Genomic DNA, 56,127 nt, shown 5'->3' on the forward strand with positions numbered 1-56,127 from the left:
ATGGCAGCCCGATCGATCTGCCCTCGCTGGCTGCCACAGAGGGCCAGCCACTGGTGGTAAACCTCTGGGCCACCTGGTGCCCTCCTTGCATACGCGAGATGCCGGTCTTCGAGCAGATGCAGCAGGAAGCGGAGGATATTACCTTTGTCTTCGTCAACCAGGGGGAAAATGCCCGACATGTGGAACGCTTCCTCGCCGACCAATCCCTTCAACTCGATAATATCCTGCTGGACGCCACCAATGCGCTAGGCGAAGTCACCGGCTCCATGGCCATGCCGACAACGCTGTTCTACGATGCAGACGGTCAACTGAGGAGCACGCATTTCGGTGAACTGTCTCGAGCCACGCTGCTGAGCGGCATCGAGCGGCTGCGCTGAGTCAGTCTCTGTCTCCATCGGACGCCGGTGGACAATGGCGTCACATGACATCAAGGAAACCCAAATGGCTTTTCGATATAGCGTGCTTGCAACCGGATTGACGGTCCTCGCCTGTACCCCGATGGCATTTGCCGACGACTGGCCGGCACCCATCAACGCCTTGAGCGCAGAAGGCCTGGAAATACATGGCGAGTTCGAAGCCCCAGGGGGCCTTGCCGGCTTCGCTGCCAGCCACCAGGGCCGTGAAATGACCGTCTTCGTGACGGCCGATGGCCAACATGCCATTGTCGGTACCATGATCGATGCCGAGGGCAACGACCTCTCGGAGGGGCCCCTCGACGAGCTCGTCAGGGCGCCGCAGGAACAGGAGGTCTGGCGCCAGCTGGAGGCAAGCCACTGGATCCAGGACGGCCAACCCGACGCCCCACAGGTGCTGTATACCTTTACCGATCCCAACTGTCCCTACTGCCACCAGTTCTGGGAACAGAGCCGCCCCTGGGTCGAGGCCGGTCAAGTCCAGCTGCGCCATATCATGGTGGGTATTCTGCAGCAGGACAGCCCAGCTAAGGCGGCTTCCCTGCTGGGCGCAGAAGATCCGGAAGCCGCCCTTCACGAGCACAGCCAGGGTGACGCCATCGCTGCGGCACCCCAGCCACGGGATATCGAGGACCAGATCTATCGCAACAACGGCTTGTTCGACGAACTGGGGCTCTACGCCACGCCGACCACGGTCTACCGACATGAGGACCGCCTGCAGCGTGTCGACGGCATGCCGGATGAAGCGCGCCTGCTGGAGATGATGGGCGGCGAGATTCGCTGATACGACCGTTCAGGCCTCCGGCTTCAGCGGGAGGGACAGGCGGGCTTCCAGTCCGCCTGATGCTGGAAGTCGAAGATCAAGGCGTCCGCCGAAGCGTTCGGCGATAGCGTTGACGATGGCGAGCCCCAGCCCGCTCCCCTGTGCTTTGCTGGTGCGCCAGAATCGCTCGGTCATCTGCTCGAGCATTTCAGCTTCGACAGCCGGCCCGTGGTCGCGGACTCGGAAGGTGACAGCCCTGCCCTCTGCGTCTCGATCGGCATCTAGGACCACCGGGCCCTCCTCGCCGCCATGAAGCAGGGCGTTGTCCACCAGGTTGCGCAGTGCGGTGACCGCCAGCTCGCGAGGCAGGTCCAGCTTCCCCTCGGGCCACTTTCCGGGCAGCTTGAAGCGCGTAACCGGCATGCCATTATCGCGAAGCGCCAACTCCACCACCCCGGGGATGGAGCTGCATTCGCCATCCTCGAACCCTGCCCGCCCCTCTACCCGGGCCAGCATCAGCAGTTGGTCGAGAATACGGGACAGCCGTTCGGTCCCCTCCTCTGCGTGGGCCAGAGATTGCCAGGCGGCATCGCCACCTACTCGCCCGGCCACCTGCAGATGGGTCTTGATGGCGGTTAGGGGTGTCTTGAGCTCATGGGCGGCATCGTTAGTGAAGCGCTGCTCACGCACCATGGCCTGCTGAATACGCGCCAACAGGCCATTGAGCGTCTCGATGAGCGACTTGAGCTCCACCGGCACCCCATGTGTGGCCACCGGCCCCAGGGAGTCAGGGTGACGCCGTGCCAGCGACTGTCGCAGCCGAGAGAGCGGCGCCAGGCCGCGCACCACTCCCAGCCACAGTGCGACCATGCTGCCCAGCAGGGCCACGGCAAAAGGCACCACCGCGACCTTGAAGACATCCGCCAATAGGCGGTTGCGCTCGTCCATGCGGTCCGCGGTAGTAATGGTCAGACCGCCCCGCTCATAGGTGAACACCCGCCAGGTAACGCCCCCCTCTTCACGGAAGGCATGCCCGCGCTCCCCCGGCGCCAGGATTGACTCCAGGTCGGTATGGGTGCGGGCCATGATCTCGCCACTCGGGGAATGCACCTGGCAAGCCAGCCCCTCGATGGGCGGAATCGACAAGGCACGGCGGTCCGCCGTCAACCACACTTCCTCCGGTAGCTGGGCCATCAACCCCGCCACCATTCGCGCCGACTGGGCCAGGCGTTGATCGAGGGTAGCCACGAATTGCTCCTCGAGGTCACGCATCAACCAGGCTGCTGCCAACCCCCACAGCAGTGCCAGGGTCAAGCCCAGCGTCAGCAGCAGACGCGTGCGCAGGCTCATCGCTCTCTTCTCATGGGCGGCGCCTCCACCGCCGAAGGCTTGCCCAGGCGATACCCCAGTCCGCGCACGGTCTCGATCACCCGGCTGCCGAGCTTGCGTCGCAGGTGATGGATATGCACGTTGAGCGCGTTGCTCTCCACCTCGTCGTTCATGCCGTAGAGGCTGTCCTTGAGCTGGTCGGCGGAGAGCACGCTACGCGGCGATTGGAGGAAGGTCTCCAGCAGTACCAGCTCTCGTCGCGACAGCGCCACCGGCTGATCAGCCACGCTCACCTCGCGCGCGACCGGATCAAGGCACAGCACACCATGCTCCATCACTGAGCGAGAGCGCCCAGCCGCCCGGCGCAGCAAGGCATGCAATCGCGCAACCAGCTCATCCAGATCGAAAGGCTTGACCAAGTAGTCGTCGGCCCCGCCCTGCAGGCCCTGGACGCGATCCTGAACGCTGTCGCGAGCAGTCAGCACCAGCACTGGAGTGGTGCACCCCGCATTGCGCCAGGCATCCAGCAGTTCGAGGCCATCGCCGTCAGGCAGGCCACGATCCAGAATGACCACGTCGGTGGCCACCGTTTCCATAGCACTACGCGCCTCCGCCATGGTTTCCACATGGTCTGTAACGAAATCGTGTGCGCTCAGCCCGGCCAGAATGCCTGAGGCCACCAGAGCATCATCCTCGATGAGCAGAACGTGCATGAATGGAATCCTCGTCTTGTGCGCATCGTGTCATGTGCAGATTAAGCGGGGGTTAACTGCAAGAGACAACCAGGCGGGAAAGCAACGACCAGCGCCCCCACCAGCCAGGCCGGCGGGGACGCAGGACAAGGTCGTCGATAACGATGCTTAGCCGCGAGCGGGTATGGCCCGGGCCAGGAACCAGCCCGCCACCATGGCCACCAGCATGGCAAACAGCGGTGCGGTCAACCCGGCAATGGATGCGATGGCAGGCCCGGGGCAGTAGCCGGAAAGCCCCCAGCCGACGCCGAACAGGGCAGCTCCGCCGATCAATCGGGCGTCGAGATCCTGTCGCGTGGGCAACTGGAAGGTTTCCCCCATCACCGGGCGCTCACGGCGGAATACCTGCCGATAGCCGATGAAGGTCGTCACCACGGCCCCGCCAAGCACGAACATCAGCGTCGGGTCCCAGGCGCCGAAGATATCGAGGAAGCCGAGTACGCGTGCCGGGTCGGTCATGCCGGCGAGCGCCAGGCCCAGGCCGAACAGCAGCCCGGCAATGTAGCCCATTAGCGTCTTCATGCCCCACCTCCCACGACGTGCCGCATCACATAGACGGTGACGATGGCGCAGACCAGGAAGGTCAAGGTGGCCACCATCGAGCGCGGCGACAGTCGCGCCAGACCGCATACACCATGGCCGCTGGTGCAGCCGCTGCCGAGGCCGGTGCCCAGCCCCACCAGCAGGCCTGCCACCAGCATCAGGCCCACGCCACCCGCCGGCTGGCCGACGACCTCGCCGGGCGCACCAGCGACATTGCCGAGCCCGCCTCCCATCAACATGAGCAGTAGGGGGCCGCTGACCAGGCCCAGCACGAAAGCCACGCGCCAGCCGCTGTCACCCTTGGGCAGCGTGGTCACGAGGCTACCGACGATGCCGCTGATACCGGCAATCCGCCCCAGCGTGGCCATCAGCCACACGGCCGACAGGCCGATGAACACGCCACCTATCAGCCCCTGCAGGCTTGCAATCCAGTCCACTTCGTCACTCCTTCATTTCGGTGTTGAACTCAAGGAAGATGCTGCCCTGCCGCCATCGGCTCCGCTGCGCCGCAGGCTCGACCCGGTGTGGCAGGCTCCCCGCGCAGCGAGCGCCAGGCGTCGTAAGTACTCAGGAATACCTGGCCAGTCAGCTCGCGGCAGAATGGGGTATTCTTGAGCCGATCCATGACCGGCCCCTTGACCTCCGCCAGATGCAGCTTGACCTGGGCATCGCGCAGTCGGGCATTGATCACCTCCAGGCTTTCCAGCGCCGAGGCGTCGATGACATTCACTGCCTGGCACGCCAGCACGATGTGGCCAAGGCCGGGTTGGCGTGTCGCCAGCTCCATCACGGTATCCTCGAGATAGCGTGAATTAGCGAAATAGAGGCTCTCGTCGACCCGCAGGATGGCGAGCTGCGGGTCGGTCTCTACCTGATGACGCTCCACGTTGCGGAAGTGCTCCGTGCCGGGAACACGGCCCACCACAGCGCTGTGAGGGCGGCTGGTGTAATAGAGGTGCAGGGCCAGCGAGAGCCCCACCCCGGCCAGAATGCCGGTTTCGATACCGATGGCGAGCGTCACGCCGATGGTGACAAGCATGGCCATGGCGTCACACCGGGAGTAGTCCCAGGTGCGGCGGATGGCGCTGAAGTCCACCAGCGACAGGACGGCCATGATGATGGTGGCCGCCAGGGTGGCGATCGGCAGGTAGGCGATCAGCGGCGTCAACAGCAGCGCTGCAATGGCGATGCCCACCGCCGTGAAAGCACCTGCGGCAGGGGTCTCGGCACCGGCATCGAAGTTGACCACCGAACGGGCAAAGCCACCCGTCACCGGCATGCCGCCGGAAAAGGATGCTGCAATGTTGGACGTCCCCAGCCCCACCAGCTCCTGGTCCGGGTCGATTCGCTGGCGGCGTTTGGCGGCGAGGGTCTGACCCACCGAGACCGACTCCACGAAGCCGATCACACTGATCAACAGTGCCGCCATGAACAGCTGGCTCCACAGGCCGCTCTCGAACCCTGGCAGGGTCAGCGGCGGCAGTCCCGCCGGCACCTCCCCCACCACAGCCACGCCCTGCGCATCCAGGCCCAGCCCCCAGGTGGCCAAGGTGGTCACCGCCACGGCAAGGATAGGCGCAGCCTTGGTCAGCATATCCGCAGCACGAGCGGGCACGCCCAGCTTTCTCAGGCCGGGCTTGAGCCAGCGTCGTGCGGTATAGAGGAAAGCCAGGACGGAGAGGCCGATGAACAGAGTGGGCCCGTTCACCCGCTCCAAGCTGCCACCCAGGCTGACCAACAGCTCCAGCAGGTTATGGCCACCGGCCTCTACGCCCAGCACATGCCTGAGCTGGCTGGCGGCGATGATCAATCCCGAGGCGGTGATGAAACCCGAGATCACAGGGTGACTGAGGAAGTTGGCCAGAAAGCCCAGCCGCGCCACTCCCATCAGGGTCAGGATGAGCCCCGACATCAGCGCCAGAACCAGCGCCGCGCCAAGATATTCCGGCGAGCCTTGGGGGGCAACCTGTCCCACGGCTGCTGCCGTCATTAGCGAAACCACCGCCACCGGCCCGACCGCCAGGGTTCGACTGGTGCCAAACACGGCGTAGACCACTAGCGGAGCGATACTGGCGTAGAGCCCTACCTCAGGCGGCAATCCGGCCAGCATGGCATAAGCCAGCGACTGGGGGATCAGCATGATGGTCACGATGACCGCCGCCAGCAGGTCGCTGGACAAGGTGGCACGACCGTAGCCGGGCAACCATTGCAGGATCGGCAGGTAGCGCTTGGGATTCACGCGTGGAACCTCAGAACCTGTTGATCGGCACCTTGAGATAGACCTGGCCATTATCCTCGGGCGGAGGCATGTGGCCGGCACGCATGTTGACCTGCACCGACGGCAGGATCAGGCGCGGCATGTCGAGGGTCGCATCGCGCTCGGTGCGCATCTTGACGAACTCCTCCTCACTGATGCCCTCGTGTACGTGGACGTTATGGGCGCGCTGCTCGGCCACGCTGGTCTGATGCTGGTACTCCTCGCGTTCCGGTGCCTTGTAGTCGTGGCACAGGAAGAGCCGGGTTTCATCCGGCAGCGCCAGCACCTTCTGAATGGATTGATAAAGGGTACGGGCATCGCCACCGGGAAAGTCGCAGCGGGCCGTGCCGTAATCGGGCATGAACAGGGTATCGCCAACAAAGGCGGCGTCGCCGATGACATAGGTCAGGCAGGCCGGGGTATGACCCGGTGTATGCAGCACTCGGCCTTCCAGGTTACCGATGGCGAAGGTATCGCCTTCTTCGAACAAACGGTCGAACTGGCTGCCGTCACGGGCAAACTCGGTGCCCGCATTGAAGGCTTTGCCGAAGACGTCCTGTACCACGGTGATCCTGGCGCCGATGCCGGTCTTGCCACCGAGCTTCTCGTGGAGATAGGGCGCAGCGGAGAGGTGATCGGCGTGAACGTGGGTTTCGAGGACCCACTCGACGCTGAGCCCTTCACGCTGGATGAAGGCGATGATCGCATCGGCCGAACGCAAGTCGGTGCGGCCGGCGGCATAGTCGAAGTCGAGTACGGAGTCGACAATGGCGCAGGCCTGGCTCTCGGGATCCTGCACCACGTAGCTGAAGGTGTTGGTCGGCTCATCGAAGAAATGGGTCACGATCGGCTTGGACATGATTTCAACCTCAATAGAGTGGCTTCCGAGCGTTTGCCTTACAGTAGCACAAATAAGGTTATATACTTAGATTTATTTGGAATTTAGACTCCTCAAGCTCCAGCGTCACGAAAAGCAGAACTCCAGGCAAAGCCTTCCAATGCAGTAGCTGCGTTACTCCCAAGCGGCACCTTCAAGCGCATCCAGCGGTATCTTCAGGTAGCGCTTGCCATTGGCCTCGGGCTCGGGAAGCTGCCCTCCCCGGGTGTTCACCTGCAGGGAGTGCAGTATCAGCTTGGGCATCGGCAGCTCGCTGTCACGCCTGTCGCGCATCGCCACGAACTCCGCCTCGGCCATGCCGACCAGGTGAGGGTTGCGGGTGCGCTGCTCGTGGACGGTGCTCTCCCACTCGGGCTCACGCCCACCTGGCATGTAGTCATGGCCGGTAAACAGCCGGGTTTCGCCGGGCAGCGCCAGGATCTCCTGGATCGAGCGCCACAGCTGGTGCGCATCTCCACCGGGGAAGTCGGCCCGGGCAGTGCCGAAGTCCGGCTGGAAGAGGGTGTCGTGGATGAAGGCGGCATCGCCCACCACATACGTAATGGAAGCCAGGGTATGCCCCGGCGAGAACATCACCCTCGCCTCGAGCTCGCCGATGCGGAAGGTGTCGCCATCGGCGAAAAGCCGGTCCCACTGGGAGCCGTCAGCAGGGAAGTCAGGCCAGTGATAGAGCTTCTGCCACAGTTTCTGGACCTCCACCACCTTCTCACCTATGGCGGTGGGCGCCCCGGTCTTCGTTTTCAGGTAGCGAGCTGCCGAGAAATGGTCGGCATGGGGGTGAGTATCCAGGATCCACTGCACCTCGAGCCCCTTCTCCTTCACATAGGACAGCAGCTCATCGGCATGGCGTGTCGCGGTAGCACCCGACTTCTCCTCGAAGTCGTGCACCGGATCGATGATGGCGCACTTGCCGGTAGACGGGTCGCTGACCACGTACTGGATACTGGAGGTACGCGGGTCGAAGAAGCCAGCCACGTCAGGCTTGCCGGCGGCCGTGCTGGAGGAAAGGGAAAAGGTCTTCATTTGGCCTCCTTACGTAGGGACGTCGTTCGTGGCCAGTCGGCCCCGGCGCTGCCGGGGTCTGATGGCAGCTCTTACAGTGACTTCTTGCAGAAGTACCAGTCGGTGTACTCATAGCCCTGATCCTTGCGTGCCTCGGCGTCCGCATCGGTGTGCGGCGGCGGCACGATGACCGGCTCGCCCGGCTGCCACGCCTCGGGAGTCGCTACACCATGGGCATCGCTGGTCTGTAGCGACTTGACCAGACGCAGGATTTCATCCACGGAGCGGCCGTTGGTCATGGGGTAATAGAGCATGGCCCGCAGTACACTTTCAGCATCAATCACAAAGGTGGCACGCACCGCTGCGGTGTCGCTGGCGCCAGGCTGAATCATGCCGTAGGCGTTGGCCACTTTCATGTTCAGATCGGCAATGATCGGGAAGGGTATCTCGACACCGAAGTTCTGCTTGATGCTGCGCGTCCAGGCAATGTGCGCATGGATGCTGTCGATGGAGAGCCCCAACAGCTCGGTATTGAGTTCCTTGAACTGGTCGGCGCGGGTCGCGAAAGCCGAGAACTCGGTGGTACACACCGGCGTGAAGTCGGAGGGGTGGGCGAACAGCACCAGCCACTTGCCCTTATAGTCCGACAGCGACTTCATGCCGTGGGTGGTCTTGGCGGTGAAGTCCGGGGCCGGACGGTTGAGCTGGGGCATGGCTGGCTGCTGGAACTGACTTTCCATCTTCATTGCTCCTCTGTGGACGGTGTGAAGGCCTTGCCATCACTTCAGTTATAAGGTTATTTCCCAAAGAGATAAACAGCCAATTGAGGTTGCCGATGGGGCCGATAGCCAGCCCCCGCGGCGAAGATAAAAAAATGCGCCACCGCCGAAGGCGATAGCGCCGAAATGCAAGAGCGGGCGACTCCAGCCCCGGGACTACTTCCTGGATAGCTTGCAAGTATTGATACCAATCAGTTGATAGGCCGGGCAGAAGTTGAATAGCCCGGTCGCTAGCGGCAATACGCCGATCCAGCCCCAGGCGCCGACCATCCCTGTGATGGCCAAGCCAATCAATACGGCCCCGACCACGATTCTCAGGATCTTATCGATACCGCCTACGTTGCTCTTCATGCAATTCACCTCTCAAGCTGGATATCAGAAGCTAAACACGGGGATGCTCGGGTCACGCATCATCTCGGCCATCGGACCAGGGGCGGCAACGCCGACACCCTCGCGCAGGTCATCCCTCTCATGCTCACTATTGGGCAGGTAGATGGCACAAACGTCCACCTGGGCACCGTTGCCAATCAGCATCTGCAGGATTCCTTCCGGCGTCACCTGCCCAGCCGGGTTTTCGGGCGGAGTTATGATTGGCTCCGCGCTGGCATACCCTTCGACCGCCAGGTCGCCGGCCGCATCGCATAATAGAATGGAAAGATCAGTGCCTTGCTGCTGCATGGCATTGGAGAGAATCATCGCCATGCCTTGGGTTTGCAGCGAGTCACTGGTGAGGATCACCAGGGCACGCTCGCTGCTGGTGTCTTGATCACCTCCCTCGGTATGACTATCGGCCTGGGCGGTAGTAAAGATACCCACAGCTGCCATGGTGGCCAGGGTCAGGATGGACTTTGCGTTCATTTTCCTCTCTCCACAAATGCAAGGATGGTAGTGGCCTGATAGGCATAATGTTTTTTTGGAATAAACAAATTCCATATTGTCATATAAAGTATATTCGAAAATACACTGAAGGCCTGAGGCATAACGACGCACCTTGATATTAATCAAGATTAAAACGCACTAACGCCATCAAGTCAGTAGCCCTATCGTGCCCGACAGAGCCGACAAAAAAGGCCGCTTGAACGCGGCCCGGAAGGTGGTGAAGCTAGAGCTCGATACGGTCGCCGTAGGCCGGTATTTCCGCCACGATACCGCTTTCGGCCAGAGCCGTTTTGAGAACCTGTTGAGCCCCAGGCTCACCGTGAACGAGGTAGAACCTTGGATTAGCACGGAAGGCGCCGGCCCAACCGATCAGCTGGCTTTGGCCGGCATGGGCCGAGAAACCGCCGATGGTATGCACCTTGGCCTTCACCGCCAGCTCTTGGCCGAGTACGCGAACCTTTTCGGCGCCATCGACAAGTTGGCGGCCCAGCGTACCGGCCGCCTGGAAGCCGACGATGACCAGCCGGGTATTGGGGTTTTCGAGGTTATAGCGGAAATGGTGAACGATCCTGCCACCGGTACACATACCGGCCCCGGCGATGATGATCGCCCCACCGCGGATGCGATTGATCGCCATCGACTCTTCCATCGTGCGCGTCATGCGAAGGATCGGCAGATAGCGGCCGGTATCGCCGCTGGCGGCGATGTTGAGCACCTTGAGATCTTCGCTGTCGAGGCTCTTGCGGGCGCGATGGTAGAGTTCGGTGACCTTGATCGCCATGGGGCTGTCGAGAAATACCATCTGCTGTCGCAGCTGCCCCTCGTGGTATAGCACGCTGAGGTGATACAGAATTTCCTGGGTACGTCCTACGGCGAAGGCAGGAATGAGTACGTTCCCCCCGCTGGCGTGGGCTTGCTCCAGCACCTGAGCGAATTCCTCGAGGGTATCGTCGAGAGGACGGTGGTCGCGATCGCCATAGGTGCTCTCCATCAATACCACATCGGCTTCAAAGAGCTTCTCGGGCTCCTTCATCAGAACCGAACTCGGGTTGCCCAAGTCGCCGGAAAAAACGATCCGCTTCGTCTGCCCACCGGAAGGTACCGCCAGCTCGACGATACCCGAGCCCAGAATGTGGCCGGCATCGCGAAACACCAGCGTAACATCGCCGGGCAATTGAACGGGTTGGCCATAGCCGTGGGTCTTGCAGAGCGCCAGAGTGCGCTCCACGTCAGCCATCTCATATAGCGGCTCGATCAGCGGCTTATCGTTGCGCTTGCGCCACTTGTTCTCCCATTCGACATCCTTGGCCTGGATGAAGGCGGCGTCCTCAAGCATGATCTCGAGCAGATCCCGAGTGCCGCGTGTGCAGTGAATCGGGCCGCTGTAGCCTTCCCGAACCAGCTTGGGCAGCAGCCCGGCATGATCCAGGTGGCCGTGAGAAATGACCACGGCATCGAGCTGCCTCGCTAAGGCGCCGAAGGGCTTTGCATTGGCCTCGTCGGCACTCTTTCCACCCTGGTGCAGCCCGCACTCGAGCAGCAAGCGGTAATCGCGGTCGCTATGCGTCACCTCGAGAAGGTAACGCGAACCGGTGACTTCCCCTACCGCCCCTTGAAACGTCAATGTCGCCATATGCCCCGCCAAATCCGATTGTCTGCATCAAGCATAACGGAAGGCGAGCCCCACGGCTGAACCGAAATAGTGGCCCCGGTCAGGTTTATCGAACGGCTTCATCTTGACCGGTCGTCGCCGCTGCAACGAAACGCCCTGCGCCGTCAAACGGCGCAGGGCGAAGAGGACTTTAGCGTTAGCCAACGGCGAGTGAAAAAGCGTCAGCGGTAGACCGGGAAACGGGCGCAGACGGCTTCGACCTTTGCCTTCACCTCGTTTTCGATGTCGGCGGTATCCTCGCTCTTGGCCATGACGTCGAGGATGTCGCAGATCCAGCCGGCCAGCTCGCGACATTCACCTTCACCGAAACCGCGAGTGGTCACGGCCGGGGTGCCGATGCGCAGACCTGAGGTGACGAACGGGCTCTGCGGGTCGCCCGGCACGGCGTTCTTGTTGACGGTGATGTGGGCGCGACCCAGGGCAGCGTCCGCATCCTTGCCGGTCAGGCCCTGCTTGATCAGCGAGAGCAGGAACAGGTGGTCCTCGGTGCCGCCGGAGACGATGTCGTAGCCGCGCTCGATGAATACGCCGGCCATGGTCTGGGCGTTCTTCACCACCTGCTGCTGGTAGGTCTTGAAGCCGGGTTCCATGGCTTCCTTGAAGCACACTGCCTTGGCGGCAATGACGTGCTCCAGCGGACCGCCCTGGCCGCCCGGGAAAACCGCCGACTGCAGCTTCTTCTCGATCTCCTCGTTGCCTTCGGCGGAGAGGATCAAGCCACCGCGCGGGCCGCGCAGGGTCTTGTGCGTAGTGGTGGTCACCACGTGAGCGTGGGGCAGCGGCGTGGGATAGACGCCCGCGGCCACCAGCCCTGCAATATGCGCCATGTCGACCAGCAGGTATGCCCCTACTTCATCGGCGATCTCGCGGAACCGGGCCCAGTCGATGATCTGTGAGTAGGCGGAGAAGCCGGCAATGATCATCTTGGGCTGATGCTCGCGAGCCAGGCGGGCCACTTGCTCGTAATCGATGCGGCCGCTCTCGTCGATGCCGTACTGCACGGCGTTGTAGTGCTTGCCTGAGAAGTTCGGCTTGGCGCCATGGGTCAGGTGCCCACCCGCATCGAGGCTCATGCCCAGCACGGTGTCACCGGGCTTGACCAGTGCCTGGAACACGGCGCTGTTGGCCTGCGAGCCGGAGTGCGGCTGGACATTGGCGTAGCTGGCAGCGAACAGCTGCTTGGCGTAATCGATGGCCAGCTGCTCGACGATGTCGACGTACTCACAGCCGCCGTAATAGCGCTTGCCGGGGTAACCTTCCGCATACTTGTTGGTCAGCTGGCTGCCCTGGGCTTCGAGAACGCGAGGGCTGGCATAGTTCTCGGAAGCAATCAGCTCGATGTGCGCCTCCTGACGAGCGACTTCCTTCTGCATCGCATCGAACAGGGCATCATCGAAACCGGCAATCGTCATGTCACGGCTGAACATCGGCGGGAAACCTCGCATCTCGGGGAGAATCAGGATGCGCCATGATACCCCAGCCCATGGCGGCTTTCACTTGAAAGGCCGTCATGGGTTGGTGCAGAAATTCTCATGCTGGGTTTAGTGGCAAGAGCTGGATCAACGAGTTTCGACTTTGATGCTGAGCTTGCTGGGCAGCCCCAGCGGGTCGTTCATATAGTTGGCAATGGAGCTTTCCGCAGGAAGGGTCATGCGCACGTCCAGGTGCTGCGCGCTGCCCTCCAGCAGACTCACCAGCCCCACCAGCATGGCCTGCACCTCAGGGCCGAACATCAGGCCGAAGCCCTGGGCCTGGGTGCGTGCCTGATCGATGTACTGAGCTTCGGTAACGCCTTCCATCGCGGCTCCCAGGGTGGCCAGGCGGGCGAATAGCCCCTGATTGGACAGGCTCATGCGGATGTCGCCGCCCAGCAACGTCGCGGTTTGCAGCCAATCCATACCGCCGAAGGCGTCGCTGGGTGCCACCCCTGGCGGCAACAGTACCGGCAGATTGATGTCCAGCAACAGACCCAGGGCATCGTGGATATCGACTCGGCTATCGCTGATCAGCACGCTGTGCCCGCCCTTCTCCTGCCAGCTGCCGAGGAAGGCGGCATCGAGTTTCAGCTCACCGCTGCCACCGGTAAGCACGTTGCTGACCATGCGCAGCTCGGTGCGCTCGTCCTCGGGGGCGAGCTCGATCATGCGTGCCAGATCCAGGCGCAGGCCTTCGACACGCATCCCACCCTTGCCGTCGGCGAAATCGCCATCGACATCGAACAGCGCCAGGCTACCCGCCAGTTCGCTGGTCTCCATGACCAGGTCGCGCAGCACCAGTGAAGCGAGCTTCTCCTCGCCCTCGCTGTCGATCCCGGTCAATTCCTCGAGGCGTAGCGAGGCCAGAGTGAAGGATCCCGAGCCGAACTCATCCAGCTCGTCGAAGGTGCCGGCGACACCGGTTATCTCCAGCATGCCGATGGCCTCATGGGACAACGACTCGCCGCGCAGCTTGTCGATGGTCATGCGGCCCTGACTGGTATCGAGGGGGGTATCGAAGAAAATCTCCTCGGCGAGCTCCGAGGCCAGCTCGAGCACGATGCCGTCGATGGCAAGAGTGCCGACACGCACCTCTGCGGGGTCGAGTTCCTCGTGAAGCGGAAACACCGCCCGAGACGGCTCCCCGAGCACCATACGCTCGATACTCATCAGGGTAAGTGCCGTTAGGCTATCTTCGATGCGAATGCCTTCCAGGGTGACTTCATCGGGAGCATCGTAGTCGCCGCTGACGATGTAGCGGTCGATCAGCAGGCGCTCGCCCTCATGGGCCTCGAAAACGATATCCTCGGCGGTCAGGCGTGAGCGCAGCATGGCGCTGGAAACATCGCCGATCGAAAGGCTGCCGCCTTCACTGAACAGTGCACGCAGATCGGCCTCGAGGCGCTGCGTATCTGCCACAGCGGCGCCACTAGCCCCGAAAAGCGCCATGAAGGCCAGGGTGTGCCCGAGACGGATCGCCCGGGCTTGGTTGTTCGGCATTGACGCCACCTCCTTTGCATCGCAACGGTTGGTAGGAAGGTGGCAAGGGACGCCGCGCCACGTTCGCGTTTACATAGTGTAACCGCTTTCCCGCAGCGCGCGGTGGCTTCGACCTCGGCGTTCAAACGTCGAGGCCGAAGCTGGATCAGGCCTCGCCCAGCAGCCCCAGGCTCGCCGCCGGGGCCTGTTTGCGCAGCCCCCGCGACAGTGCGTGGCCAATGGCACCGATCAGCAGCGCACCGCCCAAGGGCAGCACGATCCATAACCACGGGTGAAGCCGTGGCGCCAGATCGAGCCAGGCCACATAGATGCCCGCGGTAGCCAGTTCCGCCAGCAACGCCCCCATCAGGCCGCTGGCCAGGCCAAGGATGGCGTACTCGGCCCCTTGGACGCGTGAAATCAGGCTTCCACCGGCACCGAACACCCTCAGCAGCCCGCTTTCGTGTGCCCGTGCCGGACGGCTGGCGGTCAATGCCGCGTAGAGTACGCTCACCCCGGCCAGCAAGACGAAGCCCAGAACCAGCTCCACGGCACGGGTCACCTGAGTGACGACATCACGTACCTGGGCCAGGATGGCATCGATGTTGAGCAGAGAGACGCCGGGGAAGCGCTGCACCAGTTCACGCAGCGTCTCGCCCTGCCCGGCATCGAGATGGAAGGCGGTAATGAAACTATGCCCGAAGCGCTCCAGCACGCCAGGCGGGAAGATGACGAAGAAGTTGGGACGAAAACTGTCCCAGTCGAGATTACGCAGGCTCGCCACCTCGCCGACGATCTCCTCGCCGCCGATGGTGAAGGTCAGTCGATCTCCCAGCGACAGACCCAGGCGTTCGGCCAGGCCATCCTCCAGCGAGATCGGCACGACAGCCCGGGCTGGCTCGGTCGCCACCTCACCCAGCCAGCCATTCTCGTTCGCCGCACCCTCGAGCACATCGAACCACTGGCCGGCCACCACTCGGTTCCCCTCCGGCAGTTCGGCCTGCCAGGTGAGATTGAGTTCGCGGCGCAGCGAGCCATCCCCGCGGGAATCCACCGGTACGGCCTCACGGGCCGGCTCATCGTTGATCTCGGTCAGCCGTCCTCTCACCATCGGGTAGAGCGCCGTACGGTCGTCGGCGTTGGCCTCGAGCGTCTCGATGAAGGCCTCTCGCTCACCTGGCTGGATATTGATGGCGAAGTAGTTGGGCGCATCCTCGGGCAGCTGATCCTGCCAGGTCGTGAGCAGGTCACCCCGCACCATGGCGATCATGGCCATGGCGAAGAAGGTCACCGAGAACGCCAGCAGTTGCCCCAGGCTCGCGGAGCGCCGGCGCGCCAGCTGACGGCCGCCCAAGCGCAAGGCCTGAGCCAGCTCGCCGCGCTTGCCTCCGCCCTGAGGCAGGCGCCCGGCAACACGCAGCACCATGCCGAGCAGCAGGCTGCCAAGCCCCCACAGCACCACCAGCATGATCAGTCCCCCGACCAGCAGCGAGGCCGCCAGACCGAAGTCGCCGGAGTAGAGCCACAGCAGGCCGCCGAACACCAGGCTGGCCACCAGCACCACCAGCCAGGCCGAAGCTGGCAGAGGGTCGAGTTCACGACGCAGCACCTTGAGCGCGCTGACCCGTTTGAGGCGCAGCAGCGTGGGTCCGGCGAAGCCGACCAGCACTGCCAGCGCCGTCAACACGCCGAGCCACAGCGGTAGCCAACCCGGCGGCGGCAGGGTGAGCGGCAGGAAGGCGGCAAGCAGCGCCAGCAGTGCCGCCTGACCGGCCAGGCCCAGCAGCGCCCCGAGCAGCGATGCCGCCAGGGCCAGCCACAGCAGTTGCAGCGCGAACAGCCAGGTCAGATCGCGCTGGGTGGCGCCAAAGCAGCGCAGCAGCGCTGCGGTATCGAGATGGCGCTCGACATAGCGCCGCGTGGCCATGGCCACGGCTACACCGGCCAACAGTACGGCTGCAAGCCCCGCCAGGCTGAGATACTTCTCGGCACGCTCCAGGGCATTGCCGAGCCCCGGTCGGTCGCGTCGCACATCGCGTACTTCGACTCCGTCGCGGCTGAGCCTGGCAAGCAGCGGCGCCAGCTGATCGAGGGCCTGAGGCGGGCCGGCAGCAAGCAGCTCGAACTCCACCCGCGCCCCAGGCTGTACCAGGTTGGTGGTCTCGAGGTCGTCGAGATGGATCATCAAACGCGGGTTGAAATTGCCGAACCCCGCCGACTGGTCCGGCTCCCGTTCGACCAGCCCGGTCACCGTCAGCTCGCCCTCGCCCACCTGAATGCGATCGCCCAGCTCCGCTTCGAGCAGCAGCGCCAGGCGCGGCGCCAGCCATGCCTCGCCGGGCGCCGGACCGTGGGCCACGGTTTCGATGCCCTCGCCGCGATCGACGTGAACTTGGCCATAGTGAGGGTAGACACTGTCGACGGCCTTGAGGCTGGCCGGCTGAAAGGCGTCACCAAAGCTGACCATGGTCACCATGTCGACCTGATCGCTCAGCGTTAGCCCGGCCTCTTCCAGGGTGGTGCGCAGCTCTTCGCTGAAGGGGCGACCCTGCTCGAGGACCAGGTCGCCGCCGAGCAGCTGGCCGGCCTGCCGGGTCAGCCCGCGGTCGAGACGATCGAGGAAGAAACCGATCATGGTCGAGGCGGCCACTGCCAGCGCCAGCGCGACGAACAGGGCGCGAACGTCGTTGGCACGCAGGTCGCGCAGCAGGCCGCGAGCGGAAAGCCGCAGCAGCTTGCTGCCGGATGCCTGTGTGGACGACGAACTCATGCATTCACCTCGTCGCGCACGAGCTCGACCAGCCGGCCCTCCTCCAGGCTCATGCAGCGATCGCAACGGGCAGCAAGAGCGCGGTCGTGTGTCACCAGTACCAGGGTGGTGCCGGACTCGCGATTGAGCTGAAACAGCATATCGATGATGCGCCCGCCGGTGGCCTGGTCCAGGTTGCCGGTGGGCTCATCGGCAAATACCAGCTCGGCGCCGGTAACGAAGGCCCGCGCCAGCGCCACGCGCTGCTGCTCCCCGCCCGAGAGCTGCTTGGGCAGGTGATCGAGCCGTTCACCGAGCCCGACCCGGGTCAGCCAGTCGCGGGCTCGGGCATCGGCCCCGGGCAGCGGCGAGAGTTCCAGCGGCAGCAGGACGTTCTCCAGGGCCGTCAGAGTCGGCAGCAGCTGGAAATTCTGAAACACGAAGCCAACCCGACCGGCCCGCAATCGGGCGCGTCCATCCTCGTCGAGCTTGGCCAGCGATTCGCCGAACAGCGAGAGCTCGCCGCCGCTCGGCTGGTCCAGGCCCGCCAGCAGACCGAGCAGGGTCGACTTGCCTGCTCCGCTCTGGCCCAGGATCGCCACGCTCTCCCCAGGGAACACTTTGAGATCCAGACCACTCAGAATGGTGAGCTGCCGCTCGCCGCTCACCACCTGCTTGTTCAACTGACGAGCGTGTAGAATCGGATTGGCGTCGCGCTCGGTAGCGGTGGCAGACAACACAGCATCTTGAGTCGAGGAGTCGGACATGGTGAAAGGTATCCCCTTGGGTTTGGTAAGCGTATGGCTCGCACGCTGGCGTTTGCAGTGTGCAGGTCTTGCCGGATGCATGCTACTTGCCCTGGGCTTGACGGCAACGCCGAGTCCGGCAGCGGAACGGCCTACGCTACTGGTCATGGGCGACAGCCTGAGCACCGCCTACGGCATCGAGCAGGAAACCGGCTGGGTCACCCTGCTCGAGGAGCGGCTGGCAGGCAGTACCCGTGTCATCAATGCCAGCATCAGCGGTGAGACCAGCGGCGGCGGTGCCAGTCGGCTCCCCGAGCTACTCGGACAGCATGACCCGGACATCGTTCTGCTTGAGCTGGGCGGCAACGACGGCCTGCGTGGCCTCCCCCCTGCCCAGCTCGAGGCCAATCTGGCCGGCATGATCGAGGCCAGTCAGGCCGCCGGCGCCGAGGTGCTGATTCTGGGTATCGACATTCCGCCCAACTACGGGCAGGCCTATCGCCGCGCCTTCGGCGACGTCTTCACGCGCCTGGCCGAGACCTACGATGCGCCGCTGGTACCCTTCCTGCTGGAAGGCGTGGCCCTCGAAGAGGGCATGATGCAGGACGACGGGATCCACCCCACCAGCCAAGCCCAGCCGATCATTCTCGACAATGTATGGCCGGTACTCGAACCGCTGCTGGAGAGCAACGGCGTAGAGCTGGCCGACATCGCTCACGAGTGACCCTCCGTAGGGCTCTTCTGCCACTGCTGCAGCCCCAATCCGCCGAGAATGAGAGCCAGCCCGACCAGGGTCGATGACAGGATCGGTTCCCCTACCACCAGATAGAGCAGCAGCAGCGACACCGGCGGCGACAGAAAGATCAGGTGGGAGACCCGCGCCGTACGCGATACTCGATGCATGGCCAGTTGCCACAGCACGAAGGCAACGCCCATTTCGAACAGACCGACGTAGACCCCGGCCCCCAGCGCCGCCCAGCCGGGCCAGGCGAAGCCGGGGCCAAGCAGCATCAGCAGCGTGAGCACCGGCAGGCCAACGCCGAAGTTCTGCCATTGGGCCACCAGCGGCGGGCGCCGGTCGCGCACGTTGAGAAGCCAGTAGAACGCCCACAGCAGCGTCGATGCCAGCGCCAGCGCCACGCCAAGAGGATCGGCGAAAGCCACGTCGAAGACCTGGCCGCGGGTGGCGATCACCCATACCCCGGTATAGGCGACCAGTCCCGCCAGCACGTCGATGCGCGTCAGGCGCTGACCCAGCAGTGGCACCGCCAGAAAGGCCATGGCCAGCGCCCAGGTGTAATTGAGCGCCATGGCTTCCTGGCCCGGCAGGCGGTCATAGGCACCGAACAGCAACAGATAGTAGGCCACCGGGTTCATCAGCCCGGCCCAGGCGGCAGTACGCCAGCCTCGGCGCAGGGCCTCGCCCAACAATCCCTGCCGCACCACCAGGACTCCCATGAACAGCCAAGACACCAGCGAGGCCAGCCAGATCAGCTCGAGCGGCGTCATGTAGGTCAAGGCCAGCTTGAAGGCCGTCGCCACGGTTGACCACAGCGCCACCGCACCCAAGCCGAAGAGAATCGCCTGGCGATCCAGATCGCGAATCTCAGCGCTCGTCGGCGTTGCCTTCATCGGTCGATATGGCCCAGGTCACGGTTGGGATCGAGCCGATCGCGAACCCGCTGCTTGAGCTGCTTGCTGTCGGGGAAGCCGCCGTCGCGCTTGCGCTCCCATAGCGATTCGTCGTCGTAGAAGATTTCGAAATAGCCGCCATGGGAAGGCACCAGCGCGACCTCCTTCAACTCCTCGCCGAAGGTGGAGAGCAGCTCCTGTGCCAGCCAGGCGCTGCGCAGCAGCCATTGGCATTGGGTGCAGTAGTGGATGCGGATACGTGACATGTCGGCAACCTGTCGCAACAATGGAAACCGAGATGATAGCAGCCAAGGAGCCGGGATGAGCGAGCGCGAGATCGGCCAGTCGCGTCTGTACGAGTGGCTGACGGGAGATGAAGACAGCCGCATGTGCAAGGACATCTCCGATGAAGCCTGCGATGAGCAGCCCCGCAATTTCTTCCTCCACCTGTTCGCAGCGCTGGGCAACAAGCTGGCCGATGAACTCTCCAGCGCCCGCCTGGTACTGCCCTGGCTGCTCGGTGTCATTGGCGCGCCACTGTGGATGGTCGGGCTGCTGGTGCCGATTCGCGAGGCAGGGGCGCTGCTGCCTCAGCTATTCGTCGCCGGCTTCATCCGTCTCAAGCCGCAGCGCAAATGGGTGTGGGTCGCCGGCGGCTGCCTCCAGGCACTGGCAGCCTTGGTCCTGGCGCTGCTCGCCGTGTATGGCCAGGGCAGCCTTGGCGGCGCCCTGGTGCTGACAGCCCTGGTGGCGCTTTCGCTGGCCCGCGGTCTCTCATCCATCGCCACCAAGGACGTGCTGGGCAAGACCATCGCCAAGCGGCGCCGCGGCAACCTGATGGGCTGGAGCGGCAGCGTGGCGGGTGCCGTCACCCTCGCAGCCGGCGGTGTACTGATGCTGTTCGAGGATCGGCCCGGCGAGCTGGCGTTGGCAATCCTGCTCGGCATCGCCGCGCTGGGCTGGGCCGTAAACGCCGCGTGCGCTGCACGCATCGCCGAGATGCCGGGAGCGGTGGAAGGGGGCGAGAACGCCTGGGACAGCATCAAGCTGGGCCTGCATCTGATGCGTGAAGACCGTGGTTTCCTGCACTTCAACCTTTCACGCTCGCTGCTGCTGGCCAGCGCCCTGGCCCTGCCCTACGTCGCCGTACTCGGCCAGCAGCAAAGCGGTGCCGAGCTGGGTGGCCTGGGTATCCTGATAGTGGTCTCGGGCATCGCCGGCATGATCGCGAGTCCGGTATGGGGCAAACGCGCCGACGCTTCCAGCCGTACCGTACTGCGCGACACAGGCCTGGGGGCGGCGGTGTGCTGCCTGCTGGGAGCCGCCATTGCCTGGCTGCCGGGCGAGTGGAGCAGCCAGGTTTGGCCCTATGCCCTCGTTTATGCTCTGCTGGTCGTCGTGCATGCCGGGGTACGCCTGGGGCGCAAGACCTATCTGGTCGACATGGCCGGTCAGGACCGGCGAGCACTCTACGTTGCGCTGTCCAACACCATCACCGGAGTGATGATGCTGGTGGTGGGCGGCATGACGGGGCTGCTGGCCCAATGGCTGGGAACCGATTGGCTACTCGTCTTTCTGGCCGTGATGGCATTGGCGGCAGCCCTCTCTGCCACTCGCCTGCCGGAAGTCGAGCAGGAGACATGACGGCGTATCGATCTGGCGTCGGCTGGCTAAGATGTAGCATAGTGACGTTCGGTAACCGCCAAGTCCGAGACAGGAATGCCTGAATGAAACGAACTCCTCTGATCAGCCCGGAACTGCTGGAGCGTATCGTCGATGCTTCGGAAGATGGCATCGTGGTCGCCGAGCAGGAAGGTGACGAGAATATCCTCATCTACGTCAACAAGGGCTTCGAACGGCTTACCGGCTACAGTGCGGACGAGATCCTCTATCAGGACTGCCGCTTCCTGCAGAACGACGATCGCGACCAGCCGGCCCTGGACAATATCCGCAAGGCCCTGGCCGAGGGCAGGCCTTGTCGTGAGGTGCTGCGCAACTACCGCAAGGACGGCACCCTGTTCTGGAACGAGCTGTCGATCACCCCCGTCTATGATGCGGATGACAACCTGACCTACTACATCGGCGTGCAGAAAGACGTCACGGAACGTGTCGAAGCCCAATTGGAACTCGAGCGGCTGAAGGCCGAACACGGGCTCTCCTGAGCCCGGCCAGATAAAAAAATTGCGATTACGCTTGCTCTCGAGCTCTAGTGGATATATATAGCCGTCAGGTGCCGGTCATAGGCACCGATGGCGCTTCAGGTCCGTCGCTTCGGACGCGAAGCGGGTATGCGACACGTCGATCGCAGAGCGGTCGACACTGGGCCATGGGAGGACTTCGCATGAGCCATGAACCCCTTGTCAACGACGCTCACGATGATGATCAGGATTTCCTGGAAGCGGTGAATGACGACGAATATGTGCGTCCCCGCGCCTCCAGCCGTGCCGATACCCTGCGCGCGCGTCGGCGCGTAGAGGCCCTGCTTGAAGAGCGACGCCTGCAGCGGGCGATCGCCGACGACTGGATGCTGAACGACGAAGAAGAGTAACCCCCTTTGGCGATGAGGCATCCCCCGGATGCCTCGACCGGTCCAGTCTTCCGAATCCTCGCCACGCTGCAGCTCTTCTGTTCGAGCCGTTACCGCAATACTGGCCTTTGCCCTGCCCGACCACTATCATCGTGGCCACTGAAACCCTCAACACCAGTGGAATTCCATGGCGCAATACGTCTTCACCATGAATCGGGTGGGCAAGGTCGTTCCGCCCAAGAAGCAGATTCTCAAGGACATCTCCCTGTCCTTCTTTCCGGGTGCCAAGATCGGCGTACTGGGCCTGAATGGCTCGGGTAAATCGACCCTGCTGCGCATCATGGCAGGGGTCGATACGGAGCATGAAGGCGAGGCGCGCCCCATGCCCGGCATCAACATCGGCTACCTGCCACAGGAACCGCAGCTCGACGACGAGAAGAGCGTCCGCGAGACCGTGGAAGAAGCGCTGGGTGAGATCAAGCAGGCACAGACCAAGCTGGATGCCGTCTATGCCGCCTATGCCGAGCCGGACGCCGACTTCGATGCGCTGGCGGCAGAGCAAGCCCGCCTGGAAAACATCATCGAGGCCGCCGACGCCCACAACCTGGAGCGCAAGCTGGAAGTGGCCGCCGAGGCGCTTCGCCTGCCGCCTTGGGAAGCGCGGGTCGGTCATCTCTCCGGTGGCGAGCGTCGGCGAGTGGCACTTTGCCGCCTGCTGCTTTCGAACCCGGACATGCTGTTGCTCGACGAGCCTACCAACCACCTTGATGCCGAATCGGTAGCCTGGCTCGAGCGCTTCCTGCACGACTATAGCGGCACCGTGGTGGCCATTACCCATGACCGCTACTTCCTCGACAACGTTGCCGGCTGGATACTCGAGCTGGACCGAGGCCACGGCATTCCCTTCGAGGGCAACTACTCACAGTGGCTGGAATCGAAGGAGAAGCGCCTCGAGCAGGAGGCCAAGCAGGAGGCCTCGCGTCAGAAGGCAATCAAACACGAGTTGGAGTGGGTACGCAGCAATGCCAAGGGCCGCCAGGCCAAGAGCAAGGCGCGACTCAACCGCTTCGAGGAGATGCAGTCCGGCGACTTCCAGAAGCGCAACGAGACCAATGAGATCTATATTCCTCCCGGCCCGCGCCTGGGGGAAAAGGTGATCGAATTCCATGGCGTATCCAAGCGCTTCGAAGACAAGCTGCTCTACGAGGACCTCTCCTTCACCGTCCCCAAGGGGGCCATCATCGGCATCATCGGTGGCAACGGTGCCGGCAAGTCGACGCTGTTCAAACTGATCACCGGCAAGGAGCAACCCGATAGCGGCGAGGTGGTGATTGGCGAGACCGTCGACATCGCCTACGTGGAACAGCTGCGCGACGCCCTGGAAGACAAGCAGACCGTATGGCAGGCGGTCTCCGACGGTCAGGACCTGCTCAACATAAACGGCTATGAAGTCTCATCGCGTGCCTATGTGGGTCGCTTCAACTTCAAGGGCAACGACCAGCAGAAGTTCCTCAAGGATCTCTCCGGTGGCGAACGCGGCCGCCTGCAGCTGGCCCAAACCTTGAAGCAGGGTGCCAACGTCCTGCTGCTCGACGAACCCTCCAACGATCTCGACATCGAGACCCTGCGCGCCCTCGAGGAAGCTCTGCTTGCCTTCCCCGGCTGTGCTCTGGTCATCTCACACGATCGCTGGTTCCTCGATCGTATCGCCACTCACATCCTGGCGTTCGAAGGCGACTCCCACGTAGAGTTCTTCGAGGGCAACTACACCGACTACGAAGCGGAGCACCGCAAGCGGGTCGGCAATGACACGCCGCACCGGATGAAGTACAAGCGCATCGACGCCTGATACGACATCGCAACCTGCGGTACGCAGCATAAAAAAGGCCTCGCGGATGCGAGGCCTTTTCGTTCGGTCATGTCTCGAACGGATGGGCGCAGAGCACTACGGTTTTCTTCGCCCGGTGATCAACGAGACGATGAACAGCACGATGAAGAGGAAGAACAGAATCTGGGCGATGGTGGTGGCGGCGCCCGCGATGCCGGTAAAACCGAGCACCCCTGCGATGATGGCGATAATCAGGAACAGCATTGCATTGCCGAGCATACAGACCTCCTTGACTGTCTTAAGCGCCATGCTTCCTTCGGCGCAGTTTTCCCAATAGGTATGCATAAGCCTTGCGTGAACTGACCGAAGCGTCAAGTTACTACCGGTTACTCCTTGTGTATGGATTGCTACGGGGCGGTACAAAAGCGCCGCTTACAGGGCCTCAGTAGAAGCCTTTTTCGCCTTCCGGACGCGTCTTGAAGCGTCGGTGCAGCCACATGTACTGCTCCGGGTGCTTACGGATTGCCCGCTCGATGAAGGCGTTGACCTGAGTGGCGTCACGCACTTCGTCGCCACTCGGGAAGTCCTCCAGCGGGGGGTGACATTCGATGGTATAGGTTCGATCGTCGGGGTTGCGATGGAACATTAGCGGTACCACCGGTGCGCCGGTCATCCGTGCGATCTTCGCGGTCAAACGAATGGTCGCTGCCTGGACACCGAACAGCGGGGCGAAGACGCTGACGTCCCGCCCGAAGTCCTGATCCGGTGAATACCATACGATATGGCCCGCCTTGATCCGTCGCACCACGCCACGCAGGTCGTGACGATCGATCGCCTCGCCGAAGATATTGCTCCGCGACCGGGTCATGAAGCGGTCGAATAGCGGGTTGTTGTGCGGACGATACACGACGTCGGCGGGGAAATAGAGCGAATGCAGCGCACCGCCCAGGTCCAAGGTGGAGAAGTGAATACCCACAACCAGCACCCCCTTGCCTCGAGCATGCGCTGCCTCGAGGTGATGGAGCCCCTTGTAAGCCACTCGGTGGCTCAAATGCCTGGGATCTCGACACCATCCCGTCGCGGTCTCCAGAATTCCGATACCGTTGGCCTTGAAGGTATCGAGCACAAGCCGCCGGCGCTCGCTGTCGCTGAGCTCGGGAAAACAGAGCCGCAGATTGGTATCGACGATATGACGGCGGCGAGGAACCGCCGCCCAGGCCAACAGGCCCAGCCCGCGCCCGATGGCGAGCTTGAGCCTCCAGGGTAGCCAGGCTCCTACCTGCATGGCGCCAATGGCCAGCCAGGCGGGCCAGAAGCGAGGATGGGCGAAGGAATCAGGCCAGTTACGCTTGGACATGCGGGTTTCCGTTCTGATCGAATCGGGCAAAAGGGCTGAAGCTCAGTCCAGCCTGGAGTAGCACCTGGGAACACGCGGCAGTACCCCGGTCAGCAGCGTGTAGCTGATGGTGTCGCAGTAGCGAGCCACCTCGTCGACGGACAGCACTGCCCCGTGGCGTGACCTTCCCCACAGCACGACCTCGGTACCGATCTCGGCCTCGGGGATGTCGCTGATATCCACTGTCAGCATGTCCATCGACACCTTGCCGGCAATGCGCGTGCGCTTCCCGGCCACCAGTACCGGCGTGCCATCGATGGCATGCCGATCATAGCCGTCACCGTAGCCGCAGGCCACTACCCCAATGCGCGATGAACGCGGCGCCCGCCAGCGGCCGGCATAGCCCACAGGCTCGCCAGCGGCCAGATCACGTACGGCGATGATCTCGGAGCGCAGCGTCATCACCGGCTGGAGCCGCTGACTGGCGCCATTGGGCGCTTCCAGTGGATCGCTGCCATAGAGCATGACGCCGGGGCGCACCCAGCTCCCATGCGAGTCAGGCCGGGCCAGGGTAGCCGGAGAGTTGGCCAGACACAGCGGTGCATCGAGCCGAGCGGCCAGAGCCTGCATGCATGTCAATTGGCGTTCGAAGTAGCTGGCATCGACGGCATCGGCACTGGCGAAGTGGCTCATCAGGTGCAGGTCGGTGGCGGTCTCGGGTGCCGATACCAGACGTTGCCACACCGACGCAGCCTCCTCGGGGGGAAAGCCCAACCGATGCATGCCTGAGTCTATCTTGAGCCAGACGGGAATGGGCGATCTCGGGCGGTAGGCCAGTAGCGCCCTCAGTTGCCATTCGCTATGTACGGTCAGCCACAGCCCAAGCGCCTCGACACGTGGCAGCTCGCTGGCGTCGAAGATACCTTCGAGCAGGACGACCGGCGTCGCTATCCCGCCCTGGCGCAGGCTCTCGGCTTCTTCCAGGCAGGCCACGCCAAAGGCCGGCGGACGCTGCTCCGCGGGCAACGACTCCAGCGCCCGGGCACACTGCACCGCACCGTGGCCGTAGGCATCGGCCTTGATCACCGCCACGGCACGGCTGCCGGAGGCCAGCGCACGTGCCAGGGCGTAGTTGTGACGCAGGGCGTCGAGATCGATATCTGCGACCAGGGGCCTGGCCATGGCAATTCTCCGCCGACAAGAAACAGCGCAGTATTATCTTTTATACCTCAGGCCATTTCACGCACGAAACCACCGATTTCTCGGTGGTACGCAGAGAAAAACAGCATGGTTTTGGGACAATTACGTCGTTCATCACGTTGGGGCTTGGGGGCGCTCACCGATGTTCATGACCGGGTTGGCGTTGGCCTCATCCGGCAACTCCAGCGAGACACGCTCCTCGTCGCTCAGCCAGGCATTGACGGCTTGAATCGAATCCGGCCCCAGCACCCCGGCCTGCATCTGAAGCTGCAGCAATCCCAACACGTAGTCGTAGCGCGCTTCGGCATGTTCGGCTATGGCATTGAACAGGTTCTGCTCGGCATTCAGCACATCAACGATGTTACGCGTTCCCACCTCGTAGCCAGAGCGCGTCGCTTCAAGGGCGCTCTGGTTGGAGATGATCGCCTGGCGGCGCGCCTCGACGGTTTCCACGTCATTGTTCACGCGAGTGAACAATGAGCGGACCTGCTGGATGGTATCGCGCCGCTGCGCCTCGAAATCGTACTGCGTGGCTTCGAGCAGGAAGCCGCTCTGCCGGATCTGCGCCTGGGTCGAGCCGCCGGTATAGAGCGGCAGGCTGGCGCGCAGGCCTATCTGGCTTTCCGACTGATGCGACGTGCCACTGCGGTTGGTGTCCGCCCAGCCGTAGTTGGCGAAGGCCGACACGACCGGTCGCTGCCCGGCCCGGGAGACATCGACGGTGCTTCTCGCCACCTCGATTCCGGCTTCAGCCATCAACACCATGGGGCTGTTGGCCATGGCCAGAGCCACCCACTCTTCACGATCGGCCGGCTGCGGTGAGGCGATGGGCACCTCCTCGTCCAAGGCTTCGATGCTCTCGTAGCGATGGCCGGTGAGTCGCTCCAGCGCCTCGAAACTGACCTGCATGGCGCCTTCCGCTGCGATGCGCTGGGCTCGCGCCAGATCGAAACGCGCCTGGGCCTCATGCACATCGGTGATTGCGATCAAACCGACTTCGAAGCGCTCACGGGCCTGCTCGAGCTGGCGACTGATGGCGGTCTCCTGAGCGCGGCGCGCACTGAGCACGTCATGCGCCCTGAGAATCTCGAAGTAGGCGTTGGCCACGTTGTAGAGCAGCTGCTGCTGAGACGCTTCGAGCCCCAGCGCATCGCGATCGATCTCGCGCTCGGCGCGCTCGAGCTGGGCACGCCGCGACGGGTCGTACAATGCCTGCTCGGCATCCAGGCTGATGCCCGCGCTGTTTACCGTATCGTCCTGCTCGATGTTGACCGGCGTATCCAGCTCCTCGGCGCCGTCCGGGATCCTGCCGGCTAAGCCCTGGGCAGGGCTCGAATAGGTGCGCGTATGGCTGACCGTACCGCCAATGCCGATTTGGGGCAGCAAGGTGCCGCGCTGGACATCTCGCGCCGCCTCGGTCGCCTGAAAGCCGGCACGGGCCGAAGCCAGCTCGGCATCGTTGGCGAGCGCGTCCTGAGCGATGGTCCACAGATCGGCAGCTTGGGCGTTGCCTACCATGGCGAGACTGACGATGACCGCAAGGCCACGGCGCTGGAAGCGCCTAGTGAAGGGTGAGCGATGCATTGATCGTTTCCTTGTTCATCCCTGCATGATGAGGAGGCTAATGATAACGCATCAGCATGCAGAAAATATGCAGCCGACCCGGAGGTCGGCTGCCGTTTTTTCGATCTGCGGTTACTCGTTGAAGATGTTATCCATCGAGAGACCCTGCTTCTCGAGGACGCGGCGCAGCTTCTTTAGTGCCTCGACCTGGATCTGGCGGACACGCTCACGGGTCAGACCGATTTCGTCGCCGACCTCCTCGAGCGTCGCCGCCTCATGGCCGCGCAAGCCGAAACGTCGCACCACGACTTCCATCTGTTTCTCGGTCAGCTCCGCCAGCCACTCATCGACATGCTGCTTGACGTCGATATCGACCAGCGATGACTCGGGGCCCTGTTCGTTATCGTCGGCCAGGGTCTCGATCAGCGGCTTGTCGCTTTCGCCACCCATCGGATAGTCCACCGAGGAGACGCGCTCATTGAGCCCCATCATCTTCTTGACCGACTCGACGGGTTTGTCGAGATAGTCGGCAATCTCTTCCGGCGTGGCCTCGTGATCCAGCTTTTGCGTCAGCTCGCGTGCCGCGCGCAGATAGATGTTGAGTTCCTTGACGACATGGATGGGCAGACGAATGGTGCGCGTCTGGTTCATCAGCGCCCGTTCGATGGTCTGACGAATCCACCAGGTCGCATAGGTGGAAAAGCGAAAGCCGCGCTCGGGATCGAACTTTTCGACCGCCCGTATCAGACCGAGGTTACCCTCCTCGATCAAGTCGAGCAGGGTCAGCCCTCGGTTGAGATAACGTCGCGCGATCTTGACCACCAGCCTGAGGTTGGACTCGATCATTCGCGCCCGCCCAGCTGGGTCTCCTTTCTGCGCCAGGCGGCCGTAATAGACCTCCTCCTCTGGCGACAGCAAGGGGGAAAAGCCGATTTCGTTGAGATAGATCTGAGTGGCGTCTAGGCTATGGTGGTAGTGCTTGTCTTCCCGACTCAGCGCCTTTTCGAAGGCTGCCTCGTCGTCGCTGGTCGAATTGTCCGATGCCGTTCCGAGCTCCTGCTCGGCCTCGGTAACGTCATCGAGATCAACATCCTGAAGGTCCCGTTCAAGCATGCTCATCGGTTCTACCCCGTGGTTTCGTCCTGAAATGTCGTTCTCTCTGGCTTGGTTCGCAGCGCAGAGTTCTAATTATTCTTGACTCTTGCCGGCACCCGTACGGGTGCCAGCGACCTCCTTGTCACCCCGGCGACAACCGCAAGACGGCTACCGCTCCGGCAGGTACTTTAGAGGGTCCTGAGGCTGGCCATCCTTGCGCACCTCGAAATGCAGCCTGGTACTTTCGGCGTCGCTGTCGCCCATCGTGGCGATGACCTGGCCGGCCTCCACCACGTCGTTCTCAGTCACCCGAAGGCTGTCGTTATGGGCATAGGCGCTAAGGTACTGGTCATTGTGCTTGAGCAGGATGAGGTTGCCATAACCCCGCACCCCGCTACCGGCATAGACCACGATACCGGGCCCGGCTGCTCTGACAGGTTGCCCCTTTTGCCCGGCAATATCAATGCCGGCGGTTATGCTACCGCCTTCACCGAAGCGGCCGATCAATTCCCCGTCCGCGGGCCACTGCCAGGGCACCTCGTCGACTGGCGTATAGGTACGACTCTCGCTGGCGGGCTGGCGTTCCGGCTCGCCCGCTACCGCGGTCCCGGCATCGGGTTCGGGCTGAGCCGCAGGCTGTGGTTCGGGCTGTGGTTCGGGCTGAGCTTCAGGCTCGGGTTGAGCCTCAGGCTGTGCGGCGACGGCCACCTCGGCATCGACGATGGGTTCTGGAGCACGTTGCGCTTCCGGCTCGGTGGTCCGAGGCGCCGACCCAGCGACCTGCTGGGCACCTGCCAGTGCCGTCTCAGTAGGAGCACGGCCCTCGGCGTCCAGGGGCTCGGCCGCCAGCCTGCGGTTGCGCTCGATCGCCTGTTCATCGGGCAGCAACCAGTCGTCACCCGCCTGTGACGCGGCACCACCGCCCAAGGCAGTGGCAGTCGCAACCTGAGGACCGCCAAGGCCAGGGGACGGTTCCGTGCGTGACGGCGGCGCCGCGCCATCGCCAAGGCGCAGCTGCTGACCGGTCTGAATGCGATAAGGTGGGGCAATCTGATTGAGTCTGGCCAGATCGCGGTAATCCATGTCATGCCGCCAGGCGATGCCATAAAGCGTATCGCCCTGCTCGACCGTATAGTGGCTGGCCTGGGTACGCTCACGACTCACCGAAAGGTCGCGAACCTGCGGAGCAGAATACTCCTGCTGTGCAGCACAGCCGGTCATTGCCAGGGCAATGGCCGAAACGAGAAAGACCTTACGCATGGGAGCTCTCCTCCTTGTCAGGCGATTGTTGAGGGCCATTACCCACCTTGCCCGACGTGCCGCCACCGACGTTGCGTCCCAGTACGAGTACCAGGGCAGCGCCGAGCAGCATGGCAACCAGCACGGGAAGCATCAAGCCGGGCTCGCCGGTCAAGATGGCGTAGTCGCCTGGGGTCAGGTAGCGATAGTCGAGCGGGATCATTTGGCCTTCTGGCCCAAGCTGATAGCGAACGAGTTCCCGCCATGGCCAGAGCACTGGCAGCGAGCCGATGATGAAGCCGATGAGCAGTTGCAGCGTGGCCGTGTGGTAGTGGCGCAACAACCATGAGAGCAGGCGAGAAAAGCCGAACAGACCTATCAGGCAGCCAACCGCGAAAGTCGAAAGCAGTGACAGGTCGAAGCTGCGGATGCCCTGCATCACGGTACCGTAGAGTCCCATGGTGAGCAGCAGGAAGCTGCCCGACACCCCGGGCAGCAGCAGCGCGCTGATGGCAATGGCTCCCCCGACGATCAACACCAGCGAGGGACTCCCCAGTTGGGTGATCAGGGGCATCAACGACGGCAGGCCGTGGGCCAGCAGCAGCCCCGCAATCAGCGGGAGCAGGTGCCACAGCTTCCAGTCGGCGGGGTGACGGCTCACCACGATGGCCGAAGCCGCCACCAGGCCGAAGAAGAAGCCGTTCAACAGCAGCGGGTGATCGTCCATCAGCCAGACCACGAGATGTGCCACGCTGATCAGACTGAGACCGATGCCCAACAGCAGCGGCAAGGCAAAGGCCAGATTGAGATGGTGATAGAGCCCTGACAGACCGCCACGGCGCCAGGCCGGATAAGCGCTGGGGCCGAATTGCTTGATCGTGTGAATCAGTTCCTCATAGATGCCGGTGACGAAGGCGATGGTGCCACCGGAAACTCCGGGCACGGCATCGGCTGCGCCCATGCCGGCACCCTTGAGGAACACACTGAAATGTCGCTTCAACGAATCACTCCTTGCAGCAGCGGCACGAAACGAACCCGTTCCAGCCGCTGAACCTCCTGTTTTTGACCGACCCTACGCACCCGAGTCAGCCATTGTTCCCCGTCCGGATCCGCCAGAGGCAGGATCATCACGCCCCCCTCGGCAAGCTGCGAGATCAACATCTCGGGCAGCTCCTGGGCACAGGCGGTGAGCAGCACTACATCGAACGGCGCCGCCTCCTGCCAGCCATGGCCGCCATCTGCGAGACGCAGGCGCGCATTGGTTGCCTGCAGCAGGCGCAGGCGCTTCGCTGCCCGATGATGCAAGGCATTGATTCTTTCGACCGACCAGAGTTCCGCCACCAGGCGGGAGAGGATCAGCGTCTGATAGCCGGAGCCCGTGCCGATCTCCAGCACCCGCTGCGGCGCCTCGTTCATCACCAGTTCGGTCATGCGTGCGACCATCCAGGGCTGCGACAGGGTCTGGCCATGACCGATGGGCAGCGCCGTGTCCTCGTAGGCGCGATGGGCCAGCGCCTCATCGAGAAACAGGTGGCGCGGCTCTTCGGCCATCACGCTCAGTACCCGCTCGTCGGTGATTCCCTGGTCGGCAAGACGCGCCACCATACGGTCACGGGTACGCTGCGACGTCATCCCGACGCCGCGCAGCAGCTCCGATATTCGTTCAGGTAAATGCATCCAGCCAGCCTTGCACGTCTGCGATTGCTGCATGCCGAGTCAAGTCGGTCTGCAGCGGGGTTATCGATACATAACCCGCCTCGATGGCGGCAAAATCGGTGTCCTCGCCATCATCGGCGTTCTGGCCTACAGCCGCAATCCAGTAGCGCAACCGGCCCCGGGGGTCACGCACCTCCATTGGCCGATCCGCCGGACCACGATAGCCCATGCGAGTCACCCGGAACCCCTGGATTTCCTCCCAGGGCAGATCCGGCACGTTGACGTTTAGCAGGCTCCGGGGAGGCAGCGAGAGCTGGTCGGCGGCACCGACCAGGGTCGCGGCGACACGGCCAGCGGTGTCGAAATGGTGAGTGCCGACCAGCGACATGGCAATAGCCGGCATACCGAGATTGCGTCCCTCCATGGCGGCCGCCACAGTGCCCGAATAGAGCACGTCGTCGCCCAGATTGCCGCCATGGTTGATGCCCGCGATCACCAGATCGGGGCGTTCGTCCCAGACCCCGTTGACCCCCAGATAGACGCAGTCGGCCGGCGTGCCGTCGACACAGTGAAAGCCGTTGTCCAATGCCGTCAAGGCCAGGGGGCGATTGAGCGTGAGCGAATTGCTTGCGCCACTGCGATCGCGGTCGGGTGCCACCACGCGCAGCCTGGCGTGAGGCTCGAGGGCTTCGTAAAGGGCCCGCAGCCCCGGCGCATGGACACCGTCATCGTTGGAAAGCAGGAGTCTACGCATATCGGTTTGGCCTCCAGTTCTCATCCGGGCTCATGCCCAGGCGCCTTGCGTTCGGCGAAAGACGCCAACGTTGGATGATCGATCAGTTCGCGCAGCACCGCCGTGGCGAAACTGCCGCGGGGCAGATGGAAATCGAGCCGAGCCGTATCACCATCCACCGTGAGCTTCGGCTGGTCGAGGCGCATGCGCAGGGCACGCCGGGCCATCTTTACCCCAGCCTGCTCCAGCCCCCGGCACAGCGTTGCATGGCGCTCGACGATGGCCCGTTCGAAATGGGCGGCCTCACTCGTGGCCAGGGATTCGCCAATCCCCCACAGCATGCCCGCGGGATGCAGGTCGAGGCGCTCGGCACGCTGGTCAAGCTCGGCATCTGGGGAGTCCACGACGAACTGGCTTGCCGTGCCGTCCAGCATTGCCACATCACCTGCCAGCAGTCGCTCCCAGCTGCCGTCGGCCAGACGCATGGCCAGCAGCTCGTTGAACAGATAGCTGCGTGCGGTAGAGAGCAGCATGCCCTCGCGATCGTCGCGCTTGCGCCAGCCACGTGCCAGCAGCGCTCGCGCACGTACAAGATTGCGCCCCTCGGGACCGAAACGCTGCGGGCCGAAGAGGTTGGGTACGCCATGCTGGCAAAGCCAATCCCAGCGTGCGGTGAGTTCCGCCCCTACCGCCTCCCCCGTGATACGCAGCGAGAAGCGATTGGCGCGATGCACGCCGCGCTTCAGCTTGCGCGGATGACGCACCTGCTCCAGTACCCGCACCCCAAGGGCGGCAAGCCGATCAGCCAGGTCGTCCGGGGCCTGCTGGCCCGGCAAGTGCACCGAGAGCCACTGCCGGGTCACGGCGATGCGATCCTTCATGCCCGAGTAGCCCACTGCCCGGGGCGATACCTGGCAGGTTCGCGCCAGGTGACGAACCGCTTCCAACGTCGTCAGCCCGCGCTTCTCGACCCATAGCCAGAGATGCTCGCCGTGCTCTTCGGGAACGAAACCGAGCACCTCCTCTACGACGAAATCCTCCGGCTCGGCGCGATAGTCGCCTGCACGCGGCGGGCCGAAGTCGGGCTCTGTCGCACGGGGCCAGTCGCCCGGCCGGATAGCCTCACTCACTCAGTGCCCCCTGACGCATCAGCAACACCACGGCCTCGGCGGCGATACCCTCGCCGCGACCGGTGAAACCGAGTCGCTCGCTGGTCGTGGCCTTGACGTTGACCGCATCCAGCGCAAGCTCCAGGTCCTCGGCGATGTACGCACACATGGCCGCAACATGAGGGGCCAGCCTGGGAGCCTGGGCGATCACCGTGGCATCGACGTTGCCCACCCGATAGCCCGCCTCTCGCACCAGGCTGGCCACATGCCGCAACAGGGCTCGACTGTCGGCACCGGCCCAGGCCGGGTCGGTGTCGGGAAAATGACGACCGATATCCCCCAGGGCGCAGGCACCGAGCAGCGCATCGCTGACGGCATGCAGCAGAACGTCGCCATCGGAGTGAGCCACGAACCCGTGAGCGAAGGGAATGGCCACGCCACCTATCATGAGATGGTCACCGTCACCGAAACGATGGACGTCGAAGCCGTGGCCGATGCGCAGCATTCAGGTTTCCTCTTGCGGGTTGTCGGAATCTGCCAAGGGCTCGCCCTGCTGGGCGGCAAGAATATGCCCTGCCAGGGGCAGATCCTCCGGATGAGTGATCTTGATATTGTCGCGCCGGCCCGGCACCAGGCGCGGAGAGAGCCCCAGTGCCTCCACCGCAGAGGCTTCGTCGGTCACCCCGACATCGCCCACCGCCGCCTCGTGCAACGCCCGACGCAGCAGGCCATAGCGGAAGCCCTGGGGCGTCTGGGCTTGCCACAGCCCGTTTCTCGATTCGGTGCGGGCAATGCGTTGCCGCCCATCGTCGCGTTTCATGGTATCGGCTACCGGCGTCGCCAGCAGAGCCCCCACGGAGTCTTCGCGCAGGGCTGCCTCCAGCCGGGCAAGATCTGCCAGCGTGACGCAAGGGCGCGCCACGTCATGCACCAGCACTAAATCTTCATCGCGGGCCTCGCCTGCCAGTGCTGACAGGGCCTGACGCACCGAGTCGGCACGTTCGGCGCCACCGGGCGTGCGCCGCCACTCGGCAAAAGGCACCCAAACGGGATCGAAATGCTCGTCATCGGGATCGAGACACAGGCACAGTTTCGCCTGGGGGAACGCCTGGTGCAGCCGTGCGAGGGTATGTGCCAGCACCGGGCGACCGCCCAGCATCAAGTACTGCTTGGGTAGCTCTGCGCCCATGCGCCGCCCACGCCCCGCGGCAGGAACCACCAGCCACAGCCTCTCGTCAGCACCGTACTCACTCATTGGCCGCCTCCGCCCGCGCCAGCTGCAGACGGTTCGGGATTACCGGCCGGCCCCATGCTGCCCTCGATCACCACACCGGGCACCCAATAGAACTGCTCGTCGGTACGTACCATGCCGATGTCGCTGCGGGCACGCTCCTCTATCGCGTCGAGACCCGTCTGCAGGTCGATGACCTCGGCGGCAAGCCGCTGATTGCGGTCGCGCAGGGGCTTGTTGTCGGCATCGAGCATGGCCACGCGCTCGCGAATCTCGCGCAGCTCATGGATGCCGCCGTCACCCAGCCACAGGCGATATTGCAGCAGCGCCAGCAGCATCAGCAGGGCGATGGCGAGCCACTTGAGCATCGGCAGAAGACCTCATGAATCGGAATGGCCGGCATTATGCCATCAACGACCGTTCGGCTCACTCCCTGAACGCCTCACTCTCTAAATGGCAGTGCCTTTTCGGCGGCCCGGCAGTAAGCCTCGACATGTCGGCGCTCCTCGTCGCAGAAACGCGCCACGGCGGCACGCAGCCCCGGATCGCCAAGATGGTGCAGCGAGCGTAGCCGCCTGGGCGCGAATCCACGCACCAGCTTGTGCTCGCCCTGGGTACCGGGATCGAAGCAGGTCAAGCCGTTTTCCAGACAGTGTTCGATGCCTTGGTAGTAGCACGCCTCGAAGTGCAGACAGTCGGCCAGGACCTCACTGCCCCAATAGCGCCCGTAGAGCGTGCGACTCCCCTGCAGGCAGAGCGCAGCGGCCACTGGCTGATCGTCGAGGCGCGCCTGGATCAGCAGCAATGCTTCGGGCATGGTGCGATGCAAGCGACGGAAGAAGTCGAGATTGAGGTAGCCGTGACGCCCGCGCTCGAGATAGGTCATCTCATAGCAGCGAAAGAAGTGCTCGAGCTCCCTGTCCCCTATCGCCTCACTCGTGAGGCGATGCAGGGTCAGCCCCTGCTCGCTCACGCGGCGCCGTTCGCGACGAATCGTCTTGCGCCGCTTCGCCGTCATGGCCGCCAGATAGCCTTCGAAGTCGCCATAGCCGCGATCGACCCACTGGAACTGCACACCATGTCGCACCAGCAGGTCGGGCCTTGCCGCCAACCAGGCCTCGACATCGTCATCGCTGGCGAACAGCAGATGCCAGCTCGACAGCTCACTGCTGTCCCACGCTTCGGCCAACAGCGAACGGGCCTGCAACGGGTCGACGTCAGCCGCCAAGGCCAGCCGCGGCCCCGGCACCGGCGAGAAGGGAATGGCAGTGAGGCCCTTGGGATAGTAGCGCCCGCCGGCACGCTCCCAGGCATCTGCCCAGCTCCAGTCGAAGACGTATTCGCCGTAGGAATGGAACTTGTGGTAGTGGGGCATGACGCCGACCAGCGATTCGCCGCGCCACAGCGTCAGATGGTTCGGTAGCCAGCCCGTCGAGCGACTCGCCGCGCCGCTGGCTTCGAGCGCATGAAGGAACTGGTGTCGCAGGAATGGGTGGTCATCGCCAACCAAGGCATTCCATGCGGCCTCCGGCGCGGCTTCGACGGCTGGCAGCTGCTTGAGGATCAGCTCGGGCATGCAGGACCTATCAGAGGGGGCCGAAACGCCGGCTGACAAGTGGCCGCCGGCCGCCTACATTGTGCCCAGACCTACCAATCCTTTTCCATCGCTGTAATAAAACTACATGTTTTCTGCCGAGCGCTTCATTTCCGCGCTCAAATGGGAGACAATTGTGTAAATTTACATTCTTTTCCCCTCAAGACGCGAGGTGCTGCCATGGCTCGTAAGACCCCTCTGAACCCCACCGTCGAGCAGGTGACAGAACGCATTCGCCAACGCTCACATGGTCGCCGTAAGCTTTACGAAGCGCACATGGCCGCCCAGCACAAACAAGGCGTGCACCGGGGCGAACTCTCCTGCGGCAACCTGGCTCACGGTTTTGCCGGCTGCGATCATCCCGGCGACAAGGACCGGCTCAAGCTGACCAACAGCGCCAACCTGGCCATCGTTTCGTCTTATAACGACATGCTCTCGGCCCATCGGCCATTCGAGAGCTACCCCGAGATCATCAAGCAGGCCGCCCGAGGCATGGGCAGCACGGCACAGTTCGCCGGCGGCGTGCCGGCCATGTGCGACGGCGTCACCCAGGGCATGCCGGGCATGGAGCTGTCGCTGTTCTCACGCGATGTGATCGCCATGGCCACCGCCGTGGCACTTTCTCACAACATGTTCGACGCCGTCCTGTACCTGGGAATCTGCGACAAGATCGTGCCGGGGCTATTCATCGGCGCGGCGCGCTTTGGCCACCTGCCGGCCCTGTTCGTGCCCGGCGGCCCCATGCCCAGTGGCTTGCCCAATGACGAGAAAGCCCGCATTCGCCAGCTTTATGCCGAAGGCAAGGCGGGCCGAGAGGAGCTGCTCGAGGCGGAGTCCAACTCCTACCACAGCCCCGGCACCTGCACCTTCTATGGCACCGCCAACTCCAATCAGCTGATGATGGAGATGATGGGGCTGCACCTGCCGGGGGCTTCCTTCGTCAACCCGGGCACTCCGCTGCGCGAAGCCCTGACTCGCTACGCCGCCGAGCAGGCCATTCGCAACACCGAGCAGAGCGGCAACTATCGTCCTTTCTACAAGCAGATAGACGAGCGGGCCATCGTCAACGCCATGATCGGCCTGCTCGCCTCAGGCGGCTCGACCAACCACACTCTGCATCTGGTGGCGATGGCCGCCGCAGCCGGCGTCACCATCAACTGGGACGATTTCACCGAGCTCTCCGCCGTAGTGCCGAGCTTGACTCGGATCTACCCCAACGGCAGCGCTGACGTTAACCACTTCCAGGCCGCCGGCGGCATGAGCCTGCTGATCCGCGAGCTGCTCGGCGCCGGGCTGCTGCACGGCGACATCCCGACCGTATTCGGCACCGACCTGACCGCCTACACTCAGGAACCGTTCCTCGAAGACGGCAAGTTGGTCTGGCGAGAAGGGCCGACCGAGAGCCTCGACCGTGACGTGCTGCGTCCCGTGGCCGACCCCTTCGCCCCCACCGGCGGCCTGGTGGTGCTAGACGGCAATCTCGGCCGCGGTGTGATCAAGATCTCGGCCGTCAAGCAGGCCAACCGCGTGGTGGAAGCGCCTGTGCGCATCTTCGACGACCAGAATCAGGTCAAGGCGGCCTTCGAGTCCGGCGAGCTCGACCGCGACGTGGTCGTGGTCGTGCGCTTCCAGGGCCCCAAGGCCAACGGAATGCCCGAGCTGCACAAGCTCACCCCCTTCCTCGGCGTGCTGCAGGATCGCGGCTACAAGGTGGCGCTGGTCACGGACGGTCGTATGTCCGGTGCCTCGGGCAAGGTGCCTGCCGCCATTCACGTCACCCCGGAGGCGGTGGATCGCGGCCCGCTGGCCCGGCTGCGCGACGGCGATGTGGTTCGCCTGGACGCCGAGCGAGGCGAACTGACCGTTCACGTGGACGCCAGCGAGTTCGCTGGCCGCGGTATCGTCGATCCCAACCTGGAGCGCTATCATTTCGGCTTGGGGCGCGAGCTGTTCGGCGGCTTCCGCCACCTGGCTGCCAGCGCCGAGTCGGGCGCCGGAGTATTCGGCGGCTTCGAGGAAGAGGTACTCTCCCGCGAGCTGGAGAAGATCGAGCAGGAGGATCAATGACGCGACCGGCCCTGATCGGTGACATCGGGGGAACCAACGCCCGCTTCGCCCTGGTCACTCCCGGCGAGTTCGTGCCTCACGATGTTCTGGCGCTACCCTGCGCCGACTACCCCGGCCTGGTGGAGGCCGTGGGCGACTACTTGTCGAGAGTCGGAGTGGACCGCGATGCGGCGCCACGCGAGGCGTGTCTGGCCTTCGCCTGCCCCATCGGCGACGACCGGGTGACGATGACCAACAATCACTGGTCTTTTTCCCGCCGGGAAGCGCAGGCCAAGCTCGGTCTCGAGCGGCTCAAGGTGATCAACGACTTCACCGCACAGGCCCTCGGCGTACCTCACGTGGCACCGCACGAACGGGTCGAAATACACCCGGGCACAGCGCGCAAGCATGCCACTTGCCTGGTCATCGGCCCCGGAACCGGCCTCGGCGTGGCCGGCATCTTTCCCGCGCGTCGGGCCTGGATTCCGCTCTCAACCGAGGGCGGCCACGTCACCTTTGCCCCCACCGATGAGCGCGAGCAGAACCTGCTGCGCCATTTCCGCAACCGCTACGGCAGGGTCTCGGTGGAGCGCATCCTGTGCGGTCAGGGCCTGCTCGACCTCTACTTGGCCCACTGCTCGCTGAAGGGTATCCCGCCTACCTGCGAGACACCTCCCGAGGTTACTGCCGCCGCCAAGGGCGGCGACGCCATTGCCCGTGATACCCTGCTGCGGTTTCTCAAGATTCTCGGCGATGTCTGCGGCGATGCCGCATTGACCATGGGCGCACGGGGCGGGGTCTATCTATGCGGCGGTATCCTGCCACGGCTGCTGGACTGGCTGCCCGAGAGCCGCTTCGTGGAAGCCTTTACCGCCAAGGGGCGCATGAGCGATTACACTCGCGCCATTCCGGTGCAAGTGGTTGTCGCTCCCTGGCCGGGGCTGCTGGGCGCCGCCGAGGCTCTGCGCAACGAAGAAGTGGAATGACGCGACGCAAGGAGATGGAGAGCGAATGATCCCGCAAAGCCTGCGAGCCCTGCTCGATGACACCAATGGCCGGCGTGAGTGCGAATGGGCCGGCCGACGCGTATGGCTGGCGCGCGAACCCTGGGGCGAGCTGGCCGTATCGCTGCAGGGAGCGCAGGTGCTGCACTTTCTACCGGCGTCCGAAGCCAAGCTCGAAAGGGGCGATGCCTACAGCACTGGCGAAGCGGAAGAGGCGCTGGTGCCCGGCGGCTGGCTGTGGGTAACGCCCACGCCCCAGCCGCTACCCGGCGCCATTCGCGGCGGCATTCCGCTGTGCTGGCCCTGGTTCGCCGACGACCGCGGCGCCGATGAATCGCCGGACCGCTCCGGCCCCTTTCATGGCCCGGCGCGCAAGGCCGACTGGCGTCTTGACGCAGTCGACGAGCACGAGGGCGGCATAGAGCTGCATCTCTCCTGCACCGAGCGCCTGCACAGTCAGCTGATCCCAAGGTTGGTGATTCAAGCCAACGCGCGTCGCTTGCACGTGGAACTGATCACCGAGCACGTGGGCGAAACGCCGGTGAAGCTCAGCGGCGCCCTGCACAGCTATCTGGCCGTGGGCGTCAGCTTCGCCTGCCGCCTCGAGGGACTGGCCGGTGCCCGCTACCTCGACAAGCTGGCCGGTTTCGCCGAGCGTGAGCAGCAGGGCGAACTCGCCGTGCGCGGCGGGCTCGACCGCATCTATCACAGCAACGCCGAGATCGTGCTCGACGACGGCAGGCGCCGACTACGCGTTGCCCGCCAGGGCAGCGACTCGGCGGTGGTGTGGCACCCCGGCGATATGCTGCCGGTGGACACCCCACTGGCTACTGCACGCCGCTTCCTCTGCGTGGAGTCGGCCAATACCCGCCTCGACCCGGTGTGGCTGGTGCCCGGCGCCCAACATCTGCTGGGCACAACCTTGTCCTGTGAGAGCGCCCAATGATGCCCGTCATCGCCTTCGGCGAAGCCCTGGTCGACATGCTTTCGAGCCGGCTCGGCGAATCATCAGGCAACGCGACAGAAACCTTCACACCCTATGCCGGTGGCGCGCCGGCCAACGTGGCAGTGGCCTGCGCGCGACTGGGCGTGCCCAGCCGCTTTCTCGGCATGCTGGGCCAGGATCACTTCGGCGACTTTCTCGCTGCGGAACTGACCGCCCACGGCGTCGACATCAGCGGCGTGGTGCGCACCTGCGAGGCGCGCACGGCGCTGGCCTTCGTCTCCCGCGACGCCTCGGGAGAGCGCACCTTCGACTTCTATCGCCCACCGGCCGCGGACCTGCTCTACCGGCTGGAGCACCTGCCGCCCGGCGTGTTCGCCGAACCGGCCATCGTGCACTTCTGCAGCAACAGCCTGACCGAGCCGGAAATCGCCGACACTACCCTGGCCATGGCGGACATGGCCAGCCGCGCAGGCTGCCTGGTCAGCGTCGATGCCAACCTGCGTCACAACCTCTGGGCCGGCGGCAGCGCCGACATCGCCCTGGTCACTCAGCTGATCGATCGCGCCAGCCTGGTGAAGCTCTCGGCGGACGAGCTCGACTACTTGCGCGCCGACCACCCCGCAGATGCCTGGCTTGCCCATCGGCTCGCCGCCGGGGTCAGGCTCCTGGTGATCACCGATGGCCCCGGCGAAGTGCGCGCCGTGGGAGTCGGCAAGGAGCTAGCGCATATGCCGCCGAAAGTGGATGCCGTGGATACCACCGCCGGCGGCGATGCCTTCATCGGCGGTCTGCTGGCTGAGCTCTCCGGCTTCATGGAGAGAGAGGCTGGCGCCGCAGAGTGGTATCAGGACGACGAATTCCTGCAGCAAGCTCTGCGCACCGCCGCCAACTGCGGCGCCCACGCCGTGACCCGCCCCGGCGCCTATGCCGCCCTGCCCGACCGAGACGACCTCATCAGGCTGCGGGGCGCGAGCGGAAGCTAGCCTGCGGCACGGCTATTCGGTGGCGGCGCTGGCTTGATCCCCGCCGGTCGAGCGTGGCGTAGCGCCGTATCACTCGAGCGGCAGGCGCTCCGGCAAACGCCAGCGCAGGGTACGCGCCACCACTTTCTGGCCCGGTCGGTAGTCGCCCCGGGCCGCAGCCAGTGCAGCCGCCAATGTCTCAGCGGCGATGCGGTCATGATCCTGCACCGCCGAATTGACCGGCAGCGGCAGGAAATCGAGTAGCCGATTGTCGCCGAAGGTCGCCAGACGCAAGGCCGGGGGCAGCCCGCCCTGCTCCAACAGCACGTCGAAGACACCGTCGAGCAGCGTATATGAGGCTGTGACCAAGGCATCGGGCAGGCCGTGCTCGGAGAGCAGTGTCCGCATCAGACGAGCTCCTTCGTCACGCTCGTAGCGCTCCGCACAGCGCGCGATGACTGTCGCCTCGCTGCCAACCAGCGCTTGCTGGAAACCGCTACGACGTTCATGACTGATCGAGAGCCCCGGCACCGCATCGAGCCAGGCCACGCTTTTGACCCCTTCACCCAATACAGAGCGCGTGAGCCGCTCCGAAGCCTCCCTGTCGTTACTCACGACACAGGCGAAGTGCCGCGGATCGAAGCCACGGTCCACGGCGATGATGGGCAGCCCATCGGCCATCAGCTCACCATAGAAAGGATCGTTCATTGGCAGACAGCTGGCGGTGATCAATGCTTCACAGCGCTGAGCGCGTAAGGCCAAGGCCAACTCACGCTCGCTTTCCGGCTGGTCGTCGGAGCCGACGATGAGCAGCTGATAGCCCTGTTCCCGAGCCCCGCGCTCGAGCCGCTTCGCCAGCCGCGCGTAGCTGGCGTTCTCCAGATCCGGCACGATCAACCCGAGGATGCGACTCGAGCCTCGGCGCAATGCGGCGGCCTGGGCATCCACACGGAAACGGTGCTGGCGCACCACGGCCATGACCTTGTCGACGGTTTCCTGGCTGATGCGCCGCTCGGCAGCCTGTCCATTGATCACGTAGCTGGCCGTGGTGCGTGAGACACCGGCCAGACGTGCGATTTCGGCAAGTGTCATCGCTCTCCCCCGTTAACGGCCTGCCATTCTACGCCAGTGCCGGCGCGCCCCCTCCCCTGCCAAAGTCTAAGACAACGGACTTGCGAAAGATCATGAATCGATCCAGCATAAATACATACTAGGTGACACGATTCAGCACGCACATCATAAAACGCCACACGATCTCATGGCGTCGCTTCGCGTCACCGCCACAGGAGACTCCACATGCTCACCCTACGCCCCGAGGACGTCCGCCTCGACTGCCAAGCGTCTGACTGGCGCGATGCGCTGGAGCAGGCCGCCGCAACGCTGCACCGGGCGGGACTGACGGCGCCCGCATACCGCGACGGCCTGTTCCAGCGCGAGACCCAGTCCTCCACCTATCTCGGCAACGCCATCGCCATTCCCCACGGAACGCCGGAGAGCCGCGCTCATGTGCTCGCCACCGGCGTGCGCGTGCTGCAGTTCCCCACCGGGGTCGAGTGGCACGACGGCCAGCGCGTTCACGTGCTGGTCGCCATCGCCGCCCAGAGCGACGAGCACCTGGACATCCTGCGCCAGCTCACCCAAGTACTCGACGACGATAGCGTCGGCGAGCGTCTGGCGGATGCCGAATCGGCGGCGGCCGTGGCCGCCCTGCTGTCGAAGACGATGCCCGAGGCGCGCCTGGACGCCGACACCCTTTGCCTCGGCTTTCCCGCCCGCGACGCGCGCGAACTGGCTCTGGCCGGCGCCGCCCGGCTGCGTCAGCTCGGCTGCGTGGGCGGTGGCTTCGTGGCCGACGTGGCCGAACGCGAGCTGACGCCGCTGGGCCAAGGCCTGTGGCTCACCCTTGGTGAGCGCAGCGTCGACGTGCCGGCCCTGGCCCTGGCTACCCCGGAAGAGCGCCTGGAGAGCGGTGGCGAAGCGGTGAAAGGCGTGTTCTGCCTGGCCGCCCAAGGTGACGCTCACCGCAGCCTGCTGGAGCGGGTCCTGACACTGCTCGAGAGCGGTGCCGCCGCCGAGCTGCCCAATGCCGATACCGCCACCGTACTGGCGCGCCTTGCCGGCGAATCCGCCTCTGCCCACACCCGACTGGCTCGGGTGCTCAATGCCCATGGACTACATGCCCGCCCGGCCAAGCAGCTGGTCCAGGTAGCCCGCGAGCAGGGCTTGCCGATCCAGGTACGCCTGGCCGAGGGCGGTAGCTCCGCGGTGTCCGCTTCCAGCCTGACCAGGGTGATCAACCTTGGCGCCCGCCGCGGCCAGCAGCTGGTCTTCTCCGCCGAGGGGGCAGGCGCCGAGGCAGCCCTCGATGCCGTATGCCGAGCCGTGGCGGACGGCCTGGGCGAGCATGTGCTGCCCTTCGACGAGAGCCGAGAACGCAGCGTCGCGCAGCCGGATACCGCCCCCGCCGAACCGCTGCCCGACGACGCACCGCATCCGGGGGTAGCGGCCTCGCCGGGGCTGGCCATTGCCCCGATCTTCATTCTGCAGACCCCGCACTTCGACTATCCCGAGCGCGCCGCCGACCCCGCCGAGCAGCAGCGTCGACTTCGACAGGCCATCGCCGAGGGGGTGGCACAGCTGGAGGCGCTGGTACGGCAGGCCCGGGGGGGCGAAGTGGAGCAGATCCTCTCCATGCACGAGGAGATTCTGGGTGACCCCGAGCTGTTCGAGGCGGCGCGTGAGGGCATGCTGGAGGGCCGCTCGGCCGAGGCCGCCTGGTGGGAAGCCATCGAGACTGCCGCCCACGCCCAGGAGATGCTCGCCGACCGGCTGCTGGCAGAGCGTGCCGCCGACCTGCGTGACGTCGGGCGCCGCGTGCTCGGCGTGCTGTGCGAGGTAAATCTGCCCGGACCTCCGGAGACACCGTACATCCTGGTGACCGACGACATCGGCCCTTCCGACGTGGCACGGCTCGACACCCAACGCGTGCGCGGCCTGCTCACCGCCCGCGGCGGGGCCACCGCGCACAGCGCGATTCTCGCCCGCGCGCTGGGCATCCCCGCCGTGGTGGGCGCCGGCGAGCGGGTACTGACGCTGACAAACGGCTGCGAACTGATTCTCGATGGCGAACGCGGCCGGGTGATTCCGGCCCCCTCCGCCGAGCGCCGTGCCGCGGCGGAGCAGCGTCTGGCCGAGCGCCAGCGCCGCGAAGCCGAGGCCTGGCAGGCACGCTTCGAAGAAGCCCGCTGCCGCGACGGACATCGCGTGGAAGTTGCCGCCAATCTGGGCAATCCGGCGCATACGGCCGACGCAGTGGAGCGTGGTGCCGAGGGTATCGGCCTGCTGCGCACCGAATTTTTGTTCATGGCCCATGCCACGGAGCCGGATCTCGAGACCCAGATCGCTGATTATCGCGAGGCTCTCGATGCGCTCGACGGCCTTCCGCTGGTCGCCCGCACCCTGGATGTGGGTGGCGACAAGCCCCTGCCCTACTGGCCGCTCCCCAGGGAAGACAACCCTTTTCTCGGCCTGCGCGGCATTCGGCTCAGCCTGACCCGTCCCGGGGTATTCGAGACACAGCTGAGAGCCCTGCTGATGGCGGCTGCCCCCACTGGCGAGAAGGGATCGAATGCCAAGCCGCGACCCCTGCGCATCATGTTGCCGATGGTCAAGGACGTGGGCGAGTTCCGTGACGCACGCGCTATCTTCGATCGGCTGCTCGAGGAAATTCCCGCCGACGAGCGCACTACGGACGTCCAGCTTGGCGTGATGATCGAGGTACCCTCGGCAGCGCTGCTGGCACCGACGCTGGCCGCCGAAGTGGACTTTTTCTCGGTGGGAACCAACGACCTGACCCAGTATGCCCTGGCCATCGACCGCGACCACCCTGTGCTCTCGGCCCAGGCAGATGGCCTTCACCCGGCGGTGCTGCGCCTGATCGAGATGACCGTGGCGGCGGCCCGCAGCCACGGTAAATGGGTCGGCGTATGCGGTGAACTGGCCAGCGACCCCCTGGCCATTCCGGTGCTGGTGGGGCTCGGGGTCGACGAACTCTCGGTCAGCGCGCGTCAGGTACCGCTGGTCAAGGCGCGATTGAAGGAGTTCGACTTGAACGAGGCTCGCGCCCAAGCCGGGCTGGCCCTGGCCCTGGCCACCAGCGAGGCGGTACGTGACGCCCTGGAGGTGCGCTGATGGCGCGTGTGCTCACCCTGACGCTGAACCCGGCGCTGGACCTCTCCGTCAGCCTGGAGCGGCTGGTACCTGGGGCGGTCAATCGCACCCGTGAAACCCACCTGACGGCGGCCGGCAAAGGGGTCAACGTGGCGCGGGTATTGGCCGAGCTCGGTCACGACGTGACGGTTTCCGGCTTTCTCGGTAGCGACAATGACGGACCCTTTCTGCGCGCCTTCGAGGCCATAGGGGTAGAGGACGCCTTCCTGCGCGTTCCCGGCGAGACCCGCATCAACGCCAAGCTGGCCGAAGCCGATGGCCGGATCACCGACATCAACGGTCCCGGAACGACCATCGATGCCACAGCCTGGCAGCACTTTCTCCACTGGCTCGGTACACATATCGACGATCCCCGGCGCTGCCCCGATGCGGTGGTCATCGCAGGCAGCCTGCCGCCCGGGGTGACGGCCGACGCTCTCGTCGAACTCATTACCCACCTGCGCGCCGCCGAACTGCCGGTATGGGTGGACACCAGTGGCGATGCATTGAATCGGGCCATCGAGGCCCGCCCCACTGCGGTCAAACCCAACGAGCACGAGCTGGCTGCCTGGGCCGGCGACACTCTCGACACGGCACAGGCACGCCTTGCCGTGGCGCTGCGCCTTTATGCCGCGGGCGTCGAGGAGGCCGTGATCTCCGCCGGCCCTGCCGGCGTGCTGTGGGTCAGTCGTCGCGGCGCCTGGCAGGCCACGCCACCGCCGGTAGCAGTGGTTAGCACCGTGGGTGCCGGCGACACCCTGCTTGCCGCGCTGCTCCACGGCGTCGTGTGTGGCCACCCTCCCGACCAGACGCTGCGCCTGGCCACGGCCCTCTCTGCCGAATCGGTTCGTCATCTGGGCGTGGGTGACATTCACGCCGACGACTTCCCACAACTTCAACAACAGACCCGCGTGCGTCGCCTCAATGACGTCGACGCAGGGGGAGCACTCGCATGAACGTAATCATCGTCACCGCCTGCCCCAGCGGCATGGCCACCACCTTCCTCGCTGCCCGTCGCCTGGAGCAGGCCGCACGTCGACTCGGCTGGCAGCCCAGCGTCGAGATGCACAGCCAGCTCGAAAGCGTCGAACCGGTCTCAGCCCAGGCGATTGCCGATGCCGAATTGATCGTCGTCGCTGCCGATCAACTCCCGGCCGCCGATCGCTTTGCCGGTAAGCGGTTATTCCAGGCCACCACCAACGACGCTCTGCGCGACCCCGAGACTTTTCTGCAGCGCGCCCGGCGCGAGGCCGGCGACTACGCGCCACCCGCAACGAGCGCGCCGGCGGCGCCAGTGCAGGCAGAGCCAGGCGGCAGTCGAATCGTCGCCGTTACGGCCTGCCCCACCGGCGTGGCTCACACCTTCATGGCCGCCGAGGCGCTGAGCGAAGCGGGCAGGAGTCTGGGGCACGCCATTCGCGTCGAGACACAGGGTTCGGTGGGCGCTCAGAACAAGCTCACCGACGAGGAGATCGCCGCCGCGGACGTGGTGATACTCGCCTGCGACATCGAGGTCGATCCCACCCGCTTCGCCGGCAAGCGCATCTACCGCACCTCGACCGGCAATGCGCTGAAAAAACCGCGCCCCACCATCGAGACAGCGCTCGACCAGGCCGAGGTGGTGGAGACCGGCAGCTCTCGCCACGTCGACGCGAACCGGAGCATCAAGGAGAAAGGGGTCTACAAGCACCTGCTCACCGGGGTCTCCTTCATGCTGCCCATGGTGGTGGCCGGCGGTCTGTTGATCGCCCTCTCCTTCGTCTTCGGCATCGAGGCCTTCCAGGAAGAGGGCACCCTGGCCGCGGCACTGATGCAGATCGGCGGCGGCACCGCCTTCGCCCTGATGATCCCGGTGCTGGCCGGCTACATCGCCTACTCCATCGCCGACCGGCCGGGTATCGCCCCCGGCATGATCGGCGGCATGCTGGCGGCCGAGATCGAAGCCGGTTTCATCGGCGGCATCATCGCCGGCTTCCTGGCCGGCTACGTGGCGCTGGCCGTGACCCGCTACGTCAAACTGCCGGCCAGCGTCGAATCGCTCAAGCCGATCCTGATCATTCCACTGATCGCCAGTCTGGTCACCGGGCTGACCATGATCTACGTCATCGGCGAACCGGTAGCGGCGATACTGGCCGGCCTGACCAGCTTTCTTGCCGGCATGGACGCCACCAATGCGGTGCTGCTGGGCATCCTGCTTGGCGCCATGATGTGCTTCGACCTGGGTGGTCCGGTCAACAAGGCCGCCTATACCTTCGGCGTCGGCCTGCTGGCCTCCCAGACTTATGCGCCAATGGCGGCAATCATGGCAGCCGGTATGGTGCCGGCGATCGGCATGGGTATCGCCAGCTTCGTCGCGCGGCACAAGTTTTCCGAACCGGAGCGCGAGGCGGGCAAGGCGTCGTTCGTGCTGGGGCTATGCTTCATCAGTGAAGGGGCCATCCCCTTCGCCGCCAAAGATCCACTGCGAGTCATTCCGGCCTGCATATTGGGCGGTGCTACGACCGGCGCCCTCTCCATGCTTGTCGGCGCCCAGCTGATGGCGCCCCATGGCGGTATCTTCGTGCTGCTGATCCCCAATGCCATCAGCCCGGCACTGCTCTACCTGGGCGCCATCGTCGTCGGCTCCCTGATCACTGGCCTGGGCTACGCGGCGCTCAAGCGAGGCGCGGCACCGGTGGCAGTCGCCGCCAATGCCTGAAGGGCCTCTATCTTTTCTCTTGAACTGTCGTCATGTCGCCTGCCCCGCTTCCCATGAGCGGGGCAGGCGACACGACGATCACCTCTTCCCCTGCATTCGCCTCGCCATGACCACATGATTCTGCTATCGGTGCCATAGCAGCAATTTTCTATACAAAAGTGTTACCAAGCGCTACAAAGGACATGCACAGCACAAAAACGTACAGCTTGTGCATAACTTTTGAGGTCGACCATGCGCCACAGCGGTCCGGTAACGCAGAAAGAGTATGTCCTGCGGGAAGATGATGTTCTCATCTCGAAAACGGATACCCGAAGCATCATCACCTATGCCAATCGGCGGTTTATAGAAGTCAGCGGTTACGACTATGAGGAGCTGCACGGAGAGCCTCACAACGTCGTGCGCCACCCTGATATGCCGCCCAGCGTCTTCGCCGACATGTGGCACGACCTCAAGGAAGGGGAGTTCTGGTCCGGTCTGGTCAAGAACCGGCGCAAGGACGGAGATCACTATTGGGTTCGAGCCAATGTCGTACCCATTCGCGAGAACGGCGTGCTCAAGGGCTTCGCTTCCATCCGGGTCAAGCCCAGCGCCGAAGAGACCGCTCATGCCGAGAATGTCTATCGGGATATTCGGGAGAATGGGGGGCGCTTCATGGTCAAGCACGGCCGACCCTACCGGCGTGGCTTGCTGCATGCGGCGAGACGCATTCAGTGGAACAGCCTGTCTACCCGTAGCCTTTTTTCCAGCCTCACCATCGCTGCGTTGCCGGCAGCCCTGGGCATCTCCGCATGGTCCTCGATGCCAGCCTCGTCTTCACTGCTCGACGAGGGCTTCATTGCCGCCGGCATGCTGGGCGGGGCACTGCTGGGCTGGATGAACTGGCGAGGCAGCGCACGACTGCGCCGCTCGCTGCATCAGGCTCACGATTTCTCGCTGCAGGTGGCCGCTGGCAACCTTCGAGCAGAGCTGCCCATCCAGGGCAAGGATGAGCTGGGAAGAATGCTTGGTGCCATGAGCTTCATGCGTCAATCCCTCGGCGCATTGATCGGCGAACTGGAGCGGCGCATCGGGATCGTAGAGCCGTCGGTATCGGAGTTGGTACGAAACAACGACGCCATGGCCAGCCGACTGGAGCAGCAAGCATCTTCGGTACAGCAAACCGCCGCCAGTACGGAACAGATCAGCGCCACGGTCAGCCAGAGTGCCGAGCACGCTCACCAGGCAAGCGAAGCCACTTTCGGCAATGCCACGGCAGTCGATCATGCCGGTGACGTCATGCAGGCGCTGGCCACCACCATGCAGGAGATCAAGCGGCAGGCGGATAATATGGCCAGCATCGTCGGCACCATCGACAGCATCGCTTTTCAGACCAATATCCTGGCTCTCAACGCCTCGGTGGAAGCGGCACGAGCCGGCGAGCACGGTCGCGGTTTTGCCGTCGTGGCCCAAGAGGTGCGCAAGCTTGCCAGCGAGTCGGCGAATGCTGCCCATCGCGTACAGTCATTGATCCTTTCGGCGCGCAGCGAAATCGAGGCAGGCAGAGGAAAGGCCAGTGAAGCGGAAGAGGCCATGGTGCGGATCAAGACGGCCAGCCACAAGGTCAATGGGTTGATGCAGGAGATCAGTGCCGCCACTGCCGAACAGAGCCAGGGAATCGAACAGATCAGCCAGGCCATCGGCGAGATCGACCAGGCGACGCAGACAAGCGCCGCCAGTATGCAGCAATACCGCCAGGCAACGGCTTCGCTGGAACGGGAAGTCAGTGCGCTTGCCCACAGCGCAGCGGCCTTCGGGGGTAGCGATACGATTCCCAAGCACGCAAAAGTGACCAGCCATCATGAAAACCGCTTGCCCAGACTTCCAGGCAAGCAGAGCCGCAGGAGCGAGCAAGTCGAGGAGTGGGAAACGTTCTGAGCAGGGAAACGGAACAAAAAAGCCCGGCCATGAGCCGGGCAACGACAGCACTGGCTGCCGAGAGAGCACAACAAGACGGTGGATTGCCGCTCAATGATGAAAGCGTTCGGCGGCTTCCCTGGCCAGTTGACGAATGCCGTTCCAGTCCTCGGCCTCGACCAGGGATTTCGGCGTCAGCCATGAGCCACCCACACACATCACGTTCTTCAGCATCAGGTAGTCCTCGGCATTGTCGAGGTTGATACCCCCCGTAGGGCAGAATCGCGCCTCGGGAATCGGGCCGGCGAACGCTTTCAGCGCCTTGACGCCGCCGCTGGCTTCGGCGGGGAAGAACTTGAAGCGCCGATAGCCGTACTGCCAGCCGGTCATCAGCTCGGACACCGTAGCCACGCCGGGCAGCATCGGCACCGGGCTGGTGACGCCGTAACGATAGAGCGCTTCAGTGGTACCCGGAGTGACGACGAAATCGGCGCCCACCTGCTCGCTCTGCCGATACTGGGCCGGGGTGAGGACGGTACCCACGCCGATACTCGCTTGTGGCAAGGCTTCCTTCAGCCGCCTTACCGCTTCGAGGGCGCAGTCGGTACGCAGGGTCACTTCCAACACGGTGAGCCCCCCTTCGACCAGGGCACGGCCCAACGGCACGGCATCCTCGATCCGCTGAATGGCCAGCACCGGTATCACCTCGGCTTTCAGGCAGATACTGTCGAGTTCGGTAGTCCGCGTGGACGGCAGCTGTTTCTCGATGGTCATGAGCAAGACTCCAGATCAGGGGGCCCAGTAAATCGCCAGCGGGCAAGAAAGAAAGGCGCGGATCGGCAGCTCGCGCGAATCGTCGCCGGACATGGCCCGGGCCAGCACACTACGCTTGTCGTCGCCGGTGATATGCAGAACATGGCGCCGCGCCTGATGCAGGCGATCGGCGCTCAGGGTGATTCGCGGCTGGGGCTGGCTGGGCGTGCGGGTGGCCAGAACCGGGGCGTCGGTGGTCAACCCCAGCTCAAGCTCACGGCTGTCGGGAAACAGCGAGGCGGTGTGGCCATCGCCCCCCATACCCAGCACCACCAGGCTGGCAGGCCAGGAGAGTGCTTCGATGCGCCGAGTGACGGCCTCGACGCCCTGCTCGGGGGTCTCGTCGTCGGTGGTCAGCGAGACGAAATTGGCCGCGGCCGCAGAGCCGGTCAGCAGATGCCGACGCACCAGACGCGCGTTGCTCGCCTCGTCGGTTTCTCTTACCCAGCGCTCATCGGCCAGCGTTACCTCGACACGCTCCCACGGCAACTGCTGCCGAGCCAGTGCCTGGAAAAAAGGTACCGGCGTCGAGCCACCGGAGAGCACCAGCAGCGCACGTTCCTGTCGCGCCAGGTCCTGGCGTAGCGCCTCACCGGTGGCCTCGGCCAGGTGCTCGGCAAGCTGTTCGCGCGGTTTGGCATCCAAGTTGGTCATCTCAATAATCCTCGTACCAGCTGCGACCATCCTGAGTGATCATGGCGATGGAAGCCACCGGCCCCCAGGAACCGGCCGGATAGCGTCGCGGCGGCTCGCCCAGTTGCTCCCAGGCAGCGATCAAGCTGTCGCACCAGTGCCAGGCATGTTCCACCTCGTCGCGGCGCACGAAAAGATACTGACGTCCTTTCATGACTTCCAGCAGCAGTCGCTCATAGGCATCGGGAATACGCTCCTGGGGAAAGGCATTGCCGAAATCGAGATGCAACGGGCCGCGACGCAGTCGCATGCCCCGATCCAGCCCGCTGTCCTTGGTCAATACCTCGAGCGCGATGCCTTCGTCGGGCTGCAACCGGATGACCAGCTTGTTGGCGGCCAGATTGCGCTGGTCGGGATCGAAGATGTAGTGGGCCTGCTGGCGAAAGTGTATGACGATCTGAGAGAGCTTTTCGGGCATACGCTTGCCCGTACGCAGATAGAACGGCACCCCGGCCCAGCGCCAGTTGGAGACGCCGGTCTTCATGGCCACGAAGGTCTCGGTCTCGCTTTCGCGATTGGCGCCCTCTTCCTCGAGATAGCCAGGCACGCCCGTGCCTTTGATGGTGCCGGCGATATACTGTCCGCGCACCACATCACGGCTGAGCTTGGCCTCGCTGAAGGGCTGCAGCGCCTTGAGCACCTTGACCTTCTCGTCGCGGATGGCGTCGGCATCCAGGTTGGCGGGCGGGTCCATGGCGATCAGACAGACCAGCTGCAGCAGGTGGTTCTGAACCATGTCGCGCAGCTGGCCGGCCCGGTCGAAGTAGCCCCACCGGCCTTCGATGCCGACCTGCTCGGCGACGGTGATCTCCACATGGGAGATGTGGTTCTGGTTCCACTGGGTGCCGAAAAGGGGGTTGGCGAAGCGCAGTGCGATAAGGTTCTGCACTGTCTCCTTGCCGAGGTAGTGATCGATGCGATAGACCCGCGACTCCGGGAAGACGTCGCCGATGGCGTCGTTGATCTCGCAGGAGGTTTCGTAATCGTAGCCGATCGGCTTCTCGACGACGACGCGTGAGAGCTCGTCGAGGCACTCGCCGCTCTGCAAGTGGCGGCAGATATCGCCATACAGGCTCGCCGGAACGGCAAGGTAGACGACCAAGGGGCAGATTACTGTCTCGTGACGCTCGGCCTTGCGCCATTCACCGAGAGCGCGGTAGCCCTCGGCGTTGGCGAAGTCGAGCTGCAGAAAGTCGAGTCGCGCAAGGAAGCGTTTGATCGCTTCGCGATCCAGCTCCGAGGGCTTGACGTAGGTCTGTAGAGTCTCGGCCACGCACTTGCGAAAGGCCTCGGTTTTCAACTCCTGACGAGCCAGCCCAAGAATGCGCGTGTCGTCGTGGAGCAGTCCCTCGCGGTCGAGATGGTAGAGCGCAGGGTAGAGCTTGCGCATTGACAGATCGCCCAAGGCACCGAACAGCGCCAGATCGATAACCGGCCGAGTGTCCTCCTCCAGCCGCTTGGTTGCCTTCATGTTTGCCCCCATCTGGTTATCTTACATAAAAAATACGGCGGTTCGGCCTGCTCTGCAACTTTTATTCTGTAATATTACACCAATTTCCACGCTTCCAAATCACCTGATTCGCGGACGAGACGACTCCGCGATAGGATAGCCCCAGCCAATGTTGTTAAATCACTACATGACTGTCCTGGAGAGCATCGATCACCATGGCCCACGATCTGCTGCAACGAATAAGGCAACGCCTGGAAGAGCTCAACCGCTCTGAGCGCAAGGTAGCAGATGTAATCCTGGCCGACCCAGCCAGGGCCACTGGGTTGAGCATTGCCAGCCTGGCCCAGGCAGCCTCCGTCAGCGAGCCTACCGTCAATCGTTTTTGCCGCAGCTTCAATGCCAAAGGCTATCCCGATTTCAAGATCAAGCTGGCTCAAAGCCTGGCCGGCGGCACCCCCTACGTCAGTCAATCGGTAGAGCCCGGTGACGCAGCGGCCGAGTACACCGGCAAGATCTTCGGCGCGACCATCGCCGCCCTGGACGAAGCCAGTCGCACCCTCGACCCGGCACGTATCGAGCGGGTGGTGGACTATCTGATCCAGGCCAAGCAGATACACTTCTTCGGTTTGGGTGCCTCTGGCGCCGTGGCCCAGGATGCACAGCACAAGTTCTTCCGCTTCAACCTGCCGGTCACGGCCTATGTGGACGTTCTCATGCAGCGCATGGTGGCATCGGCCTGCCACACCGGCGACGTGGTGGTGGTCATCTCCTGGACAGGCCGCACCCGCGAACTGGTGGACATCGCCCGCCTGGCGCGTGAGAGCGGCGCCGTGGTGCTGGGCATCACAGCGCCGAGCTCACCGCTCGCCGCAGAGTGCACCGAAACCCTCGAGGTGGCCACGCCGGAGGACACCGACGTCTACATGCCGATGACGTCGCGCATGATCCAGCTCACCCTGATCGACGTTTTGGCCACCGGGGTCACCCTGCGCCGCGGTGAGGACTTCCTGCCCCACCTGAAGAAGATCAAGGACAGCCTGCTGGAAACCCGCTACCCGGCCACTCGGCAGGATTGAGCCCATCGGTCGAAGGGTTGCCAGGGCGCCGCGACGGCACAACAATAGCGGCTTCGTCCTCGCTCATGCTAAGGAGCCCTCATGCGTCGGATCGCGCTTGCCCCTCTCTTTTTGCCCGCCATCGCCTTGGCCCTGTTCGCTCAGGGTGCCATCGCCGAGACCTTTCGTTTCACCGCCATCCCCGACGAGGATCAGGCCCGCCTGGTGGAGCGCTTCGGCAAGGTGGCCGACTATCTCGAGGAGCGCCTCGGCGTCGAGGTGGAGTACGTGCCGGTGAAGTCATACAGCGCGGCGGTCACCGCCTTCCGCAACGATCAGGTGCAGCTGGCCTGGTTCGGCGGGCTCTCGGGCGTGCAGGCACGCCGTCTGGTGCCAGGTTCCCAGGCGTTGGCCCAGGGCAGCGAGGACGACGCCTTCATGAGCTACTTCATCGCTCACACGTCCACCGGCCTGACTCAAGCCGATGAGCTGCCCGACGAGCTCGAGGGCATGAGTCTGACCTTCGGCTCGCGCACCTCCACCTCCGGCCGGCTGATGCCGGAACATTACTTTCGCCAGCGCTTCGACGATGTCGACCCGGACCGGTTCTTCTCCCGCGTGGGTTACTCGGGCGATCACTCGCGCACCATCGCCCTGGTGGAAGCAGGCACCTATGACATCGGCGCGGTCAATTACACCGTGTGGGAGGCCGCCGTCGAAGATGGCCGGATCAATACCGACCAGGTCCGCGTGATCTGGGCCACCCCGCCCTATCCCGACTACAACTGGACCCTGCGCGGCGACGCCGATGAACGTTTCGGCCAAGGCTTCACGGAGAAGGTCCGGGCCGCTTTCCTGGAAATGGACGACCCCGAGCTGCTCGCCTCTTTCCCACGTGAGGCGTTCATACCCGCCGACAACGACCTCTACGCCCCCATCGAGGAAGTGGCCGAAGAGCTCGGCCTGCTGCGCTGATGGAGGGCGAGCAACGGCGACTGCTGGTACGTTTCGATGGCGAGGACCTGGGGCACGGTGCTCAGGTGGTGCTGCCGCGGCTTGCTCTCGCACTGCACGAGGGCGACCGGGTCGCCCTGCTCGGCCAGAGCGGCGCCGGCAAGTCCACCCTGCTAGGCGAACTGCGCCGCCGGCTGGGTGGCCAAGTGGCCTGGTGCCCCCAGCACCATGGCCTGGTGCCACAGCTCGCCGTCTACCACAACGTGTTCATGGGCCGTTTGCCGGAGCATTCTGCACTGGCCAACCTGTGGAACCTGCTGCGCCCGCTGCGGGGTCCCTGGCGTGAAGTGGCCGAACTGTGCGAGGAGCTGGGGCTCGGCAGCCTGATGCGCCGCCCGGTGGGTGAGCTCTCCGGCGGCCAGCGCCAGCGGGTGGCCATTGCTCGCGCGCTCTATCAGTCACGCCCGCTCTTTCTCGGCGACGAACCGGTGGCCAGCGTCGACCCTCATCAGGCGCTGCGGTTGCTTTCGCTGATCGATGAACGCCACACCACCTCGGTGGTCGCTCTGCACCAGCGCGAGCTGGCGCTGACCCACTTCGACCGGGTATGGGGGCTACGTGACGGCCGCTTGCTGATCGATGCGCGCGCCGACGCGCTTACGCTTGCCGATCTGGACGCGCTCTATCCCGATGCCGAGGCGCCGAAGCACGACCCGTCGCCTGACGCTGCCGCTGCGGCCATGCCAAGCGTCGATGCGTTGCCCTGTGCGCGAGGGAAACCGTGAATAGCGGCCTGACAAAGGAACCTGCACCATCGGCCAGCGCCTGGTGGCGTGGGGGCTCACCCGGCCTGCGTCTGGCCCGCCATAGCCTCGGGTTGGTAGCCCTGGCCATACTGCTGGTACCTTTCGCCGACCTCGCCATC

General features: G+C 64.2%; 54 protein-coding genes (1 of these 54 only partly in view). 19 read left to right on the top strand and 35 right to left on the bottom strand.

The features are described from left to right. Both AC2VNO_RS18090 and dsbG read left to right on the top strand, forming a co-directional pair. Positions 1–377, top strand: a 377-nt coding sequence (locus AC2VNO_RS18090) for a TlpA family protein disulfide reductase (RefSeq protein ID WP_486935434.1), incomplete at its 5' end; no start/stop codon positions are given. Positions 378–441: 64 nt separating this feature from the next. Further along, positions 442–1,197 (top strand): thiol:disulfide interchange protein DsbG, encoded by a 756-nt coding sequence (gene dsbG, locus AC2VNO_RS18095; protein WP_486935435.1) that lies wholly within the window; start codon positions 442–444, stop codon positions 1,195–1,197. Positions 1,198–1,206: 9 nt separating this feature from the next. Here the strand turns inward: dsbG and AC2VNO_RS18100 are convergent, their stop codons facing one another. The 15 genes from AC2VNO_RS18100 to AC2VNO_RS18170 form a co-directional block, all read right to left on the bottom strand. After that, on the bottom strand, positions 1,207–2,526 hold the full coding sequence (locus AC2VNO_RS18100; protein ID WP_486935436.1) for an ATP-binding protein: 1,320 nt from the start codon (positions 2,524–2,526) through the stop codon (positions 1,207–1,209). After that, entirely contained in the window at positions 2,523–3,218 is a 696-nt protein-coding gene (locus AC2VNO_RS18105; protein ID WP_486935437.1) for a response regulator, read from the bottom strand. Before AC2VNO_RS18105 ends, AC2VNO_RS18100 begins: the two co-directional genes overlap by 4 nt. Positions 3,219–3,365: 147 nt before the next feature. Further along, positions 3,366–3,779: a DUF6691 family protein gene (locus AC2VNO_RS18110; protein ID WP_228577639.1), complete on the bottom strand. Its 414-nt coding sequence runs from the start codon at positions 3,777–3,779 to the stop codon at positions 3,366–3,368. After that, entirely contained in the window at positions 3,776–4,237 is a 462-nt protein-coding gene (locus AC2VNO_RS18115; protein WP_228577641.1) for a YeeE/YedE family protein, read from the bottom strand. Before AC2VNO_RS18115 ends, AC2VNO_RS18110 begins: the two co-directional genes overlap by 4 nt. Before the next feature lie 29 nt (positions 4,238–4,266). Further along, positions 4,267–6,039, bottom strand: coding sequence for a SulP family inorganic anion transporter (locus tag AC2VNO_RS18120; RefSeq protein ID WP_486935438.1), 1,773 nt, complete (start codon positions 6,037–6,039; stop codon positions 4,267–4,269). A gap of 10 nt (positions 6,040–6,049) precedes the next feature. Beyond that, positions 6,050–6,916: an MBL fold metallo-hydrolase gene (locus AC2VNO_RS18125; protein WP_486935439.1), complete on the bottom strand. Its 867-nt coding sequence runs from the start codon at positions 6,914–6,916 to the stop codon at positions 6,050–6,052. A gap of 153 nt (positions 6,917–7,069) precedes the next feature. Continuing rightward, positions 7,070–7,978, bottom strand: a complete 909-nt coding sequence (locus AC2VNO_RS18130; protein WP_486935440.1) for an MBL fold metallo-hydrolase — start codon at positions 7,976–7,978, stop codon at positions 7,070–7,072. Between the two features lie 71 nt (positions 7,979–8,049). Beyond that, entirely contained in the window at positions 8,050–8,697 is a 648-nt protein-coding gene (locus AC2VNO_RS18135; protein WP_486935441.1) for a peroxiredoxin, read from the bottom strand. A 195-nt stretch (positions 8,698–8,892) separates the two neighbouring features. After that, positions 8,893–9,087, bottom strand: coding sequence for a YgaP family membrane protein (locus AC2VNO_RS18140; protein ID WP_486935442.1), 195 nt, complete (start codon positions 9,085–9,087; stop codon positions 8,893–8,895). 24 nt (positions 9,088–9,111) lie between these two features. Next, positions 9,112–9,594 (bottom strand): DsrE family protein, encoded by a 483-nt coding sequence (locus AC2VNO_RS18145; RefSeq protein WP_486935443.1) that lies wholly within the window; start codon positions 9,592–9,594, stop codon positions 9,112–9,114. Between the two features lie 244 nt (positions 9,595–9,838). Next, positions 9,839–11,248 (bottom strand): MBL fold metallo-hydrolase RNA specificity domain-containing protein, encoded by a 1,410-nt coding sequence (locus AC2VNO_RS18150; protein WP_486935444.1) that lies wholly within the window; start codon positions 11,246–11,248, stop codon positions 9,839–9,841. A gap of 200 nt (positions 11,249–11,448) precedes the next feature. Continuing rightward, positions 11,449–12,714, bottom strand: a complete 1,266-nt coding sequence (gene glyA, locus AC2VNO_RS18155; protein WP_486935445.1) for a serine hydroxymethyltransferase — start codon at positions 12,712–12,714, stop codon at positions 11,449–11,451. A gap of 132 nt (positions 12,715–12,846) precedes the next feature. After that, positions 12,847–14,262: a hypothetical protein gene (locus AC2VNO_RS18160; RefSeq protein WP_486935446.1), complete on the bottom strand. Its 1,416-nt coding sequence runs from the start codon at positions 14,260–14,262 to the stop codon at positions 12,847–12,849. Between the two features lie 145 nt (positions 14,263–14,407). Next, entirely contained in the window at positions 14,408–17,011 is a 2,604-nt protein-coding gene (locus AC2VNO_RS18165) for an ABC transporter permease (RefSeq protein ID WP_486935447.1), read from the bottom strand. After that, entirely contained in the window at positions 17,008–17,757 is a 750-nt protein-coding gene (locus AC2VNO_RS18170; RefSeq protein ID WP_486935448.1) for an ABC transporter ATP-binding protein, read from the bottom strand. The genes AC2VNO_RS18165 and AC2VNO_RS18170 overlap by 4 nt, the downstream gene beginning before the upstream one ends. On the opposite strand from AC2VNO_RS18170, the gene AC2VNO_RS18175 reads away from it, so the two are divergent. Further along, complete coding sequence (locus tag AC2VNO_RS18175; RefSeq protein WP_486935449.1) at positions 17,756–18,460, top strand: arylesterase; 705 nt, start codon at positions 17,756–17,758, stop codon at positions 18,458–18,460. The two genes, AC2VNO_RS18170 and AC2VNO_RS18175, sit on opposite strands and share 2 nt — an antisense overlap. Here AC2VNO_RS18175 and AC2VNO_RS18180 read toward each other — a convergent pair. Then, positions 18,451–19,368 (bottom strand): DMT family transporter, encoded by a 918-nt coding sequence (locus tag AC2VNO_RS18180; protein WP_486935450.1) that lies wholly within the window; start codon positions 19,366–19,368, stop codon positions 18,451–18,453. The two genes, AC2VNO_RS18175 and AC2VNO_RS18180, sit on opposite strands and share 10 nt — an antisense overlap. Next, the gene (locus AC2VNO_RS18185) at positions 19,365–19,634 is read right to left on the bottom strand and encodes an Rdx family protein (RefSeq protein WP_228577669.1); all 270 of its coding nucleotides are present in this window, start codon (positions 19,632–19,634) and stop codon (positions 19,365–19,367) included. Before AC2VNO_RS18185 ends, AC2VNO_RS18180 begins: the two co-directional genes overlap by 4 nt. 55 nt (positions 19,635–19,689) lie before the next feature. Here AC2VNO_RS18185 and AC2VNO_RS18190 point away from each other — a divergent pair, with 55 nt between their 5' ends. The 4 genes from AC2VNO_RS18190 (at position 19,690) to ettA (ending at position 23,744) form a co-directional block, all read left to right on the top strand. Next, positions 19,690–21,012 carry an MFS transporter gene (locus tag AC2VNO_RS18190; RefSeq protein WP_486935451.1) on the top strand — a complete coding sequence of 441 codons (1,323 nt, stop codon included), beginning with the start codon at positions 19,690–19,692 and terminating at the stop codon, positions 21,010–21,012. 83 nt (positions 21,013–21,095) lie between these two features. Further along, positions 21,096–21,530: a PAS domain S-box protein gene (locus AC2VNO_RS18195; protein WP_486935452.1), complete on the top strand. Its 435-nt coding sequence runs from the start codon at positions 21,096–21,098 to the stop codon at positions 21,528–21,530. Between the two features lie 179 nt (positions 21,531–21,709). Next, complete coding sequence (locus AC2VNO_RS18200) at positions 21,710–21,916, top strand: PA3496 family putative envelope integrity protein (RefSeq protein WP_486935453.1); 207 nt, start codon at positions 21,710–21,712, stop codon at positions 21,914–21,916. A gap of 166 nt (positions 21,917–22,082) precedes the next feature. Then, the gene (gene ettA, locus AC2VNO_RS18205) at positions 22,083–23,744 is read left to right on the top strand and encodes an energy-dependent translational throttle protein EttA (RefSeq protein ID WP_486935454.1); all 1,662 of its coding nucleotides are present in this window, start codon (positions 22,083–22,085) and stop codon (positions 23,742–23,744) included. A 96-nt stretch (positions 23,745–23,840) separates the two neighbouring features. Here ettA and AC2VNO_RS18210 read toward each other — a convergent pair whose 3' ends face one another. From AC2VNO_RS18210 to AC2VNO_RS18275, 14 genes are all read right to left on the bottom strand, one after another. After that, positions 23,841–24,002, bottom strand: coding sequence for a DUF1328 domain-containing protein (locus AC2VNO_RS18210; protein WP_086509399.1), 162 nt, complete (start codon positions 24,000–24,002; stop codon positions 23,841–23,843). A gap of 163 nt (positions 24,003–24,165) precedes the next feature. Continuing rightward, complete coding sequence (gene lpxL / locus AC2VNO_RS18215; RefSeq protein ID WP_486935455.1) at positions 24,166–25,080, bottom strand: LpxL/LpxP family Kdo(2)-lipid IV(A) lauroyl/palmitoleoyl acyltransferase; 915 nt, start codon at positions 25,078–25,080, stop codon at positions 24,166–24,168. Between the two features lie 42 nt (positions 25,081–25,122). Further along, positions 25,123–26,241: an alanine racemase gene (gene alr / locus AC2VNO_RS18220; protein ID WP_486935456.1), complete on the bottom strand. Its 1,119-nt coding sequence runs from the start codon at positions 26,239–26,241 to the stop codon at positions 25,123–25,125. A gap of 132 nt (positions 26,242–26,373) precedes the next feature. Then, on the bottom strand, positions 26,374–27,843 hold the full coding sequence (locus AC2VNO_RS18225) for a TolC family outer membrane protein (RefSeq protein ID WP_486935457.1): 1,470 nt from the start codon (positions 27,841–27,843) through the stop codon (positions 26,374–26,376). A 111-nt stretch (positions 27,844–27,954) separates the two neighbouring features. Then, positions 27,955–28,941, bottom strand: coding sequence for an RNA polymerase sigma factor RpoS (rpoS, locus tag AC2VNO_RS18230; RefSeq protein ID WP_228577686.1), 987 nt, complete (start codon positions 28,939–28,941; stop codon positions 27,955–27,957). A 144-nt stretch (positions 28,942–29,085) separates the two neighbouring features. Next, complete coding sequence (locus tag AC2VNO_RS18235; protein ID WP_486935458.1) at positions 29,086–30,177, bottom strand: peptidoglycan DD-metalloendopeptidase family protein; 1,092 nt, start codon at positions 30,175–30,177, stop codon at positions 29,086–29,088. Then, positions 30,170–31,156: a DUF368 domain-containing protein gene (locus AC2VNO_RS18240; protein WP_228577689.1), complete on the bottom strand. Its 987-nt coding sequence runs from the start codon at positions 31,154–31,156 to the stop codon at positions 30,170–30,172. The genes AC2VNO_RS18235 and AC2VNO_RS18240 overlap by 8 nt, the downstream gene beginning before the upstream one ends. Then, complete coding sequence (locus AC2VNO_RS18245) at positions 31,153–31,833, bottom strand: protein-L-isoaspartate(D-aspartate) O-methyltransferase (RefSeq protein ID WP_486935459.1); 681 nt, start codon at positions 31,831–31,833, stop codon at positions 31,153–31,155. The genes AC2VNO_RS18240 and AC2VNO_RS18245 overlap by 4 nt, the downstream gene beginning before the upstream one ends. Further along, positions 31,820–32,566 carry a 5'/3'-nucleotidase SurE gene (gene surE / locus AC2VNO_RS18250; RefSeq protein ID WP_486935460.1) on the bottom strand — a complete coding sequence of 249 codons (747 nt, stop codon included), beginning with the start codon at positions 32,564–32,566 and terminating at the stop codon, positions 31,820–31,822. Before surE ends, AC2VNO_RS18245 begins: the two co-directional genes overlap by 14 nt. Before the next feature lie 20 nt (positions 32,567–32,586). Next, positions 32,587–33,675: a tRNA pseudouridine(13) synthase TruD gene (gene truD, locus AC2VNO_RS18255; RefSeq protein ID WP_486935461.1), complete on the bottom strand. Its 1,089-nt coding sequence runs from the start codon at positions 33,673–33,675 to the stop codon at positions 32,587–32,589. Continuing rightward, entirely contained in the window at positions 33,668–34,159 is a 492-nt protein-coding gene (gene ispF / locus AC2VNO_RS18260; protein WP_486935462.1) for a 2-C-methyl-D-erythritol 2,4-cyclodiphosphate synthase, read from the bottom strand. Before ispF ends, truD begins: the two co-directional genes overlap by 8 nt. Beyond that, positions 34,160–34,909: a 2-C-methyl-D-erythritol 4-phosphate cytidylyltransferase gene (ispD, locus tag AC2VNO_RS18265; RefSeq protein ID WP_486935463.1), complete on the bottom strand. Its 750-nt coding sequence runs from the start codon at positions 34,907–34,909 to the stop codon at positions 34,160–34,162. Further along, positions 34,906–35,253 (bottom strand): cell division protein FtsB, encoded by a 348-nt coding sequence (gene ftsB / locus AC2VNO_RS18270; protein ID WP_486935464.1) that lies wholly within the window; start codon positions 35,251–35,253, stop codon positions 34,906–34,908. Before ftsB ends, ispD begins: the two co-directional genes overlap by 4 nt. A gap of 74 nt (positions 35,254–35,327) precedes the next feature. Next, entirely contained in the window at positions 35,328–36,461 is a 1,134-nt protein-coding gene (locus AC2VNO_RS18275; protein ID WP_486935465.1) for a GNAT family N-acetyltransferase, read from the bottom strand. A gap of 198 nt (positions 36,462–36,659) precedes the next feature. Between AC2VNO_RS18275 and edd the strand changes: the two genes are divergently transcribed. From edd to AC2VNO_RS18295, 4 genes are read left to right on the top strand one after another with little or no spacing between them, the layout of a single operon-like run. Beyond that, positions 36,660–38,546 carry a phosphogluconate dehydratase gene (edd, locus tag AC2VNO_RS18280; protein ID WP_486935466.1) on the top strand — a complete coding sequence of 629 codons (1,887 nt, stop codon included), beginning with the start codon at positions 36,660–36,662 and terminating at the stop codon, positions 38,544–38,546. Further along, positions 38,543–39,511 carry a glucokinase gene (gene glk / locus AC2VNO_RS18285; protein WP_486935467.1) on the top strand — a complete coding sequence of 323 codons (969 nt, stop codon included), beginning with the start codon at positions 38,543–38,545 and terminating at the stop codon, positions 39,509–39,511. Before edd ends, glk begins: the two co-directional genes overlap by 4 nt. 25 nt (positions 39,512–39,536) lie before the next feature. After that, positions 39,537–40,475 carry an aldose epimerase family protein gene (locus AC2VNO_RS18290; protein WP_486935468.1) on the top strand — a complete coding sequence of 313 codons (939 nt, stop codon included), beginning with the start codon at positions 39,537–39,539 and terminating at the stop codon, positions 40,473–40,475. Next, positions 40,472–41,458: a carbohydrate kinase family protein gene (locus AC2VNO_RS18295; protein ID WP_486935469.1), complete on the top strand. Its 987-nt coding sequence runs from the start codon at positions 40,472–40,474 to the stop codon at positions 41,456–41,458. The genes AC2VNO_RS18290 and AC2VNO_RS18295 overlap by 4 nt, the downstream gene beginning before the upstream one ends. Positions 41,459–41,527: 69 nt before the next feature. Here AC2VNO_RS18295 and cra read toward each other — a convergent pair whose 3' ends face one another. Beyond that, a complete protein-coding gene (gene cra / locus AC2VNO_RS18300) occupies positions 41,528–42,529 on the bottom strand; it encodes a catabolite repressor/activator (RefSeq protein WP_486935470.1) in 1,002 nt (333 codons plus the stop codon). 204 nt (positions 42,530–42,733) lie between these two features. On the opposite strand from cra, the gene ptsP reads away from it, so the two are divergent. The 4 genes from ptsP (at position 42,734) to AC2VNO_RS18320 (ending at position 50,258) form a co-directional block, all read left to right on the top strand. Continuing rightward, on the top strand, positions 42,734–45,628 hold the full coding sequence (gene ptsP, locus AC2VNO_RS18305) for a phosphoenolpyruvate--protein phosphotransferase (protein WP_486935471.1): 2,895 nt from the start codon (positions 42,734–42,736) through the stop codon (positions 45,626–45,628). Then, on the top strand, positions 45,628–46,602 hold the full coding sequence (gene pfkB / locus AC2VNO_RS18310; protein ID WP_486935472.1) for a 1-phosphofructokinase: 975 nt from the start codon (positions 45,628–45,630) through the stop codon (positions 46,600–46,602). The genes ptsP and pfkB overlap by 1 nt, the downstream gene beginning before the upstream one ends. Next, the gene (locus AC2VNO_RS18315) at positions 46,599–48,344 is read left to right on the top strand and encodes a PTS fructose-like transporter subunit IIB (protein WP_486935473.1); all 1,746 of its coding nucleotides are present in this window, start codon (positions 46,599–46,601) and stop codon (positions 48,342–48,344) included. The genes pfkB and AC2VNO_RS18315 overlap by 4 nt, the downstream gene beginning before the upstream one ends. Positions 48,345–48,575: 231 nt before the next feature. After that, positions 48,576–50,258, top strand: a complete 1,683-nt coding sequence (locus AC2VNO_RS18320) for a methyl-accepting chemotaxis protein (protein WP_486935474.1) — start codon at positions 48,576–48,578, stop codon at positions 50,256–50,258. 90 nt (positions 50,259–50,348) lie between these two features. Here the strand turns inward: AC2VNO_RS18320 and AC2VNO_RS18325 are convergent, their stop codons facing one another. From AC2VNO_RS18325 to zwf, 3 genes are read right to left on the bottom strand one after another with little or no spacing between them, the layout of a single operon-like run. Continuing rightward, a complete protein-coding gene (locus AC2VNO_RS18325) occupies positions 50,349–51,011 on the bottom strand; it encodes a bifunctional 4-hydroxy-2-oxoglutarate aldolase/2-dehydro-3-deoxy-phosphogluconate aldolase (RefSeq protein ID WP_486935475.1) in 663 nt (220 codons plus the stop codon). Positions 51,012–51,026: 15 nt separating this feature from the next. Beyond that, positions 51,027–51,704: a 6-phosphogluconolactonase gene (gene pgl / locus AC2VNO_RS18330; RefSeq protein ID WP_486935476.1), complete on the bottom strand. Its 678-nt coding sequence runs from the start codon at positions 51,702–51,704 to the stop codon at positions 51,027–51,029. Between the two features lies 1 nt (position 51,705). Then, on the bottom strand, positions 51,706–53,214 hold the full coding sequence (gene zwf, locus AC2VNO_RS18335; RefSeq protein WP_486935477.1) for a glucose-6-phosphate dehydrogenase: 1,509 nt from the start codon (positions 53,212–53,214) through the stop codon (positions 51,706–51,708). A 194-nt stretch (positions 53,215–53,408) separates the two neighbouring features. Here zwf and AC2VNO_RS18340 point away from each other — a divergent pair, with 194 nt between their 5' ends. From AC2VNO_RS18340 to AC2VNO_RS18355, 4 genes are all read left to right on the top strand, one after another. Then, positions 53,409–54,269, top strand: coding sequence for a MurR/RpiR family transcriptional regulator (locus tag AC2VNO_RS18340; RefSeq protein ID WP_486935478.1), 861 nt, complete (start codon positions 53,409–53,411; stop codon positions 54,267–54,269). A gap of 81 nt (positions 54,270–54,350) precedes the next feature. Next, complete coding sequence (locus AC2VNO_RS18345) at positions 54,351–55,223, top strand: putative selenate ABC transporter substrate-binding protein (RefSeq protein WP_486935479.1); 873 nt, start codon at positions 54,351–54,353, stop codon at positions 55,221–55,223. Continuing rightward, positions 55,223–55,987 (top strand): ATP-binding cassette domain-containing protein, encoded by a 765-nt coding sequence (locus AC2VNO_RS18350; protein WP_486935480.1) that lies wholly within the window; start codon positions 55,223–55,225, stop codon positions 55,985–55,987. Before AC2VNO_RS18345 ends, AC2VNO_RS18350 begins: the two co-directional genes overlap by 1 nt. Then, positions 55,984–56,127, top strand: partial view of a PhnE/PtxC family ABC transporter permease gene (locus tag AC2VNO_RS18355; protein ID WP_486935481.1) — the 5' end (the start) only. It continues 1,380 nt past the right edge of the window; the window shows 144 of its 1,524 coding nt (coding positions 1–144); the start codon lies at positions 55,984–55,986; its stop codon lies off the right edge, out of view. The genes AC2VNO_RS18350 and AC2VNO_RS18355 overlap by 4 nt, the downstream gene beginning before the upstream one ends.

Source organism: Halomonas sp. TH-94, assembly GCF_057473365.1.

Excerpts from the sequence above, each read along its gene's own strand:
- ispF (WP_486935462.1), bottom strand. The coding sequence starts at position 34,159 with ATGCTGCGCATCGGCCACGGCTTCGACGTCCATCGTTTCGGTGACGGT.
- AC2VNO_RS18210 (WP_086509399.1), bottom strand. The coding sequence starts at position 24,002 with ATGCTCGGCAATGCAATGCTGTTCCTGATTATCGCCATCATCGCAGGG.
- glyA (WP_486935445.1), bottom strand. The coding sequence starts at position 12,714 with ATGTTCAGCCGTGACATGACGATTGCCGGTTTCGATGATGCCCTGTTC.
- AC2VNO_RS18345 (WP_486935479.1), top strand. The coding sequence starts at position 54,351 with ATGCGTCGGATCGCGCTTGCCCCTCTCTTTTTGCCCGCCATCGCCTTG.
- AC2VNO_RS18110 (WP_228577639.1), bottom strand. The coding sequence starts at position 3,779 with ATGAAGACGCTAATGGGCTACATTGCCGGGCTGCTGTTCGGCCTGGGC.
- AC2VNO_RS18225 (WP_486935457.1), bottom strand. The coding sequence starts at position 27,843 with ATGCATCGCTCACCCTTCACTAGGCGCTTCCAGCGCCGTGGCCTTGCG.
- edd (WP_486935466.1), top strand. The coding sequence starts at position 36,660 with ATGGCTCGTAAGACCCCTCTGAACCCCACCGTCGAGCAGGTGACAGAA.
- AC2VNO_RS18165 (WP_486935447.1), bottom strand. The coding sequence starts at position 17,011 with ATGAGTTCGTCGTCCACACAGGCATCCGGCAGCAAGCTGCTGCGGCTT.
- pgl (WP_486935476.1), bottom strand. The coding sequence starts at position 51,704 with ATGACCAACTTGGATGCCAAACCGCGCGAACAGCTTGCCGAGCACCTG.
- AC2VNO_RS18130 (WP_486935440.1), bottom strand. The coding sequence starts at position 7,978 with ATGAAGACCTTTTCCCTTTCCTCCAGCACGGCCGCCGGCAAGCCTGAC.
- AC2VNO_RS18325 (WP_486935475.1), bottom strand. The coding sequence starts at position 51,011 with ATGACCATCGAGAAACAGCTGCCGTCCACGCGGACTACCGAACTCGAC.
- AC2VNO_RS18100 (WP_486935436.1), bottom strand. The coding sequence starts at position 2,526 with ATGAGCCTGCGCACGCGTCTGCTGCTGACGCTGGGCTTGACCCTGGCA.
- AC2VNO_RS18170 (WP_486935448.1), bottom strand. The coding sequence starts at position 17,757 with ATGTCCGACTCCTCGACTCAAGATGCTGTGTTGTCTGCCACCGCTACC.
- AC2VNO_RS18235 (WP_486935458.1), bottom strand. The coding sequence starts at position 30,177 with ATGCGTAAGGTCTTTCTCGTTTCGGCCATTGCCCTGGCAATGACCGGC.
- AC2VNO_RS18200 (WP_486935453.1), top strand. The coding sequence starts at position 21,710 with ATGAGCCATGAACCCCTTGTCAACGACGCTCACGATGATGATCAGGAT.
- rpoS (WP_228577686.1), bottom strand. The coding sequence starts at position 28,941 with ATGAGCATGCTTGAACGGGACCTTCAGGATGTTGATCTCGATGACGTT.
- AC2VNO_RS18350 (WP_486935480.1), top strand. The coding sequence starts at position 55,223 with ATGGAGGGCGAGCAACGGCGACTGCTGGTACGTTTCGATGGCGAGGAC.
- cra (WP_486935470.1), bottom strand. The coding sequence starts at position 42,529 with ATGACACTTGCCGAAATCGCACGTCTGGCCGGTGTCTCACGCACCACG.
- ispD (WP_486935463.1), bottom strand. The coding sequence starts at position 34,909 with ATGAGTGAGTACGGTGCTGACGAGAGGCTGTGGCTGGTGGTTCCTGCC.
- AC2VNO_RS18320 (WP_486935474.1), top strand. The coding sequence starts at position 48,576 with ATGCGCCACAGCGGTCCGGTAACGCAGAAAGAGTATGTCCTGCGGGAA.
- AC2VNO_RS18245 (WP_486935459.1), bottom strand. The coding sequence starts at position 31,833 with ATGCATTTACCTGAACGAATATCGGAGCTGCTGCGCGGCGTCGGGATG.
- AC2VNO_RS18290 (WP_486935468.1), top strand. The coding sequence starts at position 39,537 with ATGATCCCGCAAAGCCTGCGAGCCCTGCTCGATGACACCAATGGCCGG.
- dsbG (WP_486935435.1), top strand. The coding sequence starts at position 442 with ATGGCTTTTCGATATAGCGTGCTTGCAACCGGATTGACGGTCCTCGCC.
- AC2VNO_RS18135 (WP_486935441.1), bottom strand. The coding sequence starts at position 8,697 with ATGGAAAGTCAGTTCCAGCAGCCAGCCATGCCCCAGCTCAACCGTCCG.
- AC2VNO_RS18180 (WP_486935450.1), bottom strand. The coding sequence starts at position 19,368 with ATGAAGGCAACGCCGACGAGCGCTGAGATTCGCGATCTGGATCGCCAG.
- glk (WP_486935467.1), top strand. The coding sequence starts at position 38,543 with ATGACGCGACCGGCCCTGATCGGTGACATCGGGGGAACCAACGCCCGC.
- ftsB (WP_486935464.1), bottom strand. The coding sequence starts at position 35,253 with ATGCTCAAGTGGCTCGCCATCGCCCTGCTGATGCTGCTGGCGCTGCTG.
- alr (WP_486935456.1), bottom strand. The coding sequence starts at position 26,241 with ATGGCCAGGCCCCTGGTCGCAGATATCGATCTCGACGCCCTGCGTCAC.
- AC2VNO_RS18190 (WP_486935451.1), top strand. The coding sequence starts at position 19,690 with ATGAGCGAGCGCGAGATCGGCCAGTCGCGTCTGTACGAGTGGCTGACG.
- surE (WP_486935460.1), bottom strand. The coding sequence starts at position 32,566 with ATGCGTAGACTCCTGCTTTCCAACGATGACGGTGTCCATGCGCCGGGG.
- AC2VNO_RS18145 (WP_486935443.1), bottom strand. The coding sequence starts at position 9,594 with ATGAACGCAAAGTCCATCCTGACCCTGGCCACCATGGCAGCTGTGGGT.
- AC2VNO_RS18105 (WP_486935437.1), bottom strand. The coding sequence starts at position 3,218 with ATGCACGTTCTGCTCATCGAGGATGATGCTCTGGTGGCCTCAGGCATT.
- AC2VNO_RS18140 (WP_486935442.1), bottom strand. The coding sequence starts at position 9,087 with ATGAAGAGCAACGTAGGCGGTATCGATAAGATCCTGAGAATCGTGGTC.
- AC2VNO_RS18315 (WP_486935473.1), top strand. The coding sequence starts at position 46,599 with ATGAACGTAATCATCGTCACCGCCTGCCCCAGCGGCATGGCCACCACC.
- AC2VNO_RS18185 (WP_228577669.1), bottom strand. The coding sequence starts at position 19,634 with ATGTCACGTATCCGCATCCACTACTGCACCCAATGCCAATGGCTGCTG.
- zwf (WP_486935477.1), bottom strand. The coding sequence starts at position 53,214 with ATGAAGGCAACCAAGCGGCTGGAGGAGGACACTCGGCCGGTTATCGAT.
- lpxL (WP_486935455.1), bottom strand. The coding sequence starts at position 25,080 with ATGTCCAAGCGTAACTGGCCTGATTCCTTCGCCCATCCTCGCTTCTGG.
- pfkB (WP_486935472.1), top strand. The coding sequence starts at position 45,628 with ATGGCGCGTGTGCTCACCCTGACGCTGAACCCGGCGCTGGACCTCTCC.
- AC2VNO_RS18175 (WP_486935449.1), top strand. The coding sequence starts at position 17,756 with ATGGTGAAAGGTATCCCCTTGGGTTTGGTAAGCGTATGGCTCGCACGC.
- AC2VNO_RS18160 (WP_486935446.1), bottom strand. The coding sequence starts at position 14,262 with ATGCCGAACAACCAAGCCCGGGCGATCCGTCTCGGGCACACCCTGGCC.
- ptsP (WP_486935471.1), top strand. The coding sequence starts at position 42,734 with ATGCTCACCCTACGCCCCGAGGACGTCCGCCTCGACTGCCAAGCGTCT.
- AC2VNO_RS18340 (WP_486935478.1), top strand. The coding sequence starts at position 53,409 with ATGGCCCACGATCTGCTGCAACGAATAAGGCAACGCCTGGAAGAGCTC.
- AC2VNO_RS18275 (WP_486935465.1), bottom strand. The coding sequence starts at position 36,461 with ATGCCCGAGCTGATCCTCAAGCAGCTGCCAGCCGTCGAAGCCGCGCCG.
- AC2VNO_RS18150 (WP_486935444.1), bottom strand. The coding sequence starts at position 11,248 with ATGGCGACATTGACGTTTCAAGGGGCGGTAGGGGAAGTCACCGGTTCG.
- ettA (WP_486935454.1), top strand. The coding sequence starts at position 22,083 with ATGGCGCAATACGTCTTCACCATGAATCGGGTGGGCAAGGTCGTTCCG.
- AC2VNO_RS18125 (WP_486935439.1), bottom strand. The coding sequence starts at position 6,916 with ATGTCCAAGCCGATCGTGACCCATTTCTTCGATGAGCCGACCAACACC.
- AC2VNO_RS18195 (WP_486935452.1), top strand. The coding sequence starts at position 21,096 with ATGAAACGAACTCCTCTGATCAGCCCGGAACTGCTGGAGCGTATCGTC.
- AC2VNO_RS18295 (WP_486935469.1), top strand. The coding sequence starts at position 40,472 with ATGATGCCCGTCATCGCCTTCGGCGAAGCCCTGGTCGACATGCTTTCG.